Origin of the sequence: Methylobacterium bullatum (assembly GCF_014845095.1) — a bacterium.
Lineage (GTDB): Bacteria > Pseudomonadota > Alphaproteobacteria > Rhizobiales > Beijerinckiaceae > Methylobacterium > Methylobacterium bullatum.
In genome coordinates, this window is sequence record NZ_NKUG01000051.1 from 57672 (window position 1) to 115342 (window position 57671).

Sequence of the window (57671 nt, forward strand, 5' to 3'; positions counted from 1 at the left end):
CGTGGGCTCCACGGTTCGGGTCACTTGTCCGGCGTCTTCCAACGGTCATACCCGTGAAGACCCTTTCGCCGAGGTCACGATGACGATCAGCGCCTTCACGGCAGGCACCTATTTTCAGGATCGCAACACAGCGAATCTGGTCAGCCAGAAGGCGCGCCTCGATGCGTTGACGACCCAGCTCAGCACCGGACGCAATGCGGAGACGTATGGCGGCATCGGCTCTGCGCGAACCACCAGCCTCTCTGCCCACGCCTCGCTCAGCGCGCTCGATGGCTACGATGCCGCGATCAACGCGAACACCACGCGGGTGACGGTCGCCAGTTCGGCGGTGACACAGCTCTCCAACCTCAGCGGCATCGTCCAGGGTTCGTTGAATAGCGGGTCGATCGCGTCCGGTTCGAACGCCGTGCAGGTAGCCAGGAACAGCCTGGACGCCGCCGTGGACGCCTTGAACCAGGACGTCGCCGGCAATTACATCTTCGGCGGTCGCGATTCTGACGCCCCACCCGTCGCCTCGTCGGATGCGATCCTCAACGGCGTGCCCAGCCGCAACCTCGACGGCCTCAAGACCGTGGTGAGCGAACAGATCGCCGCCGATCTCGGCCCGAACGGCAATGGCCGCATCGCCACGAGCGTGTCGGGCTCCACCGTGACGGTCAGCGAAGAGGGTGCCGGAGCCGGAGGCACGGAGGCGCGTGCGAATTTCGGCTTCAGCCTCGTCTCTGCGGCGAGTTCGAACCCGGCGGCCATCACGACGGGGCCGATGACGGCGCGCACGAACCCGGACGTCACCTTCTCCGTGGCCAACGCGCCGGCGGAAGGCGACCGCATCCGCGTGGCGATCAACCAGCCCGACGGAACCCAGAGTTTCACCGACCTGATCGTCACCGCCAATCCTCCGGCGGATTCCACCAACACGATCCCGCTCGGTACGGCCGCCGACACCGCCGCCGCCCTCACGAAGAGATTCGAAAACCAGCCCGTTGCCAGCATCCAGGGCAAGGCCTCCCTCGGGCTCGCCGCGAATTTCGGCGCCGGCACGCCGGCTTCGGTAGAGCTCAATGTGAAGACCCCTCCGGCGGCGGGGGACACGCTGACCTTCAAGCTCGCGCTTCGTGACGGCACCACGCAGACGATCACGCTGACCGCGAAGGCGAATGCGGATGCGAAGTCCACCACCGAGTTCTCGCTGACCGGTGACGTCGCCGCCAACATCTCAACCGCCCTGTCGAACGCGCTGAAGGAGACGGCGGGGACGACCCTCTCGGCGAGTTCGGCGTCGCGCGCCACCCAGGATTTCTTCGCCGGGTCGAAGACCGAGGGTCTTGCGCCGCGCCGCGTATCGGCGGACGGGAACGGCTACGCGGAAGGAGCCAGCGCCACGACCGTCATCTGGTACACCGGCGACGATACCTCCACCGATCCACGGGCGACGGCATCGGTGCAGATCGGCTCGGACCGAAAGATCGGCATCGGAGCCCAGGCCAACGAGGCGCCGATCCGCGCGGTCCTCGCCGGGATCGCGCAGGTCGCGGTGCAGAGTTTCACCACCACGCAGACCGGAACGTCGGAGGCGGCACGCTACCTCGCCGTCGCGGAACGCTCACGCTCGGTTCTCACCTCCACCAACGGGCGCGAGGGATTACAGGCCATGGCCAGCGATCTCGGCCTCGCGGCCAAGACCATGACGGAGACGAAGGCCGACAACCGCGCCGCCAGGGCCACCCTTCAGGACAGTCTCGACGGCGTCGATACGGTCTCCCTCGAGGAAGTGACAGCGAAGCTCCTGGCGCTCCAGAACCAGCTTCAGGCGAGCTACCAGGTGACCTCGATGCTCTCGAAGCTGACGCTGACGAACTACCTCTCCTGAATCAGGCCGCCGCCAGGCCGCGCTGGCGCAGCAGCGGATCGATGCTCGGCAGGCGGCCGCGGAAGGCGGTGTAGGCCTCGCCGGGGTCGCGCAGGTTTCCGGCCCCGTAGACGAACTTGCGCAGGCGCGCCGCCGTCTCGGGGTGGAAGATGTCGCCGGCCTCGCGGAACGCGTCGAACGCATCGGCATCCAGCACCTCGGACCAGAGGTAGCTGTAATAGCCGGCCGCATAGCTATCGCCGGAGAAGATATGCGCGAAATGCGGCGAGCGGTGCCGCATGGAGATCTCCGCCGGCATGCCGATGCGCTGCAGGGCGTCGGCCTCGAAGGCCAGGACGTCGAGCCCGTCCTCGCCGCCGCTCGACAGATGCAGCGTCATGTCGACGATCGCCGAGGCGGTGTACTCGATGGTGGCGAAGCCCTGGTTGAAGGCCCGCGCCGCGAGCATGCGCTTGAGCAGGTCTTCCGGCATCGGCTCGCCGGTGCGGTAGTGGCGTGCATGGGCGCGGAGCACTTCCGGCTGTTCGAGCCAGTGCTCGTAGAGCTGCGAGGGCAGTTCGACGAAATCGCCCGCCACCGCCGTGCCCGCGAGAAGCGGGTAGGTCACGTCGGAGAGGAGGCCGTGCAGGGCATGGCCGAACTCGTGAAACAGGGTGCGCGCGTCGTCGAAGGACAGAAGCGGCGTCTCGCCCGCCGGCGCCTTGGCGAAGTTCATCACGTTGACGATGATCGGCGTGATCGGGCCGTTGAGCCGCTCCTGTGAGCGGAAGGCACTCATCCAGGCGCCGCTGCGCTTCGACGACCGGGCGAAGTAATCGCCGAGGAAGATCCCGACCTCCGATCCGTCGGAATTGCGCACCGTCCAGGCCCGCACGTCGGGATGGTAGCGGGGGAAGTCGGTGAGTTCCTCGAAGCGCAGGTGGAACAGGCGCGAGGCCGTGTCGAAGGAGGCCGCGATGACGCCGTCGAGGGGCAGGTAGGGCTTGATCTCGCCCTCGTCGAGATCGTGCTCGGACCGCCGGAGCTTCTCCGCATAGTGGCGCCAATCGTGGGCGCGGATGGCGAAGTCGGCCCCTTCCGACGTCGCCAGCGCCTGGAGCCGGTCGCGTTCCGCGCCCGCACGGGCATGGGCCGGTGTCCAGACGTTGCGCAGGAGTTCCATCGCCGCGTCCGGCGAGCCGGCCATGGTGTCGGAGAGCTTGAAATGAGCGAAGCTGTCGAAGCCCAGAAGCCGTGCCCGCTCGGCGCGGAGGGCGACGATCTCGGCGATGATCCCCTTGTTGTCCGTGGCGCCCCCGCTCTCGCCACGGCGGGTCCAGGCCTCGTAGGCCTTCTCCCGCAGGTCACGCCGGGTGGAGAAGACCAGGAACGGCTCGATCAGCGAGCGCGACAGGGTGATGACGTGACCGTGCTCGCCGCCCCGGTCCTTGGCCGCGCTGGCGGCGGCCGCCCTCAGGAATTCGGGCAGGCCGGCGAGGTCCGCCTCACCCTCGAGGGGGAGGATGAAGGCGCTCTCATCGGCCAGCAGGTTCTGGCTGAACGTCGTCCCGAGCTCGGCCATCCGCCCGGCGATCTCGGCCATCCGCGTCTTCGCCTCGGGAGCGAGATCGGCACCGGCGCGGCGAAAGCGTGTGCGGTAGCGGTCGAGGACGCGCCGCTCTTCCGAGCCGAGCGTCTCCGCGTCCGCGTCGACGGCGGCGATGCGCGCCCAGAGCCGGGGATTGAGGTAGATGGCGCTGCCGTGGCGGGCGAGACGCGGCGTGATCGCCCGCTCGACGGCCTGGAGGTCCGGGCTGGTGTTGCTGCCGCTCAGGTTGAAGAAGACGGAGGCGACGCGGTCGAGATCGAGGCCCGCCCGCTCCATCGCCTCCACCGTGTTGGCGAAGGTCGCGGGCTCCGACGCCTCGGCGATGGCCGCGATCTCGGCATCGTGCGTGTCGAGCGCCGTCTCGAAGGCGGGCAGGAAATGCTCCGGCCGGATCCTGTCGAAGGGCGGCAGGCCGAACGGCGTGTCCCATACAGGCTCAGCGAACGGTCCGATGTCCCGGATGGTGGTGCTCGTCATGGTCGTCCTTCGAAGTCGTGCGCCGCTGGCTCGGCCGGAACGTAGCCATCGGAGGGAACGAGCGCAAAGCCCCCGCGTGGTTTTGCGGTGACATGCGTGCGCCTGTGGACGGCATCTGCGGGACATCATCGCTTGCGCCCGCGCACGGCTCGACGCAGGTTGCCGCCGCCATGACACCCTCCCTCCGATCCGTCACCGTCCCGATCCGCACCGCCCGCCTCGTCCTGGCGGCGAGCGGTTTCCTGGCCGCCGGCATCGGTGCGGCCATGGCTCAGAGTCTCTCGGTCGATCTCGGCCAGGGCGGGGTGACGGAGCGGGCGCTCCAGCTCGTCGCCCTCATCACCGTCCTCGCGCTGGCGCCGTCCGTGCTGGTGATGGCGACCTCGTTCACGCGGATCGTGGTGGTCCTCTCGATCCTGCGCTCGGCCCTCGGCACGCAAAGCGCACCGCCGAACGCCGTGATCACCAGCCTCGCCCTGTTCCTCACTGCCTTCGTCATGGCGCCCACGGCGCGGGAGGCTTACCGGACCGGCATCGAACCGCTGATCGCCGGGCAGATCACGCAGAGCGTGGCGTTCGAGCGGGCCTCGGCCCCGTTCAAGACCTTCATGCTGCGCAACGTGCGCGAGAAGGACCTAAAGCTGTTTCTCGACATGGCGAAGGCCCCCGCCCCTGCCGGGCCGGAAGCCATCGGCCTCGAGATCGTCACGCCGGCCTTCATGATCTCGGAACTCAGGCGGGCCTTCGAGATCGGCTTCCTCCTCTTCATCCCCTTCCTCATCATCGACCTCGTCGTCGCCTCGATCCTGATGGCGGTGGGCATGATGATGGTGCCGCCGGCGACGGTGGCCCTGCCGTTCAAGCTGATCTTCTTCGTGCTGGTGGACGGCTGGACCCTGGTCGCGGGCTCGCTGATCCAGAGCTACGGAAGCTGAATGCGGGATCAGCCGTGCAGGTGGTCCAGGATGGCGAGCCCCGCCGGCGTCGCCTCGTAGCGGGTCCGCTGGGTGCGCTGGTTTCGCTCGGTGATCGCCAGGAGTTCGGCTTTTCCCGACAGCGTCTCCACCGCACGCAGGACGAGGGCATGCTCGACGCCGAACACCCGCGCGAAGCTGCGGCTGTCGGCGGCGAGCTTCAGGTGCAGCCCCGCCAGCAGCCCGGCCTCCAGGGTGGAGAGGTCGGGCTGGAGATCGGCGATGGAATCGGTGACGGCGAGGAAGGTCTCGGCGTCGGCGGGCGGCTCGCTCACGCGGCTTGCGCCGGGCGACGGATCGAGACCATCACCGATTTCGAGGTCGGCGTGTCGCTCTCCTTGCCGAAGGACGACAGGGGAACGAGGACGTTGAGCTCCGGGTAGTAGCCGGCGAGACTGCCGCGCGGCATGTCGAAGGGCACGAGGCGGAAGCCCTCGGCCACCCGCACCACGCCGTCGTCGTGGGTGCCGACGATGTCCACCCGGTCGCCGGCGACGGCACGGATCTCGGCCAGGTCGTCGGGATGGGCGAACAACACCTGACGCTCGCCGTAGACCCCGCGATAGCGGTCGTCGAGACCGTAGACGGTGGTGTTGTACTGATCGTGGCTGCGGAAGGTCTGGAGCACGAAGGTGTCGCCCATCGCCCTCGCCTGCTGATGCTCGGTCGCCTCCGGCAGGGCATCGGCGGAGAAGTTCGCTTTTCCGTTCACCGTCTCGAAGTTGCGCTCGGCGGCGAGGTTGCGCAGCATGAAGCCGCGCGGACGGCGGACGCGGGCGTTGTAGCCGGCGAACCCCGGAATGGTCCGCTCGATCAGCGCACGGATGCCGTCGTAATCGTCGGCGAGGGCTGCCCAATCGACCTTGTCCGAGCCGACGGTGGCCGCCGCCATGCCGGCGATGATGGCGATCTCGGAGCGCAACTCCGGAGAGGCGGGCTTGTTGATGCCGCCCGAGCCGTGGACCATGCTCATGGAATCCTCGACCGTGACGATCTGGATCTTGCCCTTCGAATTCCGGTCGATCTCGGTGCGGCCGATACAGGGCAGCAGGTAGGCGACGCGGCCGGGCACGAGATGCGAGTGATTGAGCTTCGTGGCGATGTGGACGGTGAGTTCGCAGGAGGCGAGCGCCTTGGCCACCAGCGCGGTATCGGGCGTTGCGCGGGCGAAGTTGCCGCCGAGCCCGATGAAGGCCTTCGACGAACCGTCGAGCATGGCGCCGATGGCGCCGATGACGTTGTGACCGTGCTTGCGCGGGGCGACGAAGCCGATCTCGCGCTCGAGGGCGTCGAGCAGCGCGGCGGGCGGCTTCTCGTTGATGCCCACCGTACGGTCGCCCTGCACGTTGGAATGGCCGCGCACTGGGCAGAGGCCGGCACCGGGACGGCCGATATTGCCGCGCAGGAGCATGACGTTCGTCATCTCGCGGATGGTGGCCACCGAGTGCTTGTGCTGGGTGACGCCCATGGCCCAGGTGCAGATCACCTTGTCGGCGCCGAGATAGACGTCGGCAGCCACCTCGATATCGGCGCGGGACAGGCCGGACTGGTCCTCGATCGCCTCCCAGCTCGTCGCCTCCACGACGGCGCGATAGACCTCGTGGCCCTCGGCATGGTGGCTGAGGAAGGCGCGATCCAGGACGGATGGACGGCCGGCGGCGCGAGCCGCGTCGTCCGCCGCGAAGACCGCCTTGGCGATGCCGCGGAACGCCGCCATGTCGCCGCCCGGACGGGGCTGGTAATAGTGGCTCGCCACCGGGGCGCTGGCACCGCGCAGCATCTCCACCGTGTTCTGCGGGTCGGCGAAGCGTTCGAGCCCGCGCTCGCGCACGGGGTTGAACACGACAACGCGGGCGCCGCGGGTGGCAGCCTTGCGCAGGTCGCCGAGCATGCGGGGATGGTTGGTGCCGGGGTTCTGGCCAACCACGAAGATCGCGTCCGCCTTCTCGAAATCCTCGAGCAGCACGGTGCCCTTGCCGATACCGATGGCCGCCTGGAGGGCGATGCCGCTGGCCTCGTGGCACATGTTGGAGCAGTCGGGGAAGTTGTTGGTGCCGTAGAGCCGGGCGAACAGCTGGTAGATGTAAGCCGCCTCGTTGGAGGCGCGACCGGAGGTGTAGAACTCGGCACGGTACGGGCTGTCGAGGCCGCGCAGGGTGGCGCCGATCTCGGCGAAGGCGTCGTCCCAACTGACCGGCAGATAGCGGTCGCTGCCTGCGTCGTAGCGCATGGGGTGCGTCAGGCGGCCCTCGCCTTCGAGGGCGTAGTCGGTCCAGCCACGCAGCTCCGAGACGGTATGCTTGGCGAAGAACTTCGGCGGCGTGCGCTTGTCGGTCGCCTCCCAGGAGACGGCCTTCACGCCATTCTCGCAGAACTCGAACGACGAGCCGTGCGCCGGATCACCCCAGGCGCAGCCGGGACAATCGAACCCGTCGGGCTGGTTGGCCTTGAGCATGGCGCGGGCCCCGGAGAGCGGGGCGCGACTGCTCAGCAGGTGCTTGCCGCAGCTCTTCAGCGCGCCCCACCCGCCGGCGGCGGAGGAACGCTTGGGGGACGCGACCGGGTGATCCATGAACGATCCTGGTTCGGCAAATAAGGGATGGGACAGTGCCGTCGCAGGGCGAGGTTACCGTCTATCCCACCAGCGATATCGCACCGCACAAGGGTCACTCAATCAGGGGCAAACGCGGGCCAGTCATGCGCCTGTGGACATGGCATGGCATGAAACCGAGCAGTCTTACGGAGTTCTAAACTCACCTCCGATCCCAGCGCAGGAGACGCATGCGAATGGCGCCGGGATCGGACCTGCCGGCCCACTTCGAAAACCGGCCTCACCCAGGCGTCCATTGCAACGCAGGAGCACGTCTCGCCACGTCCCTCGGCCCGCCCCTCGCTACCTCGCGCCGAGGCCGAGCCTGGACAGAGCCGCGGCATCGCGGCCGACGATGACGGACAGGTCGCTCGCACCCTCCGTGCCGAGCTTGCGCAGCAGGCCGGATTTGATCGTGCTCACGAGGCCGGGGCCGGCATAGACCAGGGCCGAGTAGAGCTGCAGCAGGCTCGCTCCGGCACGGATCTTGGTCCAGGCCGCCTCGGCGGAGTCGATCCCGCCGACGCCGACGAGCGGGATGGTACCGCCGACACGCAGGTAGGCCTCCGCCAGAAGGCGGGTCGCCGGTTCGAAAAGCGGGCGGCCGGACAGGCCCCCGGTCTCCGTCGCCAGGGAGGCTTCGGTGAGACTGGTCGGCCGCGCGATGGTGGTGTTGGAGACGACGAGGCCCTGCACCTTGCGGCGCAAGGCCGTGGCGACGATGGAATCGAGAGCTTCGAGCGAGATGTCGGGGGCGATCTTGAGCAGGATCGCGGTCTCGGGCGAGGCCTTGTCGCGGGCCTCGACCACGCGTCCCAACAGATCGTCGAGGAAGGCTTCGCCCTGGAGGTCGCGCAGTCCGGGGGTGTTCGGCGAAGAGACGTTGACCGTGACGAAGGCGACATGGGGCGCCAGCGCCGTGGTGCAGGCCACGTAATCGGCGATCCTGTCGGTGGAATCCTTGTTGGCCCCGATGTTGATGCCCACCAGACCGGTCCGGCCGCCTCTGGCCGCGAGGCGGCCGCGCACGACGTCGAGCCCTTCGCTGTTGAGACCGAAGCGGTTGATGACGGCACCGTCGGCGCTCAGGCGGAACACGCGCGGGCGCGGATTACCGCCCTGCGGCTTCGGCACCACGCCGCCGACCTCGACGAAGCCGAAGCCCAGGCCGAGCAGGGCATCGGGCACCTGCGCGCCCTTGTCGAACCCCGCCGCCAGGCCGACCGGATTGGGGAACCGGCGGCCGAAGACGGTGACCGCGAGCCCCGAATCATCCGGACTGGGCTTTCGCGGAGGCAGAAGCCCCAGCCCGCGCAAGGTGAGGTTGTGCGCCGTCTCGGCGTCGAGACCGTGCAGGATCGGCTTTGCGAGGGGAAAGAGAGCGCCGATCATACCGATGCTCCGGTTGCGGGGCTGGCGGACGAGATAAGATCAGCTTGAAACACATGCCGTCCGTCCGGCCCGATCGGAAGCTCGGTCACGGATATGACGGCGTCGAGGGGCAGATCGCCGTAGAGATGGGGGAACAGCGCTCCGCCGCGGGAGGGCTCGTAGCGTAGGGCCTCGCCCAGCGCCTCGGCCTCGATGCCGATGAGGAGGAGATCGGAGACACCCGCGAAGTGCCGGGCGGCCGTTTCAGCCACCTGGTCGGCGGTGGAAAAATGGATGAACCCGTCGGCCTCGTCGACGGGCGCACCCGCGAACCGCCCCGCTTCCTCCGCCTCGCGCCAGAGGGCGCGCGGGCAAATCTTGTAGATCACGGGCATCGCGCGTTGCCTTCCGGTTCGACGGTCCACGCGATAGAACGGGTCGGCATCCGTCGCAACCACGATCGGTCGCTACCTCAAGTCGTCCTTTCCGAGTTCCTACACCTTCTGGATAATGGCGGCGTGCCGTTGCTTCCGGCGTAGTTTAGTTCTACTTTCCTAAAGCTAGGCTGGATGTCTTAGCCATTCTGATCGAGTCTCGCCATGCTGTCCCACGAGCAGATCTGGACCGCGATCGATCGCCTCGCGGAACGCCACGGCTTCTCGGCCTCCGGTCTCGCACGCCGTGCGGGCCTCGACGCCACGAGCTTCAATCGCTCGAAGCGGATCGGGCCGGATGGGCGCAAGCGCTGGCCCTCCACCGAATCCGTGTCGAAGGTGCTCGCGGCCACCAACGCGACGCTCGACGATTTCCTTCGCCTCATCGAGCCACGGGAACGCATGCCGCGCGCCATGGTGCCGCTGATCGGCATGACGCAGGCCGGCGCCGGCCGGCTCTTCACCGAGGAAGGCATGCCAACGGGCGGCCCGGGCTGGGAGGAGATCGAGTTTCCCGATCTCGGCGAGGATCGTGCCTTCGCCCTCGAAGTGCAGGGCGATTCCATGGAGCCGCTCTATCGCGACGGTGACGTGCTGATCGTCTCTCCCACCGCCAGTGTCCGCAAGGGCGACCGCGTGGTGGTGCGTCTGGCGAGCGGCGAAGTGCTGGCCAAGGAACTGCGCCGCAAGACCGCCCGGACCATCGAGCTGCTCTCTCTCAACCCGAACCACCCCGAACGCATCGTCCAAGTGGCCGAGATCGCCTGGATCGCCCGGGTGATGTGGGTGCGGCAATAGCCATCGCCGGGAGCCGCCGTGCCGATCGATCCTGGCACCCGCACCCGATGCGACTCACGCTGGAGCCCGTTTCGCTCCGACAGGCCTGGATAGAGCATGGCGTTGCATGATCAGGACGGCGAACCAGGCGATCCTCCGGACTCGCGCATCGATTTTCGCTCGGGCCTCGAGGCCAGCGCCGTACCGGCCCTGTTGATCGACCCGGCGACGGCGAGGATCGTCTCGGCCAATCCAGCCTTCGCGCTGCTCACCGGCCATGAGACCGGCGATCTCGCCGGACGCGACGTCCATCTCCTTCTCGGCGCCAATACCGATAAGGACGCCCGAAGCGCTTTCGCCGCGGCCTTGGCGGGTACGCGGCCGGAAGGGATCGAGGTACTGGCCTGGCGCCGAAACGGCTCGACCTTCTGGGCCGAGATCTTCGCGGTGCCCCTGCCGGATACCGGTCTTCTCCTCGCGCAACTGGTCGACGTGACCCGGCGCAGGGACGCGGAAGGGGCGCTCGCTTTGTCCCGGCAACGCGAGGCCCTCGGGTTGCTCACCAACAGCGTCGCCCACGAGTTCAACAACTTCCTGCAGATCCTCATCGGCTATATCGATGGGCTGAAGCGGCGTCTCGGCGACCGGGAAGAACCCTTCATCCAGCGGGCCGTGACCCGGTCCACCGATGCCGTGGAGCGGGCGACGATCCTGACGCGGCATTTGCTGACTTTCTCGCGCCGGATCGCGCCGGATGTCCGCCCCGTCGACATGAACGCCCTCATCACCGCTTTCGGCACGCGCATGCGCGGGACGCTTCCGCCCGGAGTGACACTGACGGTCCACACCGCGCCGGATCTACCCAACGGCCTCACCAACCCGACCCAGGTGGATCTCGCCCTCTCTCACATCGTCGCCAATGCCTGCGAGGCGATGCCGGCCGGCGGCAGTGTCGAAATCACGAGCTTCCTGGTGCCGTCGAGCGACCCAGCGATCCGCCGGCAGGGAGACGGCGCCATCGGCATCTCGGTGCGGGATACCGGGCATGGGATGTCGCCGGAGATGGCAGCGAGAGCGCTGGCTCCCTTCATCACCACGCGCGAGGCCGGGCGCGGCACCGGGCTCGCCATCGTCCACGGCCTGGTGAAGCGCCAGAACGGCACCGTCTCCCTCGACAGCAAGCCCGGCGAGGGAACGACGGTACGGATGATCTTCCCCGCCGCCGGCTGAGGCGTCACGGCTCTTCCCATCGTCGTCCACGGAACAAAAGCGGCGCCGAAGACGGACTAAAACTTGTCGCCGGACGTCACCATATAAGGTCCGGCATTCCCGCCGGGACTCTCTCAGACTTCGTTCAGAGGCGTATTCATGTTCATCTCCTCCACGCGTCGCACCCGCGCCGCGACCATCTTCGCGCTCGCCGCGGTGCTGGCCGTCGCAGCGCCCGTTGCCGAGGCCCGTCCGGGCGGCGGCGGCGGCATGGGCTCGCGCGGCTCGAAGACGTACAACGCCCCCTCCTCCACGGCCACGGCACCGGGCGCGGCGCCGATCCAGCGTTCGCAGACGCAGCCCGGCTCGACCATGGGCAATCCCGGCATGACCAGCGCCGCCACGCAGCGTCCCCGCTTCGGCGGCGGCTTCATGGCCGGCCTGCTCGGTGCGGGCCTGCTCGGCGCGCTCCTCGGCGGCGGCTTCTTCGGTGGACTCGGCGGCATCGCCTCGATGATCGGCCTCCTCCTGCAGGTCGGCCTCATCGTGATGGTCGTCGCCTTCGCCGTGCGCTGGTTCCGCCGTCGCCAGGGCAATCCGGCTCCCGCCGGCATGTCCCGGTCCGCTCTCCAGGGCGACTCCACCCCGGGCAACTACCGCTCCGCTCCGGGCTCGGCCACCGGTCCTGGGCCGGCGATGGGGGCTACCCCGCGCGGCGCGCCTCAGCCGACCGTGGGCAAGGTCGATATCGGCCCCGGCGATTTCCAGAGCTTCGAGATCGCCCTCAACGACGTGCAGGCGGCTTATGGACGTGGCGACGTCGCCGCTCTGCGCAACCTCGCGACACCGGAAATGGCGGGCTACTTCACCGAAGAACTCCGCGGCAACGAATCCCGTGGGGTCGTCAACCGGATCTCGAACGTGAAGCTGCTGCAGGGCGACCTGTCGGAAGCCTGGAGCGAGGGCCGGATGGAATACGCCACCGTGGCGATGCGCTACGCCATCACCGACGTGACGGTCGACCTCCGGACCAACCAGACCGTCGAGACCGGCGAGCCGGAGGCCCTGGAGCTCTGGACCTTCGTGCGCGAGCGCGGCGGGCGTTGGATCCTCTCGGCGATCCAGCAGGGCCGCTGAACGCCTCAACGGCATCGGCTGAAACCAAGAAAGGGCCGCGCGGTGCAAACCGCGCGGCCCTTTTCCATTCAGGCACCGCCGAGATTCAGACGGCGCGCTTCTGGTAATCCTTGATGTCGGTGAACCGTACCTTCGGCGCGCGCTCCTCCTCGTAGCGGAGGGAGAAGGCGGTGGTCGCCATGAAGACGGGCGCGCCGTCGAGATCGCTCGCCATGGCCGAGCCATGCGAGCCGATGAAGGAATCGAGGTCGGTTTCCACATCCGATTCGATCCAGCGGCAGATCGAGAAGCGCGTCGGCTCGTAATCGATGGGCAGGCCGTACTCGGCCTGGAGCCGTTCCTTCAGCACGTCGAGCTGCAGCGCGCCGACGACACCGACGATGGCCTGCGAGCCGTCATGCGGGCGGAACACCTGGACGACGCCCTCCTCGCCCATCTGCTGAAGGGCTTCCCGCAGCTTCTTGGCCTTCATCGCGTCGGTGAGCTTGATGCGGCGCAGGATTTCCGGGGCAAAGCTCGGCACGCCGCGGAACACGATCTCCTCGCCCTCGGTGAGCGTGTCGCCGATGCGCAGGGTGCCGTGGTTGGGGATGCCGACAACGTCGCCGGCAAAGGCCTCGTCGGCGATGGCGCGGTCCTGCGCGAAGAAGAATTGCGGCGCGGAGAGCGACATCGGCTTGCCGGTGCGCACGAGCTTCGCCTTCATCCCGCGGCTGAGCCTGCCCGAGCAGACCCGCATGAAGGCGATGCGGTCGCGGTGGTTGGGATCCATGTTCGCCTGGATCTTGAACACGAAGCCCGTCATCTTCGGCTCGGTGGGCTCCACCAGGCGCTTGTCGCAATCCTGCCCGCGCGGGGGCGGTGCGAAACGGGCGAGCCCGTCGATGAGGTCGCGCACGCCGAAATTGCGCAGGGCCGAGCCGAAGAAGACCGGCGTGAGATGCCCCTCGCGAAACGCCTCGAGATCGAAGCGCTTCAGGCCGGATTCGGCGAGCTCCGCCTCCTCGCGCCACGTTGCCACCTCGCCCTCCTCGGTGAGCAACTGGTCGAAGAGCGGATCGTCCACACCGGACACGGCCACGGTGCCGGCGTCATCCGCCGCATCCAGCCGACGCACGCGGCCGTTGCCGAGGTCGTAGGTGCCGGCAAAGCTCCGCCCGCGGCCGATGGGCCAGGTGACCGGCGCCACATCCAGCGCCAGGGTCTTCTCGATCTCGTCGAGGAGTTCGAACGGGTCGCGCGCCTCACGGTCGAGCTTGTTGATGAAGGTGACGATGGGGATGTCGCGCAGGCGGCAGACCTCGAACAGCTTGCGCGTGCGCGCCTCGATGCCCTTGGCGGCGTCGATCACCATGACCGCCGAATCGACGGCCGTCAGGGTGCGGTAGGTATCCTCCGAGAAGTCCTCGTGGCCCGGCGTGTCGAGCAGGTTGAAGACGCAGTCGCCGTACTCGAAAGTCATCACGGAGGTGACGACCGAGATGCCGCGCTCCTTCTCGATGCCCATCCAATCGGACCGGGTCGAGACGCGGTTGCGCTTGGCCTTGACCTCGCCAGCGAGCTGGATCGCGCCGCCGAACAGGAGCAGCTTCTCGGTGAGCGTCGTCTTGCCCGCATCCGGGTGGGAGATGATCGCGAAGGTGCGGCGGCGGGCGACGGGATCCTTGGCCCTGTCGGCATCCTTGCCGGTCGCGTCCTTGGGTTCTGTCTGCATCAACATCGCGGGCGGTTGCTTCTCTCGTCCGCCGGGGCGGGCTTGTCTGTACAAGGTCGGGTGCGTGCCCCGTCTGTAGTGCGAACGGGGACCGGGCGAAAGCGTGGGGCCTCAACCCCTCCCGATATAGGGCATCTTCGTCGCCATCACGGTCATGAACTGCACGTTGGCGTCGAGGGGCAATCCGGCCATGTAGACCACCGCATCCGCCACGTGACGGGCATCCATCACCGGCTCGACCTTCAGCGATCCGTCCGGCTGGCGGATGCCGGCCGCCATCGGCTTGGTCATGTCCGTCTCGGCATTGCCGATATCGATCTGCCCGCAGGCGATGTCGTGGTCGCGTCCGTCGAGGGAGGTGGATCGGGTCAGGCCGGTGATCGCGTGTTTCGTGGCCGTATAGGGCGCCGAATTCGGACGCGGCACCTGGGCCGAGATCGACCCGTTGTTGATGATACGGCCGCCGCGCGGGCTCTGCGCCTTCATCATCCGGAAGGCGCCCTGCGTGCACAGGAACGCGCCGGTGAGGTTGGCATTCACCACGGCCTGCCATTGCGCCAGGGTGAGTTCGTCCAGCGGCACGGACGGGGCGAACAGGCCGGCATTGTTGAACAGGAGGTCGAGGCGACCGAACCGGGCCTTCACCTCTGCGAAGAGATGCTCGACAGAGGCGGCATCGCCGACATCGGTCTCCACCGGCAAGGCCTCGACCCCGATCGCACGCACGGCATCCGCGACCTCATCGAGCGGCCCCCGTCGACGCCCGGCCAGAGCCAGATCGAACCCGGCTCGCGCGAGCCCGAGCGACACAGCCCGGCCGATCCCGGACCCCGCCCCGGTGACGATCGCGATCCGCTTCGACATGCGCGCTCTCCATTTCCTGGTCGGCCGGAGCGAACAGGCTGTTGCAACGGGCCGACGCGGCGTCTAGACAACGCGCGGCCTTGCGTCGATGGGGCGTCGCCAAGTGGTAAGGCAGCGGTTTTTGGTACCGCCATTCGGAGGTTCGAATCCTCCCGCCCCAGCCATCCACGCAAACGGGCCGGCTCGCCGGGCGCACAAGATTGTCTATCGTCACTTGTGTGCGGAATGTCAGACGCGACAATCCCCGCTGACTGATTTTTTTGGAATTCGAACATATCGAAGAGTCAGGTTGTTCTCAAACAACTTTGGTAAATTCCCGCATTAAATTTTATAGTTCATTACAGATGCAATTTCACGGTAGATTACAATAACAATAGATCATTTATTTATAAAAATATGCTCCAATAGAATATCGGCAATGTAAATTTAATCCATATATTTATAAATCTACAATATAATAAATTGTTATAGTAAAAATTGAATGTCTCATGTTCTAATGAAGCAAAATTCACTTACCATTGCGCTGATGATTCACCCCCTTGAGGGTGTGGCAATATAAACCCTATGAGGCGAAGGAACTTATTGATCCATATTAAAATCAGAATTTTTCTGCTTGGTTGGGCATTATAAAGCAGATACCGTCGCGATGTTTCGCCAGCCAACGATAACGATATGTGAGTTCGCCATGGTGCCAGCCGCTTTCACCGCCGGCCTCGGAGTCGGTCTTTCGTTTCTTCTCGGACCCAATATTGGAGTCATCGCGCTGGTTCCGGTGCTCGTCCTGTGCATGATCCGCCTCTTTGGCGAACGTGTCCTTCGTATGATGGAAGATTGAAGGACCGGCGGGCGAGCGGAACTATCGTTCCAATGGCGCCGGATCTATTACTGCGGTTGGTCATCGCCCCGGCGAAGGCGACCGATGATTTCGGCGAAAACCTCCGAGGTCGTGGCTTGGTCGTCGAGTGGATAGGCTGACCGTAGGCCGCCGATCAGGCTCTCCACCGTCCGTTTTCCGGGTGAGCGACGCCGCGCCGCAATGTGGCTGGCCGCACCGCGACCATTTTCATCCGAGCCGCCGGAGGAGCACTGAACTGACATCGCGTATACCCGTTGCCGTAGACGGTATCGGAGGTTCGCGCGTCGCGCCGGTCCTGGGCACTGCATCGAGCCCGACCTCCCTGTTCATGACGGACCACTATACAATATCGATGCCGCCGGGTGAGATCCTCGAAGCTCCGTCGAGCAGATCGCCTCCGCGACATGGCCGGGATGCTCGAAGAGAACATCCGGCCGCCCGGCAGCCAAAGCATCTCTTCGCGTATATCCCCATGATACGGCTCCGAAATCGCAACCGGCCGCCTTGGCCGCATCGTGGTCGCGCAATTCGTCGCCGATGTAGATGACGCTTCCGCGCGCTCCGGCCTTTCGCATGACCGCCGTCAGACGTTTGGCCTTGCCGAACATCGATGCGCCGCAGGCATAGTGGCGGAAACGAGCGGCACAGGGCCCCAGGACGTGCCGAATATTGGCCTCGCTGTTCGAGCTGACGATCGCGAGGACGATGCCGGCCTCATCGAGATCGCGAAGCATGTCGCGAATGCCGGGAAACAGCGAGATCGCCTCGATATCGCGGGCCGCGAGGCCGTGCATGTGCCGGGTGATGAAAGGCAGCTTCCATGCAGGCACGCCGAGTTCGCGAATGAGGGCACGGGCGGATAGGCCGCGAAGCGCCTCCGTCTCGGCGGGGTCGATGTGTCGGAAACGGTAGCGACGGGCGACACCGTTGATGACGCTGCAGAACCACGGGAAGGTATCGGCGAGCGTTCCGTCGAAATCGAAGACGACCAGTCCGTAGGGTTTGCCCATCACGCAGGCATTTCGTGCGAAAGCAGCCATTGCCCTGGCCACGCCCGCAGACGAAGTCGGCGATCGCCATGCCGGCACCGCCTCACCCCACCGGCAGTCGGAATTGCCAATGCGCCCGCGCCACGGCTTCGACACCAAAACCGGCGATGGGTCACTTGATCCATGCGGTCATTCCACTCCATCGAGGAAGGACCGACGAACGGCATCGGCCCGAAGGATGGGTTATCTCCTCCGAGCCGATTGTCTCGCAAACGAAGCGGTCTTGGGAAGTCAGGCCGCTTGCGACTCGGTGAGCGTCGGGTAGTCGATATAGCCCTCAGGTCCCTGGCTATACCACGTCGCCTGCACGTCCTTCTGCAGCGGAGCATGCGTCGCGATCCGCTCGACGAGATCGGGATTGGCGATGAAGGGCCGGCCGAAGGCGATGGCGTCGGCCTTACCATCGGCGAGGGCGGCCTCGGCGGCGGCGGGATCGTAATCCGAATTGAGGATCAGCGGCCCGTCGAAAGCCTGTCTGATCACGGGCGCCACCGGCGGGTGGTTCGGCTTGCCGAAGGTACCGTTCGGACCGGGTTCGCGCAGTTCGAGGAAGGCGATGCCGATCTTCGAGAGAGCGGCGGCGGCCGCACCAAACAGGGCGTCCGGGTTCGAATCGTCCACGCCCTGAATCTGGCCGTTCGGCGACAGGCGGACGCCGGTGCGGTCCTTCCCGATGGCGTCGGCCACGGTCTGCGTGACCTCCGTCAGCAGGCGGATGCGATTTTCGATGGAGCCACCGTAGCGGTCGTCGCGGTGATTGGTGTTGTCGCGCAGGAACTGATCGATGAGATAGCCATTCGCCGCGTGGATCTGCACGCCGTCGAATCCGGCGGCGATCGCGTTGCGCGCGGCGCGGTCGTAATCCGCCAGGAGGCGCGGAATCTCGTCGACCGGCAGGGCGCGTGCCTCGGCATAAGGCTGCTTGCCCTCGTAGGTATGGGCCTCATCGGGCGCCGTGGTGGCGGAGGACGAGATCGGCGCCTTGCCGTCATTGAAGCTCGGATGCACCACGCGCCCCATATGCCAGAGCTGGCAGACGATCCTGCCCCCGGACTCATGGACCGCCTTCACCACGGGCTTCCAGGCTTCGACCTGCTCGTCCGACCAGATACCCGGCGCATAGGGCCAGCCGAGCCCTTCCTGGCTGATGCCCGTCGCCTCGGTGAGGATCACGCCCGCGCCGGCGCGCTGGGTGTAATACTCGACCATGATCGGGGTCGGTACATGCTCCCTGGTGGCACGGCCACGGGTGAGAGGCGCCATGAAGATGCGGTTCTTCGCGTCGATCGCGCCGATGCGGATCGGGTCGTTCAGTGAAGGCATGAAGATCTCTCGTCAGACTACGACAAAGGGAGCGCGACCGTTTCGGGTGCGTCCGCTGAGACCGTAGTTATGGCGCTGACGAGAGACCGTCAGGGGGACGGCTGGGCCGGGCGGCGCCACCTGTGCGCCGCCGCACGCCAACGTACCCACAACATCGCCCCTGCAATCACCTTTCCGGCACCTGCCGAGGCTTCATCTCTGCGACCGTCCATTGGAGCCGAGCTTCAGAGATGCGCGAGCACCGCCAGCAGAAGCAGAGCGATGATGTTGGTGATCTTGATCGCGGGATTCACGGCCGGGCCGGCCGTATCCTTGTAGGGGTCGCCGACGGTGTCACCGGTCACCGCCGCCTTGTGAGCGTCGGAGCCCTTGCCGCCGTGGTGACCGTCTTCGATGTACTTCTTCGCATTGTCCCACGCCCCGCCGCCGGACGTCATCGAGATCGCCACGTAGAGGCCGGTGAGGATCACGCCGAGCAGGGACGCGCCAACCGTGGCGAAGGCCTGGTTCTTCCCGGCGATCGCCTGGATCGCGAAGAACAGCACGATGGGCGACAGGACCGGCAGGAGCGAAGGAAGGATCATTTCCTTGATCGCCGCGCGGGTGAGCATATCGACGGCCCGCCCGTAATCCGGACGGTCGGTGCCCGCCATGATGCCGGGCTTCTCGCGGAACTGCCGCCGCACTTCCTCCACCACGGCACCGGCAGCACGGCCCACCGCCGTCATCGCCATGCCGCCGAACAGGAACGGGATCAGACCGCCGAGAAGCAGGCCAACGACGACGTAGGGGTTCGACAGGGAGAAATCGACGGTGACGCCCTGGAAGAAGCGGTACTGGGTCGGGCTCGCATTGGCGATGAAGTAGTCCAGGTCGCTGGTATAGGCGGCAAACAGGACCAGGGCACCGAGACCGGCCGAGCCGATGGCGTAGCCCTTGGTGACGGCCTTGGTGGTGTTGCCGACGGCATCGAGCGCGTCGGTGGACTTGCGGACTTCCGGTGGCAAACCGGCCATCTCCGCGATACCGCCGGCATTGTCGGTGACGGGGCCGAACGCGTCGAGGGCGACGATGAAGCCGGCGAGCGCCAGCATGGCGGAAACGGCGATGGCGATGCCGAACAGGCCCGCCAGCGAGTAGGTGGAGATGATGCCCGCCACGATGACGAGCGCCGGCAGGGCCGTCGATTCCAGCGAGATCGCCAGGCCCTGGATCACGTTGGTGCCGTGGCCGGTGACGGAGGCGTCGGCGATGGACTTCACCGGGCGGAAGTTGGTGCCGGTATAGTATTCGGTGATCACCACGATGAGCGCGGTGATGACGAGGCCGATCACGGCGCAGCCGAACAGGCCGCCGGAGGTGAAGGTGACCCCGGCGTTGGTCTTGAACTCGGTGGCGAAACCGCCGAACAGCGCAAAATTGACCAGCGCGATGGCGACGATGGAGAGCGCGCCTGCAGTGACGAGGCCCTTGTAGAGCGCTCCCATGATCGACTGGTTGGCCCCGAGCCGCACGGCATAGGTGCCGGCGATGGAGGTGAGGATGCAGGCCGAGCCGATGGCCAGCGGATAGAGCAGCATCGCCTCCAGCACGTTGCGGCCGCCGACATCGGTCTGGCCGGCGAAGAAGATCGCCGCGAGCACCATGGTGGCGACAACGGTCACCGCGTAAGTCTCGAACAGATCAGCCGCCATGCCGGCGCAGTCGCCGACATTGTCACCCACATTGTCGGCGATGGTGGCGGGGTTGCGCGGATCGTCTTCCGGAATCCCAGCCTCGACCTTGCCGACGAGATCGCCGCCGACATCCGCGCCCTTGGTGAAGATGCCGCCGCCGAGGCGGGCGAAGATCGAGATCAAGGATGCACCGAAGCCGAGCGCCACCAGGGAATCGATGACTTCGCGGCTGGCCGGCGCGAGGCCCGAAACGCGGGTGAGGAAGGTGTAGTACAGAGCGACTCCGAGGAGCGCGAGACCGGCCACGAACATGCCGGTGACGGCGCCGGACTTGAACGCGACGTCGAGCCCCGCTCCGAGGGAGGTGGAGGCCGCCTGTGCCGTGCGGACGTTGGCGCGAACCGACACGTTCATCCCGATGAAGCCGGCCGCTCCCGAGAGTACGGCGCCGATGAGGAAGCCGATGGCGACCTTGAGCCCCAGGAAATAGGCGAGCGCCACGAACAGGACCACGCCGACGATGCCGATGGTGGCGTATTGCCGGCGCAGATAGGCCTGTGCCCCTTCCGCGATCGCCCCGGCGATCTCCTGCATCCGCTGGGTGCCGGCGTCGCGTTTCATCACGTCGTTGATCGTGACGACACCGTAGGCGACGGCGCACAGCCCGCCCAGGATGATAAGCAACAATGCGGTCATTCTACCGTCCTTGCGTTGTTATCGTGATGACGAAGCTCGGCTGGCTGGCCGTGGGACGAGGCGCTTGATGCGTTTTAGGCATTCCCTCCCTGGGATGCCTGCTCTGAGTGCCAAACTTCCGAGACAAGAGCAAATGCTGTCTAGCTATTTTCGCAGCGAATATTTTTGCATTGCAAAAATCGCTAAGCGTTTGATTGAACTCGTTCGTATTCGCGTATGCTCGCATTGGGTCTGGAGCAGGATGCAACGCAGCGAAACTTTGAGTGCCAACACTCGCTTCGGCATCGATTCCCAAATCGAGGGCAGTTTCAAAATCTCGGAAACGCGGTATCTCCTGAGACCATGACTCAGGCGGAACAGCAGACACCGGACCCGGCTCTCGCCAGGCTGAGCCTGGCGCTCGACGGGATACCCCAACGCGGGCTGCCGCCGGTGGAGCGCTGGCATCCGCCCTATTGCGGCGAGATCGACATGCGGATCGCCGCGGACGGAACCTGGTTCCACAACGGCTCGCCGATCCGCCGCCCGGCCCTCGTCAAGCTGTTCTCCTCCATCCTGCGGCGGGAGCCCGATGGCCGCATCGTCCTGGTGACGCCGGTGGAGAGCGTGGGCATCGTCGTGGACGATGCGCCCTTCGCTGCCGTGGAGATGGCGGCGGAGGGGGAAGGCGAGGCCCGGCGCATCGCGTTCCGCACCAATGTCGACGATCTCGTCACCGTCGACGCCAACCATGCCCTTCGCTTCGAGGAAGGCGGCGACGGAGGCTTGCGCCCCTATGTCCATGTCCGCCGCGACCTCTGGGCGCTCCTCACCCGCGCCACGACCTACGACCTCCTGGCGCTGGGAGAGGAACGCCTGATCGATGGCGTCTCGTGGTTCGGCATCGCCGGCGGCGGCAGCTTTCACATCGTCGCGCGCAGCGAAGGCGCATGAGCTTCGACGCGCTGTCCGACCTGCTCGACAGGGCCGGGCGGGGCCTCTTGCCAACTCCGCCCAAGGCCGGTGACCCGATCTCGAACCCACGCGGAGACCACGACCTCGATCCCATCGGTATCGCGATCCCTCCGGGCAGACCGCACCGGTCAGCGGCGGTGCTGGTCCCCGTCATCGTCAGGGACGCGGAGCTCTCCGTGCTCTTCACCGTCAGGGCCTCGCACCTGCGGGACCATTCCGGCCAGATCGCCTTTCCCGGCGGCAAGATCGAACCCTCCGACAGGAGCCCGGCCGATGCCGCCCTTCGCGAAGCCCGGGAGGAGATCGGCCTTCGCCCCGACGACATCCGGATCCTCGGCTATCTCGACCCCTATCTGTCGGCCACGGGCTTCCTCGTGGTGCCGGTGGTGGGGCTCTGCGCGGGAGGGACACGGCTCGATCTCGATCCGGCCGAGGTGGCGGACGTCTTCGAAGTCCCGCTCGCCCGCCTGATGGACCCGGTTCGCCGCCGGCTCGGCGTCGGGGTCTGGCAGGATCGCCCGCGCCGCTACTACGCGATCCCTTTCGGGGACCGCATGATCTGGGGTGTGACGGCAGGGATCGTGAACAATCTCCACGAACGCCTGTTTCCGTGACATGACGGGCTTCCACCACCCCGTGAAAGCCACATGATCCGTCGCCTTTTCGAAGAAGCCCTCATCTTCCTGCTGCCCTTCGTGCTGTTCGGCCTCTATCTCGCGATCAGGGGCCGCAACCCGCGTCATGGCGCCCATTGGGAAGGGTCGGTGTTCCGCCTGACCATGGGAGGGCTCGTTCTGGTGATCCTGTCTCTCGTCGTCGTGGGGTTGACCGGCGAGAAGCATCGCGGCGGCTATGTCCCGCCGAGCATCGAGAACGGCCAGGTCGTTCCGGGCCATTTCCAGTGACGATCCGTGATCTCAAGCGGGACGGGCTGAACGCCCTTCTTGCGGATCAGGCCATCTCGCACGTGCTTTCCGTGCTGAAGGCGCCAGGAGAGGAAACCCGGATCGTCGGAGGGGTCGTCCGCGATGCCCTGCTCGGGCGGGTCGGGTCCGACATCGATCTCGCCACCACTCTGCTGCCCGAGGATGTGATGCGGCGGGCAACGGCCGCCTCCTTGAAGGCGATCCCCACCGGGATCGAGCATGGAACGGTGACGATCCTGTTCGACGCCCGGGCGTTCGAAGTGACGACCCTCCGGGAGGATGTCGAGACCGACGGGCGGCATGCGGTGGTGAGATTCGGGCGCGATTTCGCCCGCGATGCCGAGCGCCGCGACTTCACGATCAACGCCCTATCCCTGAGCGGGGACGGCGCCTTGCACGACACGACGGGAGGCGAAGCGGATCTTCACGCGGGCCGCGTCCGCTTCATCGGGGATGCGGCGACCCGAATCCGCGAAGACGCTCTGCGCATCCTGCGCTTCTTCCGCTTCCATGCCCGCTACGGCATCGGAGCACCCGACGAGGAGGGGTTACGGGCAGCGGCCGACGCGGCGGAGGCCCTCGACGGCCTGTCGCGCGAACGGGTTCGTTCGGAACTCCTGAAGCTCCTGGAAGCGCCGGGCGCCGTCCAAGCCGTCGCAGAAATGAGGGGAGCCGGGCTGCTAGCACGTATTGTCGGCGCCGAAGGTCATCTCGACCGCCTGGAACGGGCCGTTTCGATGAGTGCGAATCATGGCTTGCCGCAGAGCGCTGTCGCACGGCTCGCCGCCCTGGCCGTCGATTCCGGCACCGATGCCGAGCGACTGAGACAATCGCTGCGCCTATCGAACGAGGAGCACGCCTGTCTTCAGGCGTATGCGGCGGCGAGGGAGGCGATAGAGCGTCTGCCCGTCATTGCGGCGGCAGATGTACGGCGCCTCGTCGCAACACAGGATCTGGGCGGCTTGGCCCTCGTCGTCGCCGTGATGGGCGACCAGCGAATGAGTGAGATGAGCGTGGAGGCTCGCTTGGCCTTCGAGCGGTTCCTCGACGGCACCCGACCCGTACCCGTCTTTCCCCTGAGCGGGGGCGACCTCATCGCGGCGGGCGTCCCACCGGGCCGTTCGATCGGGAAGGGACTCGCAGCCAGCCATGCTTTCTGGCTCAAACGGGGATGTCCCTCCGGGAAGGAGGAGCGCACCCTCCTCCTCGATCATGCCGTCGCCACCGCCCGCTCGAAAGCCTGAGCGCGGCGAAGAAATCAGAAGTTGAGAGCGACCTTGGCATCCTGAAGCTGGACGATCTGACCGCTGATCTCGTCCTTCTTGGCGAAATCTTCGGTGGCATCGCGCTGCAATTCGAGGGCGGCGATATCCTTGTCGAGGGAATCGGGCGTGATTTCCTCGAACGGGTTGGCTCGCTCGGCGATCACGGTGACCATCGTCGGACCGATATCGGCGAAGCCACCGCGCACCAGCACGCGCTTGCCGGCATGCCCCGCCTCGTTGATGACGATGACGCCGACCTTGAGTGCGGTGAGAACCGGAGCATGACCCGGCAGCACGGTCATCTCGCCCTCGACGCCGGGAAGCTGCACGGCCTCGATCTGACCGGAATAGACCGTCCGCTCGGGGCCGACGAAATCGAACTGGAAAGTGGCCATGACGTCGCGAGTCCCGATTCGGGTTGTCATTTAGAACCGATGGCGCAGCGGCCTGAGCCCTGCGCCATAATGTGTTTCAGGCGCGTGCCCGACCGGCGACGAAGCCAACCCCGAGGCCGAGGGCCGCACCGATCACGGCGAAGATGCCGATGTGCTGCATCTGGCCGGTGGTCAATGAGCCGCCGTTGGTACCTGCCGGCCTGTCGCCCTGAACCTCGAGGCTGAAGTCGCCGATCTTGATCTCGGCAGCCTGAGGCCGGGTAAGATACCCGGCCAGGGCGCCGACCACGAGTCCGACGAGGAGAAGGCCAATCTTGGCGTTCATGCGCTCAGGCCGCGGCGGCGATCTTCTTCGCCTTTTCCTTGGCGTCCTCGATCGTGCCGACCATGTAGAACGCCGCCTCCGGCAGGTCGTCGTAATCGCCGTTCACCAGGCCCTTGAAGCCCTTGATCGTGTCGGCCAGGGGGACCTGGATGCCGGGCGAGCCGGTGAAGATCTCGGCCACCGAGAAGGGCTGCGAGAAGAAGCGCTCGATCTTGCGGGCGCGGGCGACGGTGAGCTTGTCCTCTTCCGAGAGCTCATCCATGCCCAGGATCGCGATGATGTCCTGCAGGGCCTTGTAGCGCTGCAGGGTCTGCTGGACGCGGCGGGCGACGTCGTAATGCTCCTCACCGAGAACGGCGGGGTTGAGCATGCGCGAGGTCGAGTCCAGCGGATCCACCGCCGGGTAGATGCCCTTCTCGGCGATGGACCGCGAGAGCACGGTGGTGGCGTCCAAGTGGGCGAACGAAGCGGCGGGCGCCGGATCGGTCAGATCGTCGGCCGGCACGTAGATGGCCTGCACGGAGGTGATCGAGCCCTTGGTGGTGGTGGTGATGCGCTCCTGCAGGGCGCCCATGTCGGTGGCCAGCGTCGGCTGGTAACCCACGGCGGAGGGGATGCGGCCGAGGAGAGCCGACACTTCCGAGCCGGCCTGGGTGAAGCGGAAGATGTTGTCCACGAAGAACAGCACGTCCTGGCCCTGGTCGCGGAAATCCTCGGCGATGGTGAGGCCGGTCAGCGCGACACGCGAGCGGGCGCCGGGGGACTCGTTCATCTGGCCGTAGACGAGCGCACACTTGGAGCCTTCGGCCGAGCCGTTGTTCTCCTTCGGGTCCATGTTGACCTTGGACTCGATCATCTCGTGGTAGAGATCGTTACCCTCGCGGGTGCGCTCACCGACGCCGGCGAACACCGAGTAGCCCGAGTGCACCTTGGCGATGTTGTTGATGAGCTCCATGATCAGCACGGTCTTGCCGACGCCGGCGCCGCCGAACAGGCCGATCTTGCCGCCCTTGGCGTAAGGGGCGAGGAGATCGACCACCTTGATGCCGGTGACGAGAATCTGCGACTCGGTGGACTGCTCTGCGTAGGACGGCGCGGGCTGGTGGATGGCGCGCAGGGTGTCCGACTGGATCGGGCCGGCCTCGTCGATCGGCTCGCCGATGACGTTCATGATGCGGCCGAGGGTGTTGAAGCCGACCGGTACCTTGATGGCTTCGCCGGTGTCGGTGACTTCCTGGCCACGAACGAGGCCTTCCGACGTGTCCATGGCAACGCAGCGCACGGTGCTCTCACCGAGCTGCATGGCCACTTCGAGAACGAGGCGGTTGCCGTTGTTCTTGGTCTCGAGGGCGTTGAGGATCTCCGGCAGGTGGCCGTCGAAGTGAACGTCGACCACGGGGCCGATGACCTGGGTGATCTTGCCGACCTTGTTGGAGCCGGCGCCGGGGAGAGCGGTGTTCGCCATGTTACGGGTCCTTCGAATATGTTGCGGTCAGGGCGACGGGGAGCGCTTAGAGCGCTTCGGCACCCGAGATGATTTCGATGAGTTCCTTGGTGATCATGGCCTGACGCGTACGGTTGTAGATCTGCGTCTGCTTCTTGATCATCTCGCCCGCGTTGCGCGTGGCGGAATCCATGGCACCCGTGCGTGCGCCCTGCTCGGAGGCCGCGTTCTCCAAGAGAGCGCGGAACACCTGGACGGTGAGGTTGCGCGGCAGGAGCGTGTCGAGGATCGCTTCCTCGCTCGGCTCGAACTCCAGAGCGGCATCCGGAGCGGTACCGCCGGCTGCGGGCAGCTCGGCCGGGATGAGCTTCTGGGCGGTCGGCACCTGGGCGATGACGGAGCGGAAGCGCGAATAGAACAGCGTCGCTACGTCGAACTCGCCGTCGTCGAAACGCGAGATGATGCTCTGCGCGATCTCGGCGGCGAACTCGTAATCCACCGGCTTGTTGCCGCGCAGGTCACGGCTCTCGATGATCTGGTCGCGGTACTGGCGACGCAGGAGGTCGTAGCCCTTCTTGCCGACCGTGACGATCTTCACCGTCTTGCCCTCGGCCGTCAGCGTGCGGATGTGCTCGCGGGCCAAACGCACGATCGACGAGTTGAAGCCGCCGCAGAGGCCGCGGTCAGCCGTGCAGACGACCAGCAGGTGAACCTTGTCGGCTCCCGTGCCGGACAGAAGCTTCGGACCCTGGACACCACCGACGAGGTTCGCGGCGAGGTTGCCGAGCACCTGGGACATCTTCTCGGCATAGGGGCGTGCGTTCTCGGCGGCATTCTGCGCCCGCCGCAGCTTTGCGGCGGCGACCATCTGCATCGCCTTGGTAATCTTCTGCGTGCCCTTCACCGAAGCGATGCGGTTACGCAGATCCTTCAAACTCGCCATGGGGTGACTTCCAGATCCGTTCGGTGCGGTTCGACGCCATCTCTCTTCCCCTCGAGTGAGGAAGAGCCGGAGTTGGGGGTGGTGTCGAAGAGGTCTCGGCCGGTCCGGCACACCTCCACCCCAGTCCCCTCCCCGCCAAGGGAGGGGATCATCGACTGGCTTTAGGCCAGCGACTTGGCGACGCTCTCGACGACGCCCTTCAGCGTCTTCGCGCTGTCGTCGGACAGATCCTTCGAGTCACGGATCTTGGTGAGCAGATCGGCGTGCTTGGTGCGCAGGGTCGAGAGCAGCGCGTCCTCGAAGGGACGGACCTTCGACACGGGCAGAGCGTCGAGATAGCCGTTCACGCCGGCATAGATCACCGCGACCTGCTCTTCCATCTTCAGCGGCGAGAATTGCGGCTGCTTCAGGAGCTCTGTGAGGCGCGAGCCGCGGTTCAGGAGCTTCTGGGTCGAGGCGTCGAGATCCGAGCCGAACTGCGCGAAGGCAGCCATCTCGCGGTACTGGGCGAGCTCGCCCTTGATCTTGCCGGCGACCTTCTTCATCGCCTTCGTCTGTGCCGACGAGCCCACCCGGGACACCGAGAGGCCGACGTTCACCGCCGGACGGATGCCCTGGTAGAACAGGTCGGTCTCGAGGAAGATCTGGCCGTCGGTGATCGAGATCACGTTGGTGGGGATGTAGGCCGAGACGTCGTTGGCCTGGGTCTCGATAACCGGAAGCGCGGTCAGCGAGCCGTTGCCGGCGGCGTCACCCATCTTGGCGGCGCGCTCGAGCAGGCGCGAGTGCAGGTAGAACACGTCGCCGGGATAGGCTTCGCGGCCCGGCGGGCGGCGCAGCAGCAGCGACATCTGGCGGTAGGCCACGGCCTGCTTGGAGAGATCGTCGTACACGATCACGGCGTGCATGCCGTTATCGCGGAAATACTCACCCATGGCGCAGCCGGCGAAGGGGGCGATGAACTGCATCGGTGCCGCGTCGGAGGCGGTGGCGGCGATGACGATGGAGTATTCCAGCGCGCCGTTGTCCTCGAGGGACTTCACGAACTGCGCGACGGTGGAGCGCTTCTGGCCGATGGCGACGTAGACGCAGTAGAGCTTGGCGTTCTCGTCGGTGCCCGCATGGGCCGGCTTCTGGTTGAGGATCGTATCGAGGGCGATGGCGGTCTTGCCGGTCTGGCGATCGCCGATGATGAGCTCGCGCTGGCCGCGGCCGACGGGGATCAGGGCGTCGATGGCCTTGAGGCCGGTGGCCATCGGCTCATGCACCGACTTGCGCGGGATGATGCCGGGCGCCTTCACGTCGACGCGGCGACGCTCGGTGGTGGCGATGGGGCCCTTGCCGTCGATGGGGTTGCCCAGCGCGTCGACGACGCGGCCGAGGAGTGCCTTGCCGACCGGAACGTCCACGATGGCGCCGGTGCGCTTGACGGTCTGACCTTCCTTGATGTCGCGATCGGACCCGAAGATCACGATGCCGACGTTGTCCTGCTCGAGGTTGAGAGCCATGCCGCGCACGCCCGACTCGAACTCGACCATCTCGCCGGCCTGGACGCTGTCGAGGCCGTAGGCGCGGGCGATGCCGTCACCTACGGAGAGCACTTGGCCTACCTCGGTGACTTCGGCGTCCTGGCCGAAATTCTTGATCTGCTCTTTCAGGATCGCGGAGATCTCGGCAGCGCGGATGTCCATCGTCTGGCCTCTTTAAATTCGGAACGAAGTTGCTGTGGAGAAAACGGGAGCGGTCGTGCGCCGGGGCGCCGACCTCAGGCTTCCCGCATCGCGAGTCGAATACCGTTGAGCTTGGTCCGCAGGGACGCATCCACCATCCTGCTGCCGATCTTGACGATGAGACCGCCGATCAGGGCCGGATCCACCCGCAGGTCGAGATCGATCTCGGACCGGGCGACATCGCGCAAGGACGCCTTGATCTCTTCAAGGACGGCGTCGGAGGGGCGCTCGGCCACCGTGACTTCGGCCCGCACGATGCCCTTCGAAGCAGCCACGAGCCGATTGAAGCAGCGGATCATGTCCGGCAGCACGAACAGGCGCCGGTTTGCGGCGGCGAGACGGATGAAGTTGGCGCCGAGCCCAGTGATTCCGGCCTTGTCGAGGATGGCGCCGATGGCGGCTTCCTGCTGCTCGCCGGTGAAGACCGGGCTGCGCACGAGGCGCATCAGGTCGGCGCTCTCGTTCAAAAGGCCGTCGAATTGCTGAAGGCTCGCGGCCACCGCATCGATCTGGCGCTCGTCGCGGGCCAGCTCGAACAGTGCGGAGGCATAGCGACCTGCTACGCCTGCAACCGGGGAACCCGCCTCGGAACTGGTCTGCGCCACGCGCCACTCTCTCTTTTAATCCGGCCCGAGGTTCCGGCCCATGACACCGTTCTCGGCGTCGGCTCTTAAACCGTCAGGAATGGGAACCGCCTCGAAATACAGGTCTGAAACCCGTCCTCCCGGCGCGGCGAGGGCCTAGCATGCGTGTTGGGGAGGCGCAAGACGAAGACGGCTCTGCATAAGCTTGTGCGGCGCGCGGTCATGCGATCATCCCCAATCCGCGCAAACGATGGCGAAGGTGAGGCGCGGACCGGGTGGCATCGGTCGGGACCTACAACAAGGACCGTCAACACGCGATCTGGTCGCAACGGCGCATGGCGCCGATCATCCGGGCGAGGGATTTCGCTCCCGGATGCCCGAGCAGGCCGGTATTGCCGAGGACGTAGGAGGGAGTCGCCATGAGGCCGAGGTCGGCGGCCATCCGCATCTGCGCCCTCAGGGCGAGTCGCACCTCGTCGCTGTCGGCGATCGTCTCGATCTCAGAAGCGGAAACACCCAGGGCGGCGGCAACCTGAAGCGCGCCGCTGCCGTCGATCTTGCCCGGCTTGGCGAGGAGCCTCTGGTAGAGCGTCCAGGCTGCGGCCGAGCCCAGCTTACGCTGGATCGCCAAGGCGACCTTCGCCGCCTGCGCCGATTGCGGCGAGAGAATCGGATTGTTGACGAGCCCGATCCGCAAAGCGGCATCGCTTGCGGCGAGCGACACCATGTCGACCGCCGCCTTCCGGCAATACGGGCAATTGTAGTCGAAGAACTCGTAGAGCGTGATTTCCGCCTCGCGGGCGCCCACGTATGTGACACCCTTCAACGCTGGGATTTCTCCGACGATCTCGCCCGGGAGCCGCGTGTTCGCGATGGGTCGGCCGTCGTCGTTATCGACCTTGAAGGTCTGGCCGTATCCCTGGGCCACACTCGCGCCGGAGGAGGCGACGAGAGAGGCCAGGCTCACGGCCCCGGTTAGGAAAGTTCGACGGTCGATGGTCATGGGAACCAAGCCTCGAATGTGCGCGGTTTCCAATCATTCGGCACCGCAGGTCGCGCCTCATAATCCCGGTTCGTGACCGTATCCAGTCCGCCGGTGCCCGCAACGGGGATCGTTCCGGCACAGCCAGTCCGTCCGTCAATGAGATATCGTTCCATGTCCCAGAACCGGGCACCTAAAAGGGCCTCCGCTTCGTCTTACCAAATATCAAAATAATCAGATAAAAATTCGACATTGTATAATTCTAAAGGCAGAACTGACATGGATTTATACGGAAATATATAGTTCTATTTGAGAAATACTAAACTCAATGGCGAGTGCACTCACCTGATTTGAAATACAAATACATCTTGTTCACTTTTTATAACGTTATCGTGATGGGCGATTTCTGATTTTTGCGATCCAGTGAGGATCTCGTTAACTTGGCAGATAGAAACGCGAGCGTATCAAAGATTGCAGGGTCGAGCGCGGCGATCCACCCCCAACCCTTACGCGTCAAATAGGGTGATGAACTTCTTCACGAACAGCGATCTCCGGTCCAAGATCGACGCACTGGATCGCTCTCAGGCGGTCATCGAATTCGATACCGATGGCAAGGTACTGACGGCCAACGGGAATTTTCTTGCTGCAATCGGCTACGAACTGTCCGAGATCCAGGGCAAGCACCACAGCCTGTTCGTCGAACCGGCGTTCCGGGAGAGCCAGGATTACCGTGCCTTCTGGACCGCCTTGGCCGCCGGCACCTTCCAATCCGGCGAGTTCAAGCGCATCGGCAAGGGCGGGCGCGAGATCTGGCTGCAGGCCACCTACAATCCCATCCTCGGACGCGACGGCAAAACCACCAAGATCGTCAAGTTCTCGTCCGACATCACCGAACGGGTGATGCAGTCGATCAACAACGAGGGTCAGATCAAGGCCCTCAACCGCTCTCAGGCGGTGATCGAGTTCGCCCTCGACGGCACCATCCTCACCGCCAACCGGAACTTCCTCGACGTGATGGGCTACGACCTGTCCGAGATTCAGGGGAAGCATCACAGCCTGTTCGTCGATCCCGCTCTGCGCGCCGGCGCCGAATACAAGAGCTTCTGGGACGAGCTCGGCCGCGGCGAGTATCAGGCCGACGAGTACCGGCGGATCGCCAAGGGCGGCCGCGAGGTGTTCATTCAGGGCACCTACAACCCGATCCTCGACCGTGCAGGACGCCCGCTGAAGGTCGTCAAATTCTGCATCGACGTGACGCGGCAGGTGCTGGAGCGCAAGCGCCGCGCCGACATCCAGATCTCGATCGCCACCGACCTCAACGCCATCGCGGGATCCGCCTCCGGTGCGTCGCTGCAGGCCGGTCAGGCCGCGCTGGCTTCGACGCAGGTCTCCGCCGACATTCAGACCGTGGCGTCCGGCGCCGAAGAGCTTGCTGCGTCGGTGTCCGAGATCAGCATGCAGGTCACTCACGCGTCCGAAATTTCCGGTCAGGCGGTGAGGCAGGCTCAGGAAACCAGCACCATCATCGCCGGCCTGTCCGGTGCGGCGACCCGAATTGGCGAGGTCGTCGCCCTGATCCAGGGCATCGCGGCACAGACCAACCTTCTCGCTCTCAATGCCACGATCGAGGCGGCACGGGCCGGTGAGGCGGGGCGGGGCTTCGCCGTGGTCGCCACCGAGGTGAAGGCGCTGGCCGCCCAGACTTCCAAGGCCACCGAACAGATCACCGCTCAGATCGCGTCGACCCAGCAGGCGACGCAGGACGCGGTGGGGGCCATCACCTCGATCCAGGACACGATCATGACTCTGAACGAGGTCGCGAGCGCGATCTCGGCCGCGGTGGAGGAGCAGAGCGCCGTCACCCGTGAGATGTCGGCCAGCATGCAGACCGCCTCGAACGGCGTCACCCTCATCACCGGTAGCCTCAGCGAAATCGCCCGCTCCACCGAAGAGGTCGACGAGGCCACGCAGAAAGTGAGAACCGCCTCACAAGAGGCTGCCTGAGGCCTCACCGGCCTCGCTTCACGGATGGAAAGACACGGTCGCGGCCCGACCAAAGCGCGCGACCGACCTTTATCGTAGGGTAACCTCGTGGCCTCGGTTCAACTTGGCCGTCTCGGCCAGGAATCAGTGGCGCCTATCGCATCGCCCCCGGCCGGTCACCGGTCGCCCAGGCGAGAGCCTGCTCAAGCCGGTCGTTGCCCCAGAACAATTCGCCGTCGCCGGTCAAAAAGGTCGGGGCGCCGAAGATGCCGCGCGAGCGCGCCTCCTCTCCGTTGACGCGCAGACGCCCCTTGTTGCCCTCCAGAGCCGCGGCCTTGAGGATCACGGTGCCGTCGAGACCGAGCCGGTTGAGGATTCCGGCCACGGCCTGGGGTTCGGCGATGGAGTGCCCAACGGCGAACTGGGTCTCGTAGACGGCTTTCGAAAACGGAACGAGCCAGTCGTGATCCATGCCGTAGGTGGCTGCGCGCGTGGCGCTCAGGCTGTTCTGCGGGAACGGGTCGGGCCGTTTCAGCGGCGGCAGGCCTTGCCGCGCCGCCTCACGCTCCACGTCCCGCCACATATGCCGTCCCTTGGCGGGGAAGAGATTGAACGGAGAGGAATTCCAGCCCTGGCTGGCGAAGATGGGCCCCAGGAGAAACGGCCGCCATCGCAGGTCGACGCCGGCGGCCTGCGCCATCGCATCGATCCGCATGGCCGCCAGGTAGGAGTAGGTGGAGGAGAACTCGTACCAGAATTCGAGGGTCGGCCGTCTCGGCATTCGTCGAATCTCCGGCGTGGGATCAAGAGTGGGGTCGGATTACGCAGTTTCGGCTGTCGCGGCCAGGGCGGCAACAGGGTCCGCTGCCGCGGCCGTGGAAAGCGGGGCCGATACCTCTGCAACGTCTCCTGCGGCATGCCGGTTGCACGACGCGGCTCTCGGCTGATAAGTCGCCCCCACGTCACGAGAACCGAAGCGAGCCCCATGTCAGACGCGAATCCGAAGCCCGTCAACAAGGTCGTGCTCGCCTATTCCGGTGGCCTCGACACCTCGATCATCCTGAAATGGCTGCAGACCACCTATGGCTGCGAGGTCATTACGTTCACGGCCGATCTGGGCCAGGGCGAGGAACTCGAGCCCGCGCGAAAGAAGGCCGAACTGCTCGGCATCAAGCCGGAAAACATCTTCATCGAGGACCTGCGCGAGGAGTTCGTGCGCGACTACGTCTTCCCGATGTTCCGTGCCAACGCGGTCTACGAGGGCGTCTATCTCCTCGGCACCTCCATCGCCCGCCCGCTCATCGCCAAGAAGCAGATCGAGATCGCCGAACGTCTCGGCGCCGACGCGGTCTGTCACGGCGCCACCGGCAAGGGCAACGATCAGGTCCGGTTCGAGCTCGGCTATTATGCCTTGAAGCCCGATGTGACCGTCATCGCCCCGTGGCGCGAATGGGACCTCAAGAGCCGTGAGCAGCTGATCGCTTTCGCCGAGCAGCACCAGATCCCGATCTCCAAGGACAAGCGCGGCGAGAGCCCGTTCTCAGTGGACGCGAACCTTCTCCACGCCTCCTCCGAGGGTAAGGTCCTGGAAGATCCGGCCGATGAGGTGCCGGATTACGTCTACTCGCGGACCCTCTCGCCGGAAGAGGCCCCCGACACCCCGACCATCGTCACGATCGGCTTCGAGAAGGGCGACGCGGTTTCCATCGACGGCGAGGCACTGTCACCTGCCACGCTTTTGGCCAAGCTCAACCAGCTCGGCCACGACAACGGTATCGGCCGCCTCGATCTCGTGGAGAACCGCTTCGTCGGCATGAAGAGCCGGGGCATGTACGAAACGCCGGGCGGCACGATCCTGCTGCCGGCCCACCGCGCCATCGAATCGATCACGCTGGACCGGGGCGCGGCGCACCTCAAGGATCAGATCATGCCGCAATATGCGGAGCTGATCTATAACGGCTTCTGGTTCTCACCGGAGCGCGAGATGCTCCAGGCCCTCATCGACAAGAGCCAGGAGATGGTCACCGGCGAGGTCCGGCTGAAGCTCTACAAGGGCGGCATCCACGTCATCGGCCGCACCAGCCCGAACTCTCTCTACGATCAGGACCTCGTCACTTTCGAGGAGGGCGCCGTGGCCTACGATCACCGCGACGCGGCGGGCTTCATCAAGCTCAACGCCCTGCGCCTGCGCACCCTGGCGCAGCGGAAGAAACGACAGGCTTGAGAACCTCAACCTTGACGGACGGAGCGGTTCGGCCCGCACGGTTCGCTCGGATCATCGGCGCCTTCCTCGTTCTGACGATCGTCGCGAACGCCGCTCTCGGCGTCGCGTCGTCCGCTTTCGTAGACCTCCGTTCGACGGCGTTCCTGTGCCTCTGGCTGCACGCCTTCGTCTCCATCTACGACGGCGTCTCCGGTCGCCTGCGAACTCTGACCTGGCTCCTTCTGTGCGGTGTCTGGGTCGCGAGCGAAGCGGCCCTTTTCCTCGATACCTTCATTCCATGGGGGCAGATCGCCTTTTGGGTCATCGCCTCGCTGGCGACCCTGCCCGTCGTAGGTTCGGTGATCGCCAATCTTCTGACGGAAGCGCACGCGGCGACCGCCTCGACCTCGCGGGGCGGCGGAACTATCGGTCCGACCCCGCTTCTCCTGGCCGTGGCCGTGGCCGCCGATTTTTTCGTTCTCCATCTCGCGTCGCGGCAATGGACCCGAAGCGCAACCCTGAAAGCTGCGGTCTTCGCTGCCGCCGCATTGCTCGCGGGCGGTGCAGTGGGCAATCTCACGGGTCTTGCGCCTCCCGAACGTGTGCCCTCGAGCGACACCTTCGCGATCCTTCCTCCGTGGTACGCGCTGCCCTACTACGCGATCCTTCGCGCCGTGCCGGATAAGACCGGCGGCCTACTCTTGATGGCCTGCATCCTCGCCGCTCCCGCGGCTTGGCCATGGGTCGGCGCGTCGCGGGCGCGCAACGGACGGCTGCGCTTACTCTATGGTGCCGCCTGCGCAACCTTCGCGATGGCGTGGATCGGGCTGTGCATCCTGGGCGCGGGAGCTGCGGCCGAATCGACCCTGGTCCATTCGCGGATTGCCGCAGCCTATGTGCTCGCCTTCTTCGTTGTGATCGTGCCCTTGATCGTACGGTTTTCGGACGACGGTCACACGGCCGCCCAGACGGTTGCCCCATCTGGTCGCCGGTAAAGGCCGGGGGCGAGATCGCCGTACCGCAGGAAGATCTGCAAGACCGGCTGCATCTCGTGATGCACGGAGGGAAGTTCTGTTCCCACCCCATAGGGCTCTGCCGTGTGGAAGGCGGGGACGTCGCGGGCCTCGTCCCAGAGCAGGTTGAGCTTCGGAATCAGAGCCAGATGTTCGGCCGTGACGTCGAAGGTGACGTGCTCGGGCGTCTCGCCCGTCGCCTCGTCGCGGAACACGTCGCCGACATCCTCCGAAGACAACTTGGCCAGGGTGTTGTGATAGGCGTAGCGCCCCGGCTTCAGCACGGCATTGTGGAGGAACACCGCAAGCGCCTCGCCCAATGCCCGGTGCTCCTCATCTGCTCCGTCATCGTCCCCGGTGACGTTGAAGATGTCCCCGTCGCGGTCGGTGCTGCCATAGGGTGCGTCGGGATGCACGATGGGCGCGCCCTGCCCGGCCGGGTTCCAGGCCACCACCATCCGGCGGATCAGGGCGATCCGCTCGAGGGTGAGGTCGAAGGTTGTGCTGTCGGCCATGTCGCGTCCGCTACCGATGTGGTGTTCGTCTTGCCTCGTATCCGCCCCATCACGGGCCGGCCCCGGCCGCCTGCCGGGCAATGGAGGGCTCTATGGCACGAGTCGCGGTGAGCCTCCACGTGTTCGGATTCAGCGAAGGCAGCCCATCAATCCGCCGACACCGTTCATTCTTGCCTGGATGCGGGCGGCGACTGCGCGCACGCCCCGCGACGGCAGGGCCGGGTTGCGCTGGATCGGATTCGGCAGAACGGCGGCGAGGAGGCTCGCCTCGCTGCGACTGAGGTTCCGCGCGCCTTTTCCGAACCAGCGCTGCGAAGCGGCTTCGGCGCCGTAGACGCCCTCCCCCCATTCGGCGATGTTGAGATAGACCTCCATCATCCGCCGCTTGCCCCACAGGGCGTCGGCCATGACCGCGAGGGGAATTTCGAGGCCTTTCCGGATGAAGGAACGGCCCGGCCAGAGAAACACGTTCTTCACGGCCTGCATGGAGATGGTCGAAGCCCCGCGGCTCGGCCCCTCGTCATCATCCACCACGTCGCGGAGGGCGCCCCAGTCGACGCCGTTGTGAAGGCAAAAGCGCTGGTCCTCGGACGCGATGACAGCCTGGACGAGAAACGGCGAGATCGCATCGAGGGGGACGGCCTCCCGGCTGACGGGCTTACCGCTCACCCATCGCGCCAGCATCAGGGTTGAGGGCGGCGTCAGCGCACTATAGACGAGCCCCAGAACAAGAATCAGGGCCAGCAACATGACGGGGAGCAGCATGACGAGGCCGACGAACCGCCTCACCCAATGTTTCCTTCGTCCTTGGCGGATGGAATCGAGATCGCGCGCATGGCGTGATCGCGAATCGCTGTCTTCCGCCGCGCCGTCGCGCCGTTCCTGAATCCGTACCTCCCGCACAACGACGCGCCCATTCTTGACCAAGGCCCTTCTTACGATGACCTCACCAAAAGCATCCCACGCTTCGGTCAAGGCGGACGCTTCCCAGGCGTTTTCCCACAAGCTTTCGAGCGTGGCCGACGCCGTCGAGGCGTTTCTGGCCGAACGCCTCGGTCCCGAGACGCAGGCGGGCGAGATCACGCGGCCCGTTCGCCTGATGGAGGCCATGCGCCACGCCGTTCTCGGCGGCGGCAAGCGTCTGCGCCCGTTCCTGGCGGTGGAGACCGCCCGGATGCTGGGCGGCTCCGAGGCCGGGGCGCTGGCCGCCGGTTCGGCCATCGAGCTCGTCCATTGCTACTCCCTCGTCCACGACGACATGCCGGCCATGGACGACGACGACATGCGGCGCGGCAAGCCCACCGTCCATAAGGCCTATGACGAAGCCACCGCCATCCTCGTCGGCGATGCCCTCCAGACCCTCGCCTTCGAAATCCTGGCCGATTCCGCATGGCAGCCGGACCCGTCGATCCGCGCGGACCTCGTACTGGGCCTCGCCAAGGCCTCGGGCCTCGGCGGCATGGTCGGTGGGCAGATCCTCGATCTGGGCGCGGAAGGACGCTTCGGCGCCGTCTCCCTGGACGTCGAGGACACGCTCCAACTCCAGGCGATGAAGACCGGCGCCATTCTCGCATTTTCGGTGGATGCGGGAGCCCTCGTGGGCGGAGCGACACCCGACCAGCGCGCCGCCCTGTGGCGCTACGGGCTCGCCCTCGGCCAGGCCTTCCAGATCGCCGACGACATCCTCGACCGCGAGGCCTCGCCGGAAGCCATGGGCAAGGCCACCGGCAAGGACAAGGATGCCGGCAAGGCGACCCTCGTCGACCGGCTCGGCATCGACGGAGCCCGCGCCGAATGCGACCGCCTCGTCGGCATCTGCGAGGAGGCTGTCTCCGCCTGGGGCGACAAGGCCCAGACTCTGCGGGAAGCGGCGCGGTTCACGGTGGCGCGTAAGGTCTAGAAACAATCCCGCGAAGCCCGAGGGCCTCGAAACTCCCGGTCGCAGTGTCTCCTTGCTGTGAGGGGTTGGGCCGGCTCCAAGACATCCCTCGTCATTCGGGGTCTGCGTAGCCGCGCTCGGAATGACGGCGTGATACCCTGGGCGTCGTGCGGGACCGGCAGCGGCGCGAATGTAAGCCGTGCCCCGACCCGCCGCGATGTTGCATCGCGGCGGGTCCATGCTATCAGGCGTCCATGCATCTCAAGCGGTTCATCGATTTTCTTGGCCTGACTCCGCCGTAGGCGGAGGCTGAGCAGATCGTGTTCCGTCCATGCCCGATGAGCGCTGAAGCGCCCGGGCCTCCAGATGCCTGTCCCTGCCGACGCTTCGCGCACGGGGACGCTCGAAAGCTTTATCCATGAACCGTCAGCACCTCCGGAGCGAGTGGGCTCCCGACGTCACGCGTGAACTCCTGGCCGGAACGGTGGTCGCGCTCGCGCTGATCCCCGAGGCCATCGCCTTCTCGATCATCGCGGGCGTGGACCCCAAGGTCGGTCTCTACGCATCGTTCTGCATCGCGGTGATCTCGGCTTTCGCCGGCGGACGCCCGGCCATGATCTCGGCGGCCACCGGCGCCATGTCCCTGGTCATGGTGACCCTCGTGAAGGAACACGGGCTCGGCTACCTGTTCGCCGCGACCATCCTCACCGGCCTCCTGCAGATCGCGGCGAGCCTGATGCGCCTCGGCAACCTGATGCGCTTCGTCTCGCGCTCGGTGGTCACCGGCTTCGTCAACGCCCTGGCGATCCTGATCTTCCTCGCGCAGATGCCGGAGCTCATCGGGCGAGGGCCGGTCGTCTACGCGATGACCGCCATCGGCCTCGCAATGATCTACGGCCTGCCCTACCTGACGAAGGCGGTCCCCTCCCCGCTGATCACGATCCTCGTCCTCACCGGAATCTCGGTCTGGTTCGGGTTCGACATCCGGACCGTGGGCGATATGGGCGCCCTACCGCGCGAATTGCCCGTCTTCGCCCTGCCCCAGGTCCCGTTCACCCTGGAAACCCTGCGGATCATCCTGCCCTATGCGCTCACCCTGGCAATGGTCGGCCTGCTGGAGAGCATGATGACGGCGGCCATCCTCGACGAGATGACCGACACGACCTCCGACAAGAATCGCGAATGCGCCGGCCAGGGCCTCGCCAACGTCACCTCCGGCCTGTTCGGCGGCATGGCCGGCTGCGCCATGATCGGGCAATCGGTCATCAACGTCTCGTCCGGCGGGCGGGGCCGCCTCTCGACGCTGTGGGCGGGCGCGTTCCTGTTGTTCCTCATCGTCGTGCTCGGTCCCTACGTGGCACGAATTCCCATGGCGGCCCTGGTGGCAGTGATGATCATGGTGTCGATCAATACCTTCCAGTGGAACTCCGTCCGCACGCTGCTGACCCATCCGAAGAGTTCGAGCGCTGTCATGCTGGGCACGGTGGCCGTCGTCGTCACCACCCACGACCTCGCCAAGGGCGTCCTGTTCGGCGTCATCCTCTCCGGCCTGTTCTTCGCCCATAAGGTGACCCGGTTCTTCCGCGTGTCTTCAGTGCGGGACGAGGGGAGCCGGGTGCGGACCTACCGGGTGAGCGGGCAGATCTTTTTCGCCACGGCCGAGGCGTTTCACTCCGCCTTCGATTTCCGCGAGGACGACCTGGATTCCGTCATCATCGATCTCGCTGCATCGCATTTCTGGGACATCACCAGCATCAACGCATTGGACCGAGTGGTGCTGAAATTTCGCCATCACGGCGTTCCGGTCGAGATCTCCGGAATGAACGAAGCGACGGCAATGCTCGTGGACCAGGTCGGCACGCATCAGAAGCCGGGTGCCGCGCTCGCCGGCTCGGGACATTGAGCGTCACGATCCGGTCGAACCGGAGAACCACCGACTGATTTGCAGGACCGCACTGAGCCGTCCCCGGTGCCGCAGCCCCGGGAACGCGGCCTGGAGCCTCAGCTCCGACATGCCGTGAACGCCTCGGTCCGGTATGGGGCAGGTCCGTTCGACTCCCCGATGTTCCGTCCATGTCCCACCTGTGGTGGACAATCGCTGTAACGCCGCGCCGCTTCACGCTCTATATTAAAAAAACAGAAATTTAATTATCGGATGATAAGTACGAAGTCGGGCACATCGGAAGAGCATCGGCCATGATGGCGAATTTCAAAATAATTAATAAACTTATGCTTGTAATTTCACTGATGGCGACAATCATCGGAGGTTGCATCTGGTACGCAACATCACAGATGACGGCTATCGACGATTCTTATACTGTCTATCTCGACAAAAATGCAAAGGGAGCGACTGCGGGCGCCCGGCTCAATCGTACCGTTTTTCAGATGAGCTATATTGCATTTCGCATCCTCGCGGAGCCCAACCTTGGCGACAGAAAGCGTGTCAGCGCCACCTTTGAGGGGCTTCCCGCCAATGCGGCACAGTTGATCGAAAACATTCGGGAAACGGCACCAACGTTCAAAGCTCAGACCGACATAGTAGCGGCGCTCCTCGGTGAGTTCATCCGGAGCATCGAGGAAATGCGCGGACTCGCCGACAAGGACATGGGCGAGGCGGCGCTGGCTGTGGCCCATACGAAAGTCGATCCGGTGCAGCAGAAGCTGTTCACCGCGTGTCGGCAGTTGGTGGAGGACATCGACGCGATGATCCAGAAGGGCTCCAACGATCTGACCGTTCAGACCACGACGACCCGCCGTTTCACCATGATCCTGTCCACCGCGGGCGTGGCTACGGGCGTGCTCGCCGCGCTCTTCGTCGTCGTCTTCGGCATCACACGACCGCTCCGCAGACTGACCGATGTGCTGCAGCGCATGGCCCGGGGAGAGGTTGACGCCGAAATCGCCGAAACCCGCCGCCGCGACGAGATCGGCATGATCGGCAAGGCCGTGGAAGGCATCAAGGCCATGGTCGCGCAGAAGGCGGCCGAGCAGGCCGAGATCCGACGCGTCGCGGACGAGGCCGCGGCGACCGAGCGCCGCCGGACGATGGTCGAACTCGCCGATACCTTCGAAGGCGCGGTGGGCGGCATCATCGGCATGCTGTCATCGTCGTCCACGGAGCTTCAGACCACCGCCCAGACCATGACCGCCACTGCCGCGGAGACCGCGAGCCAGTCCACCACCGTGGCAGCCGCCGCGGAGGAAGCAGCGACGAATGTCGGAACGGTGGCAGCCGCCGCCGAAGAACTGGGCGTTTCCGTCCAGGAGATCGGCCGTCAAGTCACCGGGTCGGCCACGCTGGCCCAGAGAGCGGTCGCCGAAGCGGACCAGACCGCCGCCTTCGTTCATACCCTGTCACAAGCGGCGACCCATGTCGGCCAGGTCGTCGGTTTGATCGCCAACATCGCCGGGCAGACCAACTTGCTGGCCCTCAACGCGACCATCGAGGCCGCCCGTGCGGGCGAGGCGGGACGCGGCTTCGCGGTGGTCGCCACCGAGGTCAAGGAACTGGCGAGCCAGACAGCGCGAGCCACCGAGGAGATTTCCAGCCAGATCGCACAGATTCAAGAGGCGACAGGTCAAGCGGTAGCGGCGATCGCCGGCATCACGAACCGTATCCGCGAGATCGATGTCGTGGCCACCGCCATTGCCGCCGCTGTGGAGGAACAGGGAGCGGCGACGCAGGAGATCGTGCGCAACGTCTCCCAGGCGGCGACGGGCACCGGCGAGGTGACCCGCAACATCGCCGGTGTGGCCGGCGCGGCCGAGGATACGGGTGCGGCGGCGACCCAGGTGCTGTCCTCGGCCTCCGAACTATCTCGCCAATCCGAGCATCTTAACGCCGAAGTGGCACGCTTCCTCACCACCGTGAGAGCAGCCTGATCCACCCGCACGGGTGAGAGGCCGCATCGATGTCTTTCGGCCGGCCACCCGGTCGAGGATGCAAGCAGGTGCCGGGGCGGTGATCGTCGTCCCGGCTGGCCCACCGGCTTCGGTTGGATCTCGCGATCCCGTCGCCCGTCGTCTGGCGCGAACAGCCGATTCTGGCCGCGACCGAGCAAATCGCAGTGTCGTGCGAGCCGTGCCCATTCTGATGATCCCGGCAGCCCACAGCTCCATCCCCTCGAGAGATGGAGCCCCAAAAGACCTGAAGCGATTGCCTCGTCGGGCGTGAGACCGAGCAAGGTGCTCAGGCCGCGGACGACCTCGCGGGCACTGCCGGTCCCTACCGCGAACACTTGCCAAGCGCCCGAGCCCCTCGCTACAGCCGCCCGACGCATCACCCCTGGCCGCGAGTGCTCCCATGACCGCCTACAAGCTCCTCCTCCTCCCTGGCGACGGCATCGGCCGGGAAGTCATGGCCCAGGTGACGACCGTGATCGGGGCGCTGGCGGAGACCGGCCTCGCAAGTTTCGAGACCGAGACCGACCTCGTCGGCGGGTCGTCCATCGACGCCCACGGCGTTCCGCTCACAGATGCGGCCCTGGCACGGGCGGACGCGGCCGATGCGATCCTGCTCGGGGCGGTGGGCGGCCCGAAATGGTCCGGTGTCGCCTACGACATCCGCCCCGAGGCGGGGCTCCTGCGTCTGCGCAAGGATCTCGGCCTGTTCGCCAACCTGCGCCCGGCGATCTGCTACCCCGCACTCGCCGACGCCTCGGCCCTCAAGCGCGAGCTGGTGGAGGGCCTCGACATCATGATCGTGCGCGAGCTCACGGGCGGCGTCTATTTCGGCGAGCCGAAGGAGATCACCACCCTGCCCGACGGCACTAAGCGCGCCGTGGATACCCAGGTCTACACCACGGGCGAGATCGAGCGGATCGCCCATGTGGCCTTCGATCTGGCGCGCAAGCGCTCGGGACGCGTGGCCTCGGCCGAGAAGCACAACGTGATGAAGTCCGGCGTCCTGTGGAAGGAGGTCGTCACCAAGGTCCATGCCGAGCATTACAGCGATGTCGAGCTGGAGCACGTCCTCGCCGACAATTGCGCCATGCAGCTGGTGCGCCGCCCCAAGCAGTTCGACGTCCTCGTCACCGACAACCTGTTCGGCGACGTGCTGTCGGACGTGGCGGCCATGCTCACGGGATCCCTCGGCATGCTACCCTCCGCTTCGCTTGGAGCAGTGGATTCGAAGGGAAGCCGCAAGGCGCTCTACGAGCCGGTCCATGGCTCGGCGCCCGATATTGCGGGCCAGGATCTTGCCAACCCGCTGGCCATGATCGGCTCGCTCGCCATGGCGCTCCGCTACTCGTTCGGCCTCGGGGAGGCGGCGGACCTTCTCGACGGCGCAATCACCGATGCCCTCGCGGCGGGTGCCCGCACCAAAGACATCGCCGGAGAGGGTGCCACGCCGCTGGGGACCGCTGGGATGGGAGAGGCAGTCGTGGCGGCTCTCAAGTCGCGGGTGCGCTGAAGCGCGAACCGCGGTCTCGTCTGGACATGAAAAAGGCGCCGACCCAACCTGGTCGGCGCCTTTTTCGGTCCATCGTCCGACAACTGCCCTTAGTAGGGGCTGCCGTTGCGCGAGACGTAGGATGTCGGGTCGATCGCATCGACGCCGGAGAAGTCGATATTGTGGATCGCGCTCGACCGGGCGCCGACGAACGGGCCGTTGGTGATCGGATCGGGCAGGATCGCACCGCCGAAGCGATCGTTGCGGCCGTAGGGCGGCGAGTTCAGGTAGCTCGCCGTGATGAAGTGCGGGTTGGTCGCCGGGTTGCTGATCGAACCGTTATTCGCCTCGACGACGTTTCCGGCATCGAGCCAGCTGCGCGGACGGATGCGGATCGGCAGCGGCTGGCTGACGCGGATACCGGGGGCGTAGCGACCCTGCGCCTCGGCGGCGGTGTTCGCGGCGACGGCGGTGAGGGTGAGCGCGCCCATCAGGGCAATCGTGGCAGTGCGCATGACGGACCTTCGTTGAACCTGTGTGAGGGTAGACCTGATTTCCTTAAGAAACTCGGCCATTCATGGTGAGTAGACGTGCCAGCGGCGCCGTTGTTCCCGGCTTAAGGCCGCGCTTGTTCGGTACGCCGCAGTTTCGCCTCATTATGTCGAATTCGGTGCTTCGAGATCGAACCGGTTTCCCCGGCGGCCTCTCGATTGGGTGCGGCAGCGAGCGGCGGTGCGCACCCGTCCACCCGCCTCGCCTCGAACACGCGATACGCCGCTTCGAGGTCCGGGAAAGCTTGGCCATTCAGAACGATCTTGTCCAGGGCGCAGACGATGGCGCGCGGCTCGGGAGGCTGGCTCAAGGGCGCACAGAGCCAACCGTCGATGCGCGGAGCGACCGGCACGGACCCGTTTTGCCCCGCATTGGAGAAGCCGGTGCAGACCCGCGTCACCGGACCGCTCAACGTGGCTTCCAGGGTCTCGAACGGACCGAACTTAGTCGCGATCGAACCGCGCTCGCCGGTTCGCACCACGGCGAGGCCCTGCCCCTCGGCGGCACGCCGGGCGATGGTGACGAACAGGCTGACCGGAGGATTCGGGCCCTCGCCGATGGTCAGTCTGAGATAGGGCGCCTCGCTGGCGTCGAAGCGGCCCTGTGAGAGGCTGTCCTCGCGGAGCCCCGTCGCCGGGTTGATGCGCGCGGGCTCGATCTTCGCCGGGTCGAGGGCATCGGGGTCATCGAGCCGGTATCGCGGCGCCGACGCGGCCATGGGAAGGGCCTGACGCACGTTCGAGGCGGTGGACGCACCATATGCCGGAGGGTTCGCGTCCACCGCCCCGGCCAGGCCCGCTTTCGGATCGCGGGGCGTCGGCTCACCGCCGACGAATCGTCCGACGGCGGCAAAGCAGATCAGGACCGTAAGACAGGGCACGGCGAACCGCACCAGCGGGCGGCGGGCGCGCCTAGCCGGCAATTCCTGGATCTCGTCCTGAACAGCGATGCGATGCATGTAACCCTGAAACCGGCGGCATTTCTCGCGGCTCGCGCCGCTCGGGAGGCGACCATGCCGTCGAGGGTGCGCAGATCGGGTTTCCCGCCGGGTGTCCGGTTCGAGGTTTCGGAATTCGCGGTGAATCAATCCTTGCCGAAGGCTCGGCGCGCCTGCCGTCGTGATCCGTTTGTGACGGCGCGAAAGTCTCGCGTGCAGCGCAACCCTTGACAGCCACGAAGACGAAGCGTCTTGCTCCGCCGCTTACGGGATATCCGGTTTCCTTGACGGGCCGGACGAGACGGGGCGTGCCGGCATGTCTGCGGTACGGCGCGTTTTCGCAGCCGGTCGGTCCGGTCGAGACCGGGAACCTCTGCGAGCCCCACTGGCAACGGTACACGGATACGTGCCCGGAAATCCTGTCGGCGGAGCCGAGGCGAAGAGCCAGGCCACGGCGGCGAGCCAGGGCATCACGAAGCGGAGTTGGAGAGATGGGTTACAAGGTCGCCGTCGTCGGTGCCACGGGCAATGTCGGACGCGAGATGCTGGACATTCTGTCGGAGCGGGCATTCCCCGCCGACGAGGTCGTGGCTATCGCCTCGCGCCGCAGCGCCGGGCAGGAAGTCTCCTTCGGTGACAAGATCCTGAAGGTGAAGGCGCTCGACACCTACGATTTCTCCGACACCGACATCTGCCTGATGTCCGCCGGCGGCGAGACGTCGAAGGAATGGTCGCCGCGTATCGGCCAGACCGGTTGCGTCGTCATCGATAACTCGTCGGCCTTCCGCTACCATCCCGACGTGCCGCTGATCGTGCCGGAAGTGAATCCGGAGGCGATCACCGGCTTCTCGAAGATGAACATCATCGCCAACCCGAACTGCTCCACGGCGCAGCTCGTCGTCGCGCTGAAGCCCCTGCACGACGTGGCCAAGATCACCCGCGTGGTGGTGGCGACCTATCAGTCGGTCTCCGGCGCCGGCAAGGAAGCCATGGACGAGCTGTTCCAGCAGACCCGTTCGGTCTTCACCGCCGGTCAGATGACCATGGAGAAGTTCCCCAAGCGCATCGCCTTCAACGTCATCCCGCAGATCGACGTGTTCCTCGACGACGGCTCCACCAAGGAAGAGTGGAAGATGGTCGCCGAGACCAAGAAGATGCTGGATCCCAAGATCAAGCTGACGGCGACCTGCGTGCGCGTGCCGGTGTTCATCGGCCATGCCGAAGCGGTGAACGTCGAGTTCGAGCACCCGATCTCGCCCGAGGAGGCCACCGCCCTCCTCCGTTCGGCACCGGGCATCCTGGTCGTCGATAAGCGCGAGCCCGGCGGCTACATGACCCCGCACGAGGCGGCCGGCGAGGATGCGACCTATGTCTCGCGCATCCGTGCGGATTCCACGGTCGATAACGGCCTCTCGTTCTGGTGCGTCGCCGACAACCTGCGTAAGGGCGCGGCCCTGAACACGGTGCAGATCGCCGAGATGCTGATCAACCGGAAGCTGCTTAAGGAGCGGGCTGCGGCCTGATCACTCCACTTCCGGTCCTCGGACCGGAACCCATCGACCGGCCATTTTCATCGACGCCGTCCCGTTCACGGGGCGGCGTTTTTTTAGCATAGGCCCTGCGCGGCGAGGAAACTCCACAGCGTGTCGAGATTCCGACCGTGGGATCATGCTCGTCCCGTAAACGGGCGCGCATCTCCCTCGGAGTGACATCGCTCTTCGCGTCGGTCGGGTCCCTCGACGTGGTGTAGCTCGCTGAAGCCACCACGATAACCGGCTTGGACCGGGAGGATCAGGCTGACAGGGGAATCATCGCCCAGCGGAGCGATGTCATCCCAAAGATCATCGGGGAGGAGTGGTTTGGCCATGCCAAACCAACGCTCGACATCCAGCGCGGCGCCATTCGGAGGGGCGCCCTTAGTAGCGTTCGGTGGTGGCGGCCCGCGGTCGCATCGTAAATCGCGAAAAGGTGGGGGCAAGCCTCAAGCTCGCCCGCAGGATCTCGAAAGCCCGGTGGCGAGAAGGTTTTGGCCTGGGCCGGGTCGTCAGCGAGGTGGAAAGCTTACAAGGTTTCGCAGATCACCTTCGCGGAAATGTCGACCTCGCTCTCCTGGATGACCTTTGATTCACGCGGAAGCCTGCAGTGGGCTCGCCGATCAGGCGGCTCGTAATGTGCTCAAGAAGCGGTGAATTTCCTCCGAGAGGTGTTCGGACTGGGAGGACAACTGATCCGAGACGAGGAGAACCTGTTGCGCGGCGGCCCCGGTATCCTTCGAGGCATGAGCGACTCCGGCAAGGTTGCCCGTCACTTCGGCGGTGCCGGCCGAGGCTTGCGCCACGTTGCGCACGATCTCCTGGGTTGCGGTTCCCTGTTGGTCGACGGCCGCAGCGATGCTGGTGGCCACGTCACTGATCTCGCGGATTCGGTCCGTAATGGAGTCGATGGCCGACACGGCCTGATCTGTCACGCTTTGAATTTCGCCGATCTGCGCAGCGATCTCCTTCGTCGCGTCCGCCGTCTGTCTCGCCAGTTCCTTCACTTCGGCGGCGACGACCGCGAAGCCGCGGCCTGCATCACCGGCACGCGCCGCCTCGATCGTGGCATTGAGGGCAAGCAGATTGGTCTGGCCGGCGATGCTGGAAATCATCCCGACCATGTCACCGATCCGGGACGAGGTCTGGCGCAACGCCCCGACGAAGGCCACGGTGCGGTTGGCTTCGCCCACGGCGGCTTGAGCCAGTCCCGCCGAGCCTTGAACCTGGCGGGCGATTTCACTGACGGAACTGCCGAGCTCTTCGGCTGCGGCGGCCACCATGCTGACATTTGCAGCCGCATGCTCGGCCGCCGAAAGCATAACGGACGATAATTTAGCGGTTTCCATCGCTGTTCTGGTCATGATTTTTGCAGACGTTTGTAGATCACCCGAGAAAGAATTGACCGATCCAGAAACTTTTCCAACCGATTGCTCAAATTCTTCTGTCAAGCCATTCATATATATTCTCTTCTGATTTTCTATCTCAATATATTTTGCGTCCTCTACAAATGTGATTCCATAGTTTTTTCCCTCGATAGTCACAGACTCACAATAAATGTCGACCATAAATTCTGTTTTGTCGCATCGCAAAAATCTCATAGTTGCTTGTCCGTGCCCATCTTGGTTGATACTTTCCACGAAAGGGCCGGCCACATCGTTTATCGTAAGTCCATTCCCCTGTTCGAATGTATGGTATGCCATCACCGAAATGTTTGTAAGTTCGTCTATAGAGTTGGCACGCATGGTCGTCATGAATTTGTTATTCGCGTAGACCACGTTGAAAATGGGGGAATCTCGATCGACGACGTAAATAGCATGAGACATGCAGTCGAGAAATTTAGCACACACATTGTGCGAAATTACCCGCGCACTAACTTTATTAGGACGTCTAGTGAAAATCTTCATCGTCAGTCGCCCTGCAAAAATGTATCATAGATAGGCGCATATCATATAACTATAATAGTGAATATTTCGTTATTATTTGCGCCCTATATTACGCTACTTAAGCAGCGCTTGGGCGCTGACTCAGACGGATGCGTCAGGAAGTCGATCGATGGCTTCGGCCGGCTTGGTCCAGACGATGGGCGGACGCGGCTCTTGTGCTCGGCGATGTAGCGTTTGATATCGTCCTGCAGGTCGACGATGCGCTTGACGGTGCGCCTCCCATATCCGTTGCGCGGGGCGCAGAAAGATCCCGACATGTCTGGCCAATTCGCTTCCGGTCCGGTGGGTCACCTCCTCCGATGACTCAGAACAAGGCAGCGCCAATACGTCGGACACCCTTCATGTGAAATGCGCGAGTGTACCGGGCGGGCGGATCTTGTCGCGAAACCAAGCCCTCGACGCCATCCGGGGTGACCACGGATTCGGAGCCCCCTGCATGACGTGGCAGAGATAAACCCGCGTGCTGGTGGCAACCTATCATTCGGTCTCCGGCGCTGGCACGGAGGCCATGAACGAGCTGTTCCAGCAGACCCATTCGGTCTTTACCGCTTCGAGCACCCGATCTCGCCCGAGGAGGCCACCGCCCTCCTGCGCTCGGCGCCGGGCATCCTGGTCGTCGATAAGCGCGAGCCCGGCGGCTACATGACCCCGCACGAGGCGGCCGGCGAGGATGCGACCTATGTCTCGCGCATCCGCGCGGATTCCACGGTCGATAACGGCCTCTCGTTCTGGTGCGTCGCCGACAACCTGCGTAAGGGCGCGGCCCTGAACACGGTGCAGATCGCCGAGATGCTGATCAACCGGAAGCTGCTTAAGGAGCGGGCTGCGGCCTGATCACTCCACTTCCAGTCCTCGGGCCGAAACCCATCGACCGGCCATTATCATCGACGCCGTCCCGTTCACGGGGCGGCGTTTTTTATGGGCAATCCTCTTGCGAAGCAGGAGGAGATGCATTTCAATTGAAAGTTTTCCTATTTTAGGATAGCCATAAATAGAACAAATCACGACCATGGGTGATCGCGATGCGGGGCACTTCCAAACGCGGGCATGAAACCGAAACCCTCCGTCGCCGACTCGCCATACTGGCGACGGAGACAAAACTGATCCGCCTCCAACAAAGCCTGGACCGGAAGTACGATCCAGCCCAGCCCCGTGCGCCCGCCGGCCAAAGCGATGGTGGGCGGTGGGTCTCCGACGGGGGCGTCGGAGGCAGTCGCCTGACCGATCGTCCGTCAACCGGTCAGGCACTCCGGTCCTCCATCGATAACGGAAGCACGTCAGGCACATCCACGCGAGAGGAAACCGTCACCGATGACGGGGCCCGGATTCTATCGCTGCGTATTCGTTCGGGACGCGGAGATTGGAACGACCAGCACGCCGTCGTCACACCGGATGGCGAAAGCAGGATTTTCGAGAATTCGGGCGACGCTCAGACCATCCGCGATGGGGCATCGGGAGAGGTTCTCTCGCGTGGCACGTTCGCGTCATCCAAATCGCAATCCCAGCCCTCGATACAACACGTCTTTCTGCCGGCGGTCGTCGTCGCTCCGGCCGTCAAGGTAACACTCGAAGCGGCGGCACTTCTCTTCACTTATCTGGAAGCTCGGAGGCCAGGATTCGGCAAGGCGCCGGGCAGAACGGCACTGCGCTACGACTTCGACCCAGATCCGGACAAGAAACTTCCCGTCATTTGGGTTGGTCCGGTCGATCAGGCAACGCTCGACCAAGCTTGTCCACGTAATGCCGAGGTTCAGGCGGTCACGGACGAGGCGACGAAACGGCTGACGGCCTTGAATCCTCTTCTGACGAGACAGCAACTCGGCACCATGATCCATGTCGATATCGCACACACATTCATCGCAAGGGCTTATCCCGACGTGCGCGTCGAATTTTCGATAAGCAGTACCGGCGATGAAGCAGATTATGGAGAAAAGGGTTCAGCACGCCTCGATCTTTTCGAACTCTCCCCAAATCAAACAGTCTGCGTCTATGATTATAAAACTGGATCGGCGGGGCTAAGCTCAACAAGAGCGCTGTTCCTAGCCAGAGCCGCCAAGAAATTTTGGCCACAGTCAAATGGTATAGTTATTATTCAAGTGAGGCCAATAAAATGACGACCATTAAAAAAATCAAAGGCCTCGCCAAGAGTCTGCTCGACAGAAATACTGATCTTGTCGCTGCCGGCAGGAATTCTTTTTGGCTTCTTCCCGTCGGGCCTGTCGGACGATTGATCCACCTCGATCGGACAAGCAATCCGGCCTATTGCGTTGCGGGCTGGTATCTCGTCGAGTTCTTCATGCCCGGAGTTCGTTCATCGTCCTCACTCGGGCGATGCAGCGGAAGGATTGCCCGTTCCGAAGGCTTCGAGGGTGGCCAGGGCTGGTTCTGGTCCGACCCGACGATCTACGACGATTTCGTCACTCGTGTCGAAGAGGATGCCTTGGCGATCCTTCGCCCCCTGGACACAACGCGAGGATGTCTCGACTTCGCCCGCACCCGTCCCGCCACGGTCGGACGTCTTGGCCTGGATTGGCACCTCGTCTCCTGCATCGCGCTCGGCGAACTCGATGAGGCTCGCGCGATCTGGTCCAAAATGGGCAAGCAGTACCGCAAGGGGGCCGTGATGGAGGATGCGCACTGGCAGTTGATCAACGACCGGACCTGCCTCATCGGCGAGCCGCTCATGGCCAACGATCGGGCCGCTCTCGCCACCCTGTTGCATCGTTGGGAAGCCGAGACCATCGTCGGAAGCCCCCTCGAGCCATTTTGGAGACCGAGCCCGTTCCCGCTAGAGGACAACGCATCTGCGGGCCGGTAAGCGGACATGGAAGGCTCCGGCGTAAGACGGACCGGCATCAAACTTCAGCCTCCAACGCCGCCACATCCCCACCACTGATCGCCGGTAGGCACCGGGTGATCCGCTCGGCATCCCAGTCCCACCACGCCACGGCCTGCAGTCGCGGGGCGATATCGGGCGGTACGCGCATCCGTACGAGCGTGGCCGGATTGCCCGCGACGATGGCGTAGGGAGGTACGTCGCGGGTGACCACGGATTTGGCGGCGACCACGGCTCCGTCGCCGATGCGGATTCCCGGCAGGATCGTGCTGTCGTAGCCGAGCCAGACATCGTTGCCGATCACCGTGTCGCCCCGGTTGGGAAAGGCCATCTCTTCGGGGAAGCGTCCGGCCCAGGCGCCGCCGAAGATGACGAACGGGTAGGTGGAGGGCGCATCGAGGCGGTGGTTGCCCCCGTTCATGAGGAAGCGCGTGCCCGCCGCAAACGCGCAGAAGCGACCGATTCGCAAGCGGTCGCCCAGGAAGGCGAAGTGGTAGAGGATGTTGTCGAGGAAGGCCTCCGGGCCGGCGGGGTCGTCATAGTAAGTGTAGGCGCCGACCTCGACATTCGGCGGCAGGGGGAGATTGCGGATGAAGGTGATGCGGCTGTGGCCCGCAACCGGGTGAAGGCAATCCGGGTCGGGTCCGAACGACGGATCGGCGGCCATGGCCGAGGCTCCCTGAAACGAGTTGACGGCGACGGAGCGACCGGGATGCGCTCCGCCGGGGAACGGTTCGCGAAATCGCTTGAAACGATCCGACGATGGGACTACTCATAGCACATCAGTTCTGGTTGCAGTCTTGAGGCTGCGGTTCGGGAGTGGGCCCCACCGGGTCCGCTCTTTTTTATTGCCGCAACGCCTCTCGCACCGGATCGCTTCACGCAAGGCCGGACGTACAGCGCAGCATGGCGGACACTTCCGAAAAACGTCTGATCACCGAGACCGGCGTCGCCGCACGGGTCGTGCAGATCATCGAGGCTTCGATCGAGGGCCTCGGCTATCGCGTGGTCCGGGTGCGGGTGTCGAGCGCCAATGGCTGCACCGTGCAGATCATGGCCGAGCGGCCGGACGGCACCATGACGGTGGACGATTGCGAGACCGTGAGCCGGGCGATCTCGCCTCTGCTCGATCTCGACGACCCGGTGGGCAAGGCCTATTATCTCGAGATCTCCTCCCCCGGCATCGACCGGCCGCTGGTACGGGCCGTCGATTTCGAGCGTTGGGCCGGCTACGAAGCCAAAATCGAATTGGCGATACCCCTCGACGGCCGGAAGCGTTTTCGTGGGATCATCCGAGCTCCTAACGCGGATGGCCTCACGGTGCCGATCGATCTTCCCGACGTGAAGGAGGGTCTGCCGAGCCGCATCGACCTGCCACTTCACGATCTCGGCGACGCCTACCTCGTCCTCACCGACGATCTCGTGCGCGAATCGCTGCGACGCGGCGGCGGGCCACCGCCGATGCTGGACGATGAGGACGAAGACGACATCGAAGAGGGCGCCGAGGCCGAGATCGAGCCCCCCGCCCCTCTCAAGAAGAAGGTCGAGCGGCCGCTGAAGCCCAAGGCTTCGGCCAAGCCCAAGCCCGAAAAGATCGAAACCGAGGCGAGCCGGGCCAACAAGGCCAAGCCGGTCCGCACCAAGGCGGTGCGGGTCAAGGACGACGGCAAGCTTCACTAGAACATCGGCCCGGAGCCCAGGTGGATGCCCGATGGCACGCCGGGGTTTCCGAAAAAAACACACGACGAAGAGAGGGACGAAATCCGATGGCTGTCGTCAGCGCCAATAGGCTCGAACTCCTGCAGATCGCCGAAGCGGTCGCCCGTGAGAAGGTGATCGACCGCTCCATCGTCATCGACGCCATGGAGGAGGCCATCGCCAAAGCCGCCCGCTCGCGCTACGGCGCCGAGACGGACGTCCATGCTGAGATCGACCCCAAGACCGGGGCGCTCCGCCTGTCGCGCCACCTCGTGGTGGTGGACGAGGTCGAGAACGACGCCCGCGAGGTCACCCTCGACCAGGCCCGCCGCTACAATCCCGGTGCCCTGGTGGGAGACGTGATCTCCGACACCCTGCCGCCCTTCGATTTCGGCCGCGTCGCAGCCCAGTCGGCCAAGCAGGTCATCGTCCAGAAGGTGCGCGACGCTGAGCGCGACCGCCAGTTCGACGAGTACAAGGACCGCATCGGCGAGATCGTCAACGGCCTCGTCAAGCGGGTCGAGTACGGCAACGTCATCGTCGATCTGGGACGCGGCGAGGGCATCGTGCGCCGCGACGAGATGATCCCGCGCGAGACCTTCCGCCCCGGCGACCGTATCCGTTCCTATCTGTTCGACGTGCGCCGCGAAGTGCGTGGCCCACAGATCTTCCTGTCGCGCTCCCACCCGCAATTCATGGCCAAGCTCTTCGGGCAGGAAGTGCCGGAGATCTACGACGGCATCGTCGAAGTGAAGGCGGTGGCCCGCGATCCGGGCTCGCGCGCCAAGATCGCCGTGATCTCGCGGGACGGCTCCATCGACCCCGTCGGTGCCTGCGTCGGCATGCGCGGCTCCCGCGTCCAGGCGGTGGTCGGCGAGTTGCAGGGCGAGAAGGTCGACATCATCCCGTGGTCGGAAGACCAGGCGACCTTCATCGTCAACGCGCTTCAGCCCGCAGAGGTGGTCAAGGTGGTGCTCGACGAGGAGGCCGACCGCATCGAGGTGGTGGTGCCCGACGACCAGCTCTCGCTGGCCATCGGCCGTCGCGGCCAGAACGTGCGCCTCGCCTCGCAGCTCACCGGCTGGGACATCGACATCCTCACCGAGGCCGAGGAATCCGAGCGGCGCCAGAAAGAATTCGCCGAACGCACCGCTGTCTTCATGGCCGCCCTCGACGTCGACGAGACGGTGGGTCAGCTCCTCGCGGCGGAAGGTTTCCGGAACGTGGAGGAAATCGCCTATGTCGAACCGGGCGAGCTCGCCAATATCCAGGGCCTCGACGAGGAAAGCGGTACCGAGATCCAGGCCCGCGCCCAGGATCATCTCGCTCGCGTCGAATCGGAGTTCGACGCCAAGCGCCAGGAACTCGGCGTCGCCGACGACCTGCGCGAGATCGACGGCGTGACCACGCCGATGCTGGTGGCGTTGGGCGAGAACGACGTTAAGTCGGTGGAAGATCTCGCGGGCTGCGCCACGGACGATCTCGTGGGCTACACCGAGGGACGCGGCCCCGAGGCCACCAAGCATGCTGGCTATCTCGACGGGTTCGAGATCTCCCGCGCTGAAGCAGAAGCCATGATCATGGCGGCCCGCGTGAAGGCCGGATGGATCGAGGCGCCGGTCGAGGCGGATGAAGCCGAGACCACTGACGGAGAGCCCGAGGCGGTCTGAGCACAGCGTTCCGGGCGAGCCAGGCGCTCCCCCCTGAGGCACCCGCCTAAGACGGGCCTCAGGAATCGCAGGGCCGACCGGAGAGTGCCTTCGCGACATTCCGGCATCTCACGTCGAGGATGCCGGTGGGTTGCAAGGCGAGAGGGCCGCGAATTGTTGCGGTCCATGCGACGATCAACAGGGATCCGACCGCCGCATGACGGGCGAATACGCAGATGTCGCGGACGATGCCGCCGAACCGGAGCCGAACACGCTGCTCGATCCCGGTCTCGGGCGCGGCCGGCGCAATGCAATGCGCACATGCCTCGTCAGCCGGGTCTCGCAAAATCCCGATGGGATGATTCGGTTCGTTCTGTCGCCGGACGGCGAGGTGGTGACCGATCTGAAAGCGAAGCTGCCGGGGCGCGGTGCATGGCTCACCGCCGATCGCGTCACCGTGGAGGCGGCCTTGAAGAAGCGGCTGTTCCAGCGTGCCTTCAAGACCAAGGATGCCGCGGCACCGGCGGATCTGGGCGACCGGGTCGCCGCGATCCTGCGCGAGGACCTGCGCCAATCCCTGTCACTCGCCAACAAGGCGGGTTGCCTGGTGGCCGGCTTCGCCAAGGTCGAATCCGCGATCGGCGACAAGGCCGGCGTAGCCGCCGTGATACAGGCCTCGGATGGCAGTGCGGATGGTAGGCGGAAGATCGCTGCGGCATTGCACCGGAGGCATGGCGATGCCATATCCCGTGTCCCGGTCATCGATGATTTGTCCAATGAAGAATTGGACATGGCCTTGGGTCGGGATCATGTGATACATGCGGCGCTTGTCGCAGGAGTCGGAAGCACCGGCTGCCTTGCGCGTTGGCGTCGGCTACGCTCTTTCGAGGGCAAGCCCACGACGGCCGAGGGGGCCGGTTACGCCCGAACAGGGCAGACCGCTCCGACTCTGCAGGACGACGACGAGACGGATTTACCCGGCGCACAGCAGTTTGCCGGTTCACGGGACGATGGAAACCCTCAGGGTTTGGACTGAATGAGCGATACGAATAATCCGGGCGACAAGACGCAGGCACGACCCCCCTCGAAGCCGCTGTCCTTGAAGCGCCCGATCGAGCAGGGAACGGTGCGTCAGAGCTTCTCCCATGGCCGCTCCAAGCAGGTCGTGGTCGAGACCGTGAAGCGGCGCGTCATCGGGGCGGCACCGGCCGCTCCCGTTCGCGAAACGCAACCGGTCGCCCCGGCGTCACGCGTGGCGCCTCCCGCACCTGCAGCTCCGCGCCCCGCCCAGCGGGCGGCGGGTGGCGTCGTGCTGCGGACATTGAGCGAGCAGGAGCGTGACGCGCGCGCCGCAGCTCTCGCCGACGCCCAGCGCCGTGAGCAGGAAGCACGCCGCAAGGTCGAAGAAGAGGCCGCTGCTCAGCGTGCCCGCGAGGCTGAGGAAATCCGTCAGCGCGAGGCCGAAGAGCGTCGCCGTCAGGAAGAGGAGCGCCTTCGCGCCGAGGAGCAGGCTCGCCTGCGTGCCGAGGAAGAAGCTGCACGTGAGGCGGCTCGCGCCGCTGAGGCCGCTGCGAAGGAGGCCGCTGCGGCAGCCCCCGCAGCTGCGCCCGTTCCGGCAACGCCGCCGAAGCCCGTCTCCAAGACGGTGCCGATGGCGCCCGTCTCGGCTCCGATATCCTCCACCCCGAAGCCTGCTCCGGCAGCACCTGCTCCCGCTCCGCAGGCTGCGGCCCCGGCTCGTCCGGCGGCCCCTGCCGTGCGTCAGCCCCTCACGGCACGCCCGACACCGGCCGAGCCGCGCAAGACCATCACCGCAGACGTGCGCAAGCCGCGCGACCTGAACTTCATGGCCAAGCCGGCGCCCGCGCCCGAACCAGAGGCGGCTCCGACTGCTTCCACGGCCGCACGCCCGGCCGGTGCGGCGGCTCCCACCGCCCGCGCGCCGGGTCGGCCACAGGCTGCCGAGGAGGAGAGCGAGCAGAAGCGCGTGATCCGCCGTCCCGGCATGCCGCTCAAGATCATCACGCCGCCCAAGACCCCCAAGCAGCCGGGCGGCGACCGCAACCGTGGGCGTCTCACGATCGCTACCGCCACGTCGGGCGAGGACGAGCGCACGCGTTCCGTTGCCTCGTTCCGCCGCCGTCAGCAGCGCATGAGCGGCAACCGGCAGGTTGAGCAAAAGGAAAAGCTCTCCCGCGAGGTGACGATCCCCGAGACGATCACCATCCAGGAACTCGCCAACCGCATGTCGGAGCGGGCCGTGGACGTGATTCGCCTGCTCATGAAGCAGGGCGAGATCCACAAGATCACCGACGTGATCGACTCGGATTCCGCTCAGCTCATTGCCGAGGAACTCGGACACACCGTGCGCCGCGTCGCCGAGTCCGACGTCGAGGAAGGCCTGTTCAACGACGAGCCCGATCTCGAGGAGGATCTCGATCCGCGTCCGCCCGTCGTGACCATCATGGGTCACGTCGACCACGGCAAGACCTCGCTTCTCGACGCCATCCGCAAGACCGCGGTGGTGTCCGGTGAGGCCGGCGGCATCACGCAGCATATCGGCGCTTACCAGGTGGCCTCGCCATCCGGTGACATGGTCACCTTCATCGACACTCCCGGCCACGCGGCCTTCACCTCCATGCGGGCCCGCGGCGCCAAGGTGACGGACATCGTCGTGCTCGTGGTGGCGGCAGATGACGGTGTCATGCCCCAGACGGTGGAGGCAATCAGCCATGCGAAGGCGGCCGGCGTGCCGCTCATCGTGGCGATCAACAAGATCGACAAGCCCGAGGCGAACCCGCAGCGAGTCCGCACCGAGTTGCTGCAGCACGACATCCAGGTCGAATCGATGGGCGGTGAGACCCTGGAATTCGAAGTCTCTGCCAAGACCGGCGACGGTCTGCCGGACCTTCTCGAAGGCCTGCAGCTCCAGGCCGAGATCCTGAACCTGCGTGCTAACGAAGCCCGCGACGGCGAGGGTACGGTCATCGAGGCCAAGCTCGATCGCGGTCGTGGTCCCGTCGCGACGGTGCTCGTGCAGCGCGGAACGCTCTTCACCGGCGACATCGTCGTCGCCGGCGCCGAATGGGGTCGCGTCCGCGCCCTCATCGACGACAAGGGAGAGAGCATCCCCTATGCCGGCCCGTCGGTGCCGGTGGAGGTGCTCGGCTTCAATGGAACTCCGGACGCGGGTGACCGCGTGGCCGTGGTGCCGAACGAAGCCCGTGCCCGTGAAGTCACCGAGTATCGCGCCCGTCAGAAGCGCGAGCGCATCGCCGCACGGACCGGCGGTGCGAACCGCTCGCTCGTCGACATGATGCGCGACCTCAAGGAAGGCCTGGGCCGCAAGGAACTCGCCATCGTCGTCAAGGGCGACGTGCAGG

47 protein-coding genes, 1 tRNA gene and 2 pseudogenes (1 of these 50 only partly in view) are annotated in these 57671 nt (G+C 65.4%); 25 read left to right on the forward strand and 25 right to left on the reverse strand.

The genetic code is table 11. The features are described 5' to 3' along the window. Window positions 1–79 precede the first annotated feature (79 nt). The gene (locus tag MBTS_RS07795; RefSeq protein WP_192215355.1) at window positions 80–1870 is read left to right on the forward strand and encodes a hypothetical protein; all 1791 of its coding nucleotides are present in this window, start codon (window positions 80–82) and stop codon (window positions 1868–1870) included. A gap of 1 nt (window position 1871) precedes the next feature. Here MBTS_RS07795 and MBTS_RS07800 read toward each other — a convergent pair whose 3' ends face one another. Then, window positions 1872–3935 carry a M3 family metallopeptidase gene (locus MBTS_RS07800; protein ID WP_192215356.1) on the reverse strand — a complete coding sequence of 688 codons (2064 nt, stop codon included), beginning with the start codon at window positions 3933–3935 and terminating at the stop codon, window positions 1872–1874. Window positions 3936–4105: 170 nt separating this feature from the next. Here MBTS_RS07800 and fliP point away from each other — a divergent pair, with 170 nt between their 5' ends. Continuing rightward, complete coding sequence (fliP, locus tag MBTS_RS07805; protein WP_056148808.1) at window positions 4106–4870, forward strand: flagellar type III secretion system pore protein FliP; 765 nt, start codon at window positions 4106–4108, stop codon at window positions 4868–4870. A gap of 8 nt (window positions 4871–4878) precedes the next feature. On the opposite strand, the gene MBTS_RS07810 is transcribed toward fliP, so the two are convergent. The 4 genes from MBTS_RS07810 to MBTS_RS07825 all read right to left on the reverse strand — a co-directional run bounded on the left by MBTS_RS07810 (window position 4879) and on the right by MBTS_RS07825 (window position 9265). After that, the gene (locus MBTS_RS07810) at window positions 4879–5184 is read right to left on the reverse strand and encodes a hypothetical protein (protein WP_192215357.1); all 306 of its coding nucleotides are present in this window, start codon (window positions 5182–5184) and stop codon (window positions 4879–4881) included. Then, window positions 5181–7481: an FdhF/YdeP family oxidoreductase gene (locus tag MBTS_RS07815; RefSeq protein ID WP_192215358.1), complete on the reverse strand. Its 2301-nt coding sequence runs from the start codon at window positions 7479–7481 to the stop codon at window positions 5181–5183. Before MBTS_RS07815 ends, MBTS_RS07810 begins: the two co-directional genes overlap by 4 nt. Before the next feature lie 321 nt (window positions 7482–7802). Further along, window positions 7803–8891 carry a quinone-dependent dihydroorotate dehydrogenase gene (locus MBTS_RS07820; RefSeq protein WP_192215359.1) on the reverse strand — a complete coding sequence of 363 codons (1089 nt, stop codon included), beginning with the start codon at window positions 8889–8891 and terminating at the stop codon, window positions 7803–7805. Then, entirely contained in the window at window positions 8888–9265 is a 378-nt protein-coding gene (locus tag MBTS_RS07825) for a DUF952 domain-containing protein (RefSeq protein ID WP_056148052.1), read from the reverse strand. Before MBTS_RS07825 ends, MBTS_RS07820 begins: the two co-directional genes overlap by 4 nt. A 204-nt stretch (window positions 9266–9469) precedes the next feature. Between MBTS_RS07825 and MBTS_RS07830 the strand changes: the two genes are divergently transcribed. The 3 genes from MBTS_RS07830 to MBTS_RS07840 all read left to right on the forward strand — a co-directional run bounded on the left by MBTS_RS07830 (window position 9470) and on the right by MBTS_RS07840 (window position 12427). Next, window positions 9470–10102: a S24 family peptidase gene (locus tag MBTS_RS07830; protein ID WP_147829417.1), complete on the forward strand. Its 633-nt coding sequence runs from the start codon at window positions 9470–9472 to the stop codon at window positions 10100–10102. Window positions 10103–10198: 96 nt separating this feature from the next. After that, complete coding sequence (locus MBTS_RS07835; protein WP_192215360.1) at window positions 10199–11311, forward strand: ATP-binding protein; 1113 nt, start codon at window positions 10199–10201, stop codon at window positions 11309–11311. A 138-nt stretch (window positions 11312–11449) separates the two neighbouring features. Next, window positions 11450–12427, forward strand: coding sequence for a TIM44-like domain-containing protein (locus tag MBTS_RS07840; RefSeq protein ID WP_147829413.1), 978 nt, complete (start codon window positions 11450–11452; stop codon window positions 12425–12427). 85 nt (window positions 12428–12512) lie between these two features. Here MBTS_RS07840 and MBTS_RS07845 read toward each other — a convergent pair whose 3' ends face one another. Further along, window positions 12513–14147 (reverse strand): peptide chain release factor 3, encoded by a 1635-nt coding sequence (locus MBTS_RS07845; RefSeq protein WP_147829411.1) that lies wholly within the window; start codon window positions 14145–14147, stop codon window positions 12513–12515. A 105-nt stretch (window positions 14148–14252) separates the two neighbouring features. After that, window positions 14253–15005 (reverse strand): SDR family oxidoreductase, encoded by a 753-nt coding sequence (locus MBTS_RS07850; protein WP_192215361.1) that lies wholly within the window; start codon window positions 15003–15005, stop codon window positions 14253–14255. A gap of 89 nt (window positions 15006–15094) precedes the next feature. Between MBTS_RS07850 and MBTS_RS07855 the strand changes: the two genes are divergently transcribed. Beyond that, window positions 15095–15169: transfer RNA gene (locus MBTS_RS07855), tRNA-Gln, on the forward strand. 1018 nt (window positions 15170–16187) lie between these two features. Here the strand turns inward: MBTS_RS07855 and MBTS_RS07860 are convergent. The 3 genes from MBTS_RS07860 to MBTS_RS07870 all read right to left on the reverse strand — a co-directional run bounded on the left by MBTS_RS07860 (window position 16188) and on the right by MBTS_RS07870 (window position 20605). Further along, window positions 16188–16871 carry an HAD hydrolase-like protein gene (locus tag MBTS_RS07860; RefSeq protein WP_147831777.1) on the reverse strand — a complete coding sequence of 228 codons (684 nt, stop codon included), beginning with the start codon at window positions 16869–16871 and terminating at the stop codon, window positions 16188–16190. Window positions 16872–17141: 270 nt separating this feature from the next. Next, entirely contained in the window at window positions 17142–18233 is a 1092-nt protein-coding gene (locus MBTS_RS07865) for an alkene reductase (RefSeq protein WP_056148033.1), read from the reverse strand. Window positions 18234–18457: 224 nt separating this feature from the next. Next, on the reverse strand, window positions 18458–20605 hold the full coding sequence (locus tag MBTS_RS07870) for a sodium-translocating pyrophosphatase (RefSeq protein ID WP_147831775.1): 2148 nt from the start codon (window positions 20603–20605) through the stop codon (window positions 18458–18460). 342 nt (window positions 20606–20947) lie between these two features. Between MBTS_RS07870 and MBTS_RS07875 the strand changes: the two genes are divergently transcribed. From MBTS_RS07875 to MBTS_RS07890, 4 genes are read left to right on the forward strand one after another with little or no spacing between them, the layout of a single operon-like run. Continuing rightward, window positions 20948–21538 (forward strand): DUF1285 domain-containing protein, encoded by a 591-nt coding sequence (locus MBTS_RS07875; RefSeq protein WP_192215362.1) that lies wholly within the window; start codon window positions 20948–20950, stop codon window positions 21536–21538. After that, entirely contained in the window at window positions 21535–22173 is a 639-nt protein-coding gene (locus tag MBTS_RS07880; protein WP_192215363.1) for a CoA pyrophosphatase, read from the forward strand. The genes MBTS_RS07875 and MBTS_RS07880 overlap by 4 nt, the downstream gene beginning before the upstream one ends. A gap of 33 nt (window positions 22174–22206) precedes the next feature. After that, window positions 22207–22464, forward strand: coding sequence for a DUF6111 family protein (locus MBTS_RS07885; RefSeq protein ID WP_056148019.1), 258 nt, complete (start codon window positions 22207–22209; stop codon window positions 22462–22464). Beyond that, complete coding sequence (locus MBTS_RS07890; RefSeq protein ID WP_192215364.1) at window positions 22461–23729, forward strand: CCA tRNA nucleotidyltransferase; 1269 nt, start codon at window positions 22461–22463, stop codon at window positions 23727–23729. The genes MBTS_RS07885 and MBTS_RS07890 overlap by 4 nt, the downstream gene beginning before the upstream one ends. 14 nt (window positions 23730–23743) lie before the next feature. Here MBTS_RS07890 and atpC read toward each other — a convergent pair whose 3' ends face one another. From atpC to MBTS_RS07925, 7 genes are all read right to left on the reverse strand, one after another. Continuing rightward, on the reverse strand, window positions 23744–24145 hold the full coding sequence (gene atpC / locus MBTS_RS07895; RefSeq protein ID WP_056161877.1) for an ATP synthase F1 subunit epsilon: 402 nt from the start codon (window positions 24143–24145) through the stop codon (window positions 23744–23746). A gap of 76 nt (window positions 24146–24221) precedes the next feature. Then, window positions 24222–24470 (reverse strand): hypothetical protein, encoded by a 249-nt coding sequence (locus tag MBTS_RS07900; RefSeq protein WP_192215365.1) that lies wholly within the window; start codon window positions 24468–24470, stop codon window positions 24222–24224. Between the two features lie 4 nt (window positions 24471–24474). After that, window positions 24475–25935, reverse strand: coding sequence for a F0F1 ATP synthase subunit beta (atpD, locus tag MBTS_RS07905; RefSeq protein WP_018044914.1), 1461 nt, complete (start codon window positions 25933–25935; stop codon window positions 24475–24477). 46 nt (window positions 25936–25981) lie between these two features. Continuing rightward, on the reverse strand, window positions 25982–26857 hold the full coding sequence (locus MBTS_RS07910) for a F0F1 ATP synthase subunit gamma (RefSeq protein ID WP_018044915.1): 876 nt from the start codon (window positions 26855–26857) through the stop codon (window positions 25982–25984). 161 nt (window positions 26858–27018) lie between these two features. Next, entirely contained in the window at window positions 27019–28548 is a 1530-nt protein-coding gene (atpA, locus tag MBTS_RS07915; RefSeq protein ID WP_056148003.1) for a F0F1 ATP synthase subunit alpha, read from the reverse strand. A gap of 74 nt (window positions 28549–28622) precedes the next feature. Continuing rightward, window positions 28623–29192, reverse strand: coding sequence for a F0F1 ATP synthase subunit delta (locus MBTS_RS07920; protein WP_056148001.1), 570 nt, complete (start codon window positions 29190–29192; stop codon window positions 28623–28625). 286 nt (window positions 29193–29478) lie between these two features. Next, window positions 29479–30174: a DsbA family protein gene (locus tag MBTS_RS07925; protein ID WP_147831762.1), complete on the reverse strand. Its 696-nt coding sequence runs from the start codon at window positions 30172–30174 to the stop codon at window positions 29479–29481. 504 nt (window positions 30175–30678) lie between these two features. Between MBTS_RS07925 and MBTS_RS07930 the strand changes: the two genes are divergently transcribed. Next, complete coding sequence (locus tag MBTS_RS07930; RefSeq protein ID WP_056147997.1) at window positions 30679–32157, forward strand: methyl-accepting chemotaxis protein; 1479 nt, start codon at window positions 30679–30681, stop codon at window positions 32155–32157. A gap of 133 nt (window positions 32158–32290) precedes the next feature. Here the strand turns inward: MBTS_RS07930 and MBTS_RS07935 are convergent, their stop codons facing one another. Further along, window positions 32291–32917 (reverse strand): 2-hydroxychromene-2-carboxylate isomerase, encoded by a 627-nt coding sequence (locus MBTS_RS07935; RefSeq protein ID WP_018044920.1) that lies wholly within the window; start codon window positions 32915–32917, stop codon window positions 32291–32293. A gap of 204 nt (window positions 32918–33121) precedes the next feature. Here MBTS_RS07935 and MBTS_RS07940 point away from each other — a divergent pair, with 204 nt between their 5' ends. Both MBTS_RS07940 and MBTS_RS07945 read left to right on the forward strand, forming a co-directional pair. Beyond that, on the forward strand, window positions 33122–34360 hold the full coding sequence (locus tag MBTS_RS07940) for an argininosuccinate synthase (protein ID WP_056147994.1): 1239 nt from the start codon (window positions 33122–33124) through the stop codon (window positions 34358–34360). A gap of 11 nt (window positions 34361–34371) precedes the next feature. Further along, entirely contained in the window at window positions 34372–35334 is a 963-nt protein-coding gene (locus MBTS_RS07945) for a cytochrome b family protein (protein WP_056147991.1), read from the forward strand. On the opposite strand, the gene MBTS_RS07950 is transcribed toward MBTS_RS07945, so the two are convergent. Together MBTS_RS07950 and mtgA are read right to left on the reverse strand one after the other, a co-directional pair. Then, complete coding sequence (locus MBTS_RS07950; protein WP_192215366.1) at window positions 35292–35867, reverse strand: hypothetical protein; 576 nt, start codon at window positions 35865–35867, stop codon at window positions 35292–35294. The two genes, MBTS_RS07945 and MBTS_RS07950, sit on opposite strands and share 43 nt — an antisense overlap. A 129-nt stretch (window positions 35868–35996) precedes the next feature. Continuing rightward, window positions 35997–36794 carry a monofunctional biosynthetic peptidoglycan transglycosylase gene (mtgA, locus tag MBTS_RS07955; protein WP_082477699.1) on the reverse strand — a complete coding sequence of 266 codons (798 nt, stop codon included), beginning with the start codon at window positions 36792–36794 and terminating at the stop codon, window positions 35997–35999. Window positions 36795–36807: 13 nt separating this feature from the next. Between mtgA and MBTS_RS07960 the strand changes: the two genes are divergently transcribed. The 4 genes from MBTS_RS07960 (at window position 36808) to leuB (ending at window position 43159) form a co-directional block, all read left to right on the forward strand. After that, window positions 36808–37767 carry a polyprenyl synthetase family protein gene (locus MBTS_RS07960; RefSeq protein ID WP_026176129.1) on the forward strand — a complete coding sequence of 320 codons (960 nt, stop codon included), beginning with the start codon at window positions 36808–36810 and terminating at the stop codon, window positions 37765–37767. A gap of 397 nt (window positions 37768–38164) precedes the next feature. Beyond that, window positions 38165–39649, forward strand: a complete 1485-nt coding sequence (locus tag MBTS_RS07965; RefSeq protein ID WP_192215367.1) for a SulP family inorganic anion transporter — start codon at window positions 38165–38167, stop codon at window positions 39647–39649. A 293-nt stretch (window positions 39650–39942) separates the two neighbouring features. Next, window positions 39943–41628: a methyl-accepting chemotaxis protein gene (locus tag MBTS_RS07970; protein ID WP_238253988.1), complete on the forward strand. Its 1686-nt coding sequence runs from the start codon at window positions 39943–39945 to the stop codon at window positions 41626–41628. 421 nt (window positions 41629–42049) lie between these two features. After that, window positions 42050–43159: a 3-isopropylmalate dehydrogenase gene (leuB, locus tag MBTS_RS07975; RefSeq protein ID WP_192215368.1), complete on the forward strand. Its 1110-nt coding sequence runs from the start codon at window positions 42050–42052 to the stop codon at window positions 43157–43159. An 89-nt stretch (window positions 43160–43248) separates the two neighbouring features. Here the strand turns inward: leuB and MBTS_RS07980 are convergent, their stop codons facing one another. Then, window positions 43249–43653, reverse strand: a complete 405-nt coding sequence (locus MBTS_RS07980) for a hypothetical protein (RefSeq protein WP_018044928.1) — start codon at window positions 43651–43653, stop codon at window positions 43249–43251. Window positions 43654–43754: 101 nt separating this feature from the next. After that, entirely contained in the window at window positions 43755–44648 is an 894-nt protein-coding gene (locus MBTS_RS07985; RefSeq protein WP_192215369.1) for a hypothetical protein, read from the reverse strand. A 470-nt stretch (window positions 44649–45118) separates the two neighbouring features. Here MBTS_RS07985 and MBTS_RS07990 point away from each other — a divergent pair, with 470 nt between their 5' ends. Beyond that, a complete protein-coding gene (locus MBTS_RS07990; protein WP_018044930.1) occupies window positions 45119–46150 on the forward strand; it encodes an aspartate-semialdehyde dehydrogenase in 1032 nt (343 codons plus the stop codon). An 89-nt stretch (window positions 46151–46239) separates the two neighbouring features. Here MBTS_RS07990 and MBTS_RS23705 read toward each other — a convergent pair. Next, window positions 46240–46352: pseudogene (locus tag MBTS_RS23705) on the reverse strand (IS630 family transposase); the annotation flags it as partial. Window positions 46353–46782: 430 nt separating this feature from the next. Then, window positions 46783–48066, reverse strand: a complete 1284-nt coding sequence (locus MBTS_RS07995) for a methyl-accepting chemotaxis protein (RefSeq protein ID WP_308444991.1) — start codon at window positions 48064–48066, stop codon at window positions 46783–46785. 468 nt (window positions 48067–48534) lie between these two features. On the opposite strand from MBTS_RS07995, the pseudogene MBTS_RS08000 reads away from it, so the two are divergent. The 3 genes and pseudogenes from MBTS_RS08000 to MBTS_RS08010 all read left to right on the forward strand — a co-directional run. Then, window positions 48535–48939, forward strand: a pseudogene (locus MBTS_RS08000) (Asd/ArgC dimerization domain-containing protein); the annotation flags it as partial. A gap of 179 nt (window positions 48940–49118) precedes the next feature. Then, complete coding sequence (locus tag MBTS_RS08005; RefSeq protein ID WP_192215370.1) at window positions 49119–50219, forward strand: PD-(D/E)XK nuclease family protein; 1101 nt, start codon at window positions 49119–49121, stop codon at window positions 50217–50219. Further along, a complete protein-coding gene (locus tag MBTS_RS08010; protein WP_192215371.1) occupies window positions 50216–50923 on the forward strand; it encodes a hypothetical protein in 708 nt (235 codons plus the stop codon). Before MBTS_RS08005 ends, MBTS_RS08010 begins: the two co-directional genes overlap by 4 nt. 37 nt (window positions 50924–50960) lie before the next feature. Here the strand turns inward: MBTS_RS08010 and MBTS_RS08015 are convergent, their stop codons facing one another. After that, window positions 50961–51608, reverse strand: coding sequence for a CatB-related O-acetyltransferase (locus MBTS_RS08015; protein ID WP_192215372.1), 648 nt, complete (start codon window positions 51606–51608; stop codon window positions 50961–50963). Between the two features lie 239 nt (window positions 51609–51847). Between MBTS_RS08015 and rimP the strand changes: the two genes are divergently transcribed. The 4 genes from rimP to infB all read left to right on the forward strand — a co-directional run. After that, window positions 51848–52621 (forward strand): ribosome maturation factor RimP, encoded by a 774-nt coding sequence (gene rimP, locus MBTS_RS08020; protein WP_056140722.1) that lies wholly within the window; start codon window positions 51848–51850, stop codon window positions 52619–52621. A gap of 86 nt (window positions 52622–52707) precedes the next feature. After that, a complete protein-coding gene (gene nusA / locus MBTS_RS08025; RefSeq protein WP_056161852.1) occupies window positions 52708–54309 on the forward strand; it encodes a transcription termination factor NusA in 1602 nt (533 codons plus the stop codon). Between the two features lie 196 nt (window positions 54310–54505). After that, on the forward strand, window positions 54506–55324 hold the full coding sequence (locus tag MBTS_RS08030) for an RNA-binding protein (protein WP_147830244.1): 819 nt from the start codon (window positions 54506–54508) through the stop codon (window positions 55322–55324). After that, a protein-coding gene (gene infB / locus MBTS_RS08035) for a translation initiation factor IF-2 (RefSeq protein ID WP_018044937.1) crosses the window boundary here: on the forward strand, window positions 55325–57671 show its 5' portion. The gene runs 575 nt beyond the window's last position; the window shows 2347 of its 2922 coding nt (coding positions 1–2347); its start codon is at window positions 55325–55327; its stop codon lies beyond the right edge, outside the window.

Excerpts from the sequence above, each read along its gene's own strand:
- MBTS_RS07820 (WP_192215359.1), bottom strand. The coding sequence starts at position 8,891 with ATGATCGGCGCTCTCTTTCCCCTCGCAAAGCCGATCCTGCACGGTCTC.
- MBTS_RS07825 (WP_056148052.1), bottom strand. The coding sequence starts at position 9,265 with ATGCCCGTGATCTACAAGATTTGCCCGCGCGCCCTCTGGCGCGAGGCG.
- MBTS_RS07970 (WP_238253988.1), top strand. The coding sequence starts at position 39,943 with ATGATGGCGAATTTCAAAATAATTAATAAACTTATGCTTGTAATTTCA.
- MBTS_RS07795 (WP_192215355.1), top strand. The coding sequence starts at position 80 with ATGACGATCAGCGCCTTCACGGCAGGCACCTATTTTCAGGATCGCAAC.
- MBTS_RS08010 (WP_192215371.1), top strand. The coding sequence starts at position 50,216 with ATGACGACCATTAAAAAAATCAAAGGCCTCGCCAAGAGTCTGCTCGAC.
- leuB (WP_192215368.1), top strand. The coding sequence starts at position 42,050 with ATGACCGCCTACAAGCTCCTCCTCCTCCCTGGCGACGGCATCGGCCGG.
- MBTS_RS08015 (WP_192215372.1), bottom strand. The coding sequence starts at position 51,608 with ATGGCCGCCGATCCGTCGTTCGGACCCGACCCGGATTGCCTTCACCCG.
- MBTS_RS07845 (WP_147829411.1), bottom strand. The coding sequence starts at position 14,147 with ATGTTGATGCAGACAGAACCCAAGGACGCGACCGGCAAGGATGCCGAC.
- MBTS_RS07800 (WP_192215356.1), bottom strand. The coding sequence starts at position 3,935 with ATGACGAGCACCACCATCCGGGACATCGGACCGTTCGCTGAGCCTGTA.
- MBTS_RS07880 (WP_192215363.1), top strand. The coding sequence starts at position 21,535 with ATGAGCTTCGACGCGCTGTCCGACCTGCTCGACAGGGCCGGGCGGGGC.
- MBTS_RS07850 (WP_192215361.1), bottom strand. The coding sequence starts at position 15,005 with ATGTCGAAGCGGATCGCGATCGTCACCGGGGCGGGGTCCGGGATCGGC.
- atpA (WP_056148003.1), bottom strand. The coding sequence starts at position 28,548 with ATGGACATCCGCGCTGCCGAGATCTCCGCGATCCTGAAAGAGCAGATC.
- MBTS_RS07885 (WP_056148019.1), top strand. The coding sequence starts at position 22,207 with ATGATCCGTCGCCTTTTCGAAGAAGCCCTCATCTTCCTGCTGCCCTTC.
- MBTS_RS07900 (WP_192215365.1), bottom strand. The coding sequence starts at position 24,470 with ATGAACGCCAAGATTGGCCTTCTCCTCGTCGGACTCGTGGTCGGCGCC.
- MBTS_RS07860 (WP_147831777.1), bottom strand. The coding sequence starts at position 16,871 with ATGGGCAAACCCTACGGACTGGTCGTCTTCGATTTCGACGGAACGCTC.
- MBTS_RS07990 (WP_018044930.1), top strand. The coding sequence starts at position 45,119 with ATGGGTTACAAGGTCGCCGTCGTCGGTGCCACGGGCAATGTCGGACGC.
- MBTS_RS07980 (WP_018044928.1), bottom strand. The coding sequence starts at position 43,653 with ATGCGCACTGCCACGATTGCCCTGATGGGCGCGCTCACCCTCACCGCC.
- fliP (WP_056148808.1), top strand. The coding sequence starts at position 4,106 with ATGACACCCTCCCTCCGATCCGTCACCGTCCCGATCCGCACCGCCCGC.
- MBTS_RS07865 (WP_056148033.1), bottom strand. The coding sequence starts at position 18,233 with ATGCCTTCACTGAACGACCCGATCCGCATCGGCGCGATCGACGCGAAG.
- MBTS_RS07965 (WP_192215367.1), top strand. The coding sequence starts at position 38,165 with ATGAACCGTCAGCACCTCCGGAGCGAGTGGGCTCCCGACGTCACGCGT.
- MBTS_RS07930 (WP_056147997.1), top strand. The coding sequence starts at position 30,679 with ATGAACTTCTTCACGAACAGCGATCTCCGGTCCAAGATCGACGCACTG.
- MBTS_RS07910 (WP_018044915.1), bottom strand. The coding sequence starts at position 26,857 with ATGGCGAGTTTGAAGGATCTGCGTAACCGCATCGCTTCGGTGAAGGGC.
- MBTS_RS07960 (WP_026176129.1), top strand. The coding sequence starts at position 36,808 with ATGACCTCACCAAAAGCATCCCACGCTTCGGTCAAGGCGGACGCTTCC.
- MBTS_RS07840 (WP_147829413.1), top strand. The coding sequence starts at position 11,450 with ATGTTCATCTCCTCCACGCGTCGCACCCGCGCCGCGACCATCTTCGCG.
- rimP (WP_056140722.1), top strand. The coding sequence starts at position 51,848 with ATGGCGGACACTTCCGAAAAACGTCTGATCACCGAGACCGGCGTCGCC.
- atpC (WP_056161877.1), bottom strand. The coding sequence starts at position 24,145 with ATGGCCACTTTCCAGTTCGATTTCGTCGGCCCCGAGCGGACGGTCTAT.
- MBTS_RS07985 (WP_192215369.1), bottom strand. The coding sequence starts at position 44,648 with ATGCATCGCATCGCTGTTCAGGACGAGATCCAGGAATTGCCGGCTAGG.
- MBTS_RS07940 (WP_056147994.1), top strand. The coding sequence starts at position 33,122 with ATGTCAGACGCGAATCCGAAGCCCGTCAACAAGGTCGTGCTCGCCTAT.
- MBTS_RS07830 (WP_147829417.1), top strand. The coding sequence starts at position 9,470 with ATGCTGTCCCACGAGCAGATCTGGACCGCGATCGATCGCCTCGCGGAA.
- MBTS_RS07835 (WP_192215360.1), top strand. The coding sequence starts at position 10,199 with ATGGCGTTGCATGATCAGGACGGCGAACCAGGCGATCCTCCGGACTCG.
- nusA (WP_056161852.1), top strand. The coding sequence starts at position 52,708 with ATGGCTGTCGTCAGCGCCAATAGGCTCGAACTCCTGCAGATCGCCGAA.
- MBTS_RS07925 (WP_147831762.1), bottom strand. The coding sequence starts at position 30,174 with ATGACCATCGACCGTCGAACTTTCCTAACCGGGGCCGTGAGCCTGGCC.
- MBTS_RS07995 (WP_308444991.1), bottom strand. The coding sequence starts at position 48,066 with ATGAAGATTTTCACTAGACGTCCTAATAAAGTTAGTGCGCGGGTAATT.
- MBTS_RS07935 (WP_018044920.1), bottom strand. The coding sequence starts at position 32,917 with ATGCCGAGACGGCCGACCCTCGAATTCTGGTACGAGTTCTCCTCCACC.
- atpD (WP_018044914.1), bottom strand. The coding sequence starts at position 25,935 with ATGGCGAACACCGCTCTCCCCGGCGCCGGCTCCAACAAGGTCGGCAAG.
- MBTS_RS07950 (WP_192215366.1), bottom strand. The coding sequence starts at position 35,867 with ATGGCCGACAGCACAACCTTCGACCTCACCCTCGAGCGGATCGCCCTG.
- MBTS_RS07875 (WP_192215362.1), top strand. The coding sequence starts at position 20,948 with ATGACTCAGGCGGAACAGCAGACACCGGACCCGGCTCTCGCCAGGCTG.
- MBTS_RS08030 (WP_147830244.1), top strand. The coding sequence starts at position 54,506 with ATGACGGGCGAATACGCAGATGTCGCGGACGATGCCGCCGAACCGGAG.
- MBTS_RS07870 (WP_147831775.1), bottom strand. The coding sequence starts at position 20,605 with ATGACCGCATTGTTGCTTATCATCCTGGGCGGGCTGTGCGCCGTCGCC.
- MBTS_RS07815 (WP_192215358.1), bottom strand. The coding sequence starts at position 7,481 with ATGGATCACCCGGTCGCGTCCCCCAAGCGTTCCTCCGCCGCCGGCGGG.